38 protein-coding genes and 2 pseudogenes (1 of these 40 running past the window's edge) are annotated in these 40483 nt (G+C 60.3%); 21 read left to right on the top strand and 19 right to left on the bottom strand.

Annotated features, from left to right (window positions below; all coding sequences use genetic code 11):
* Positions 1–114: 114 nt before the first annotated feature.
* A complete protein-coding gene (bkdR, locus tag ACIQV9_RS13565) occupies positions 115–603 on the bottom strand; it encodes a Bkd operon transcriptional regulator BkdR (protein ID WP_025111414.1) in 489 nt (162 codons plus the stop codon).
* Positions 604–788: 185 nt separating this feature from the next.
* On the opposite strand from bkdR, the gene ACIQV9_RS13560 reads away from it, so the two are divergent.
* The 5 genes from ACIQV9_RS13560 (at position 789) to ACIQV9_RS13540 (ending at position 6996) form a co-directional block, all read left to right on the top strand.
* Complete coding sequence (locus ACIQV9_RS13560; RefSeq protein ID WP_403101980.1) at positions 789–2024, top strand: 3-methyl-2-oxobutanoate dehydrogenase (2-methylpropanoyl-transferring) subunit alpha; 1236 nt, start codon at positions 789–791, stop codon at positions 2022–2024.
* Position 2025: 1 nt separating this feature from the next.
* Positions 2026–3084 (top strand): alpha-ketoacid dehydrogenase subunit beta, encoded by a 1059-nt coding sequence (locus ACIQV9_RS13555; RefSeq protein WP_109630216.1) that lies wholly within the window; start codon positions 2026–2028, stop codon positions 3082–3084.
* Entirely contained in the window at positions 3085–4356 is a 1272-nt protein-coding gene (locus ACIQV9_RS13550) for a dihydrolipoamide acetyltransferase family protein (protein WP_403101976.1), read from the top strand.
* A 3-nt stretch (positions 4357–4359) separates the two neighbouring features.
* The gene (gene lpdA, locus ACIQV9_RS13545; protein WP_403101973.1) at positions 4360–5742 is read left to right on the top strand and encodes a dihydrolipoyl dehydrogenase; all 1383 of its coding nucleotides are present in this window, start codon (positions 4360–4362) and stop codon (positions 5740–5742) included.
* Positions 5743–5976: 234 nt separating this feature from the next.
* Positions 5977–6996: a branched-chain amino acid aminotransferase gene (locus tag ACIQV9_RS13540; protein ID WP_403101971.1), complete on the top strand. Its 1020-nt coding sequence runs from the start codon at positions 5977–5979 to the stop codon at positions 6994–6996.
* Positions 6997–7049: 53 nt separating this feature from the next.
* Here the strand turns inward: ACIQV9_RS13540 and ACIQV9_RS13535 are convergent, their stop codons facing one another.
* The 3 genes from ACIQV9_RS13535 to ACIQV9_RS13525 all read right to left on the bottom strand — a co-directional run bounded on the left by ACIQV9_RS13535 (position 7050) and on the right by ACIQV9_RS13525 (position 9939).
* Positions 7050–7886 carry a TIGR03915 family putative DNA repair protein gene (locus ACIQV9_RS13535; protein ID WP_403101968.1) on the bottom strand — a complete coding sequence of 279 codons (837 nt, stop codon included), beginning with the start codon at positions 7884–7886 and terminating at the stop codon, positions 7050–7052.
* Complete coding sequence (locus ACIQV9_RS13530) at positions 7883–9103, bottom strand: putative DNA modification/repair radical SAM protein (RefSeq protein ID WP_403101965.1); 1221 nt, start codon at positions 9101–9103, stop codon at positions 7883–7885. The genes ACIQV9_RS13535 and ACIQV9_RS13530 overlap by 4 nt, the downstream gene beginning before the upstream one ends.
* An 80-nt stretch (positions 9104–9183) precedes the next feature.
* Positions 9184–9939: an ArsR/SmtB family transcription factor gene (locus tag ACIQV9_RS13525; protein WP_403101963.1), complete on the bottom strand. Its 756-nt coding sequence runs from the start codon at positions 9937–9939 to the stop codon at positions 9184–9186.
* A gap of 82 nt (positions 9940–10021) precedes the next feature.
* Between ACIQV9_RS13525 and ACIQV9_RS13520 the strand changes: the two genes are divergently transcribed.
* Complete coding sequence (locus ACIQV9_RS13520) at positions 10022–11209, top strand: cytochrome P450 (RefSeq protein WP_403101960.1); 1188 nt, start codon at positions 10022–10024, stop codon at positions 11207–11209.
* Here the strand turns inward: ACIQV9_RS13520 and ACIQV9_RS13515 are convergent.
* Positions 11137–12018 (bottom strand): LysR substrate-binding domain-containing protein, encoded by an 882-nt coding sequence (locus tag ACIQV9_RS13515; protein WP_403101957.1) that lies wholly within the window; start codon positions 12016–12018, stop codon positions 11137–11139. The genes ACIQV9_RS13520 and ACIQV9_RS13515 overlap by 73 nt on opposite strands.
* 116 nt (positions 12019–12134) lie before the next feature.
* On the opposite strand from ACIQV9_RS13515, the gene ACIQV9_RS13510 reads away from it, so the two are divergent.
* The 3 genes and pseudogenes from ACIQV9_RS13510 to ACIQV9_RS13500 all read left to right on the top strand — a co-directional run bounded on the left by ACIQV9_RS13510 (position 12135) and on the right by ACIQV9_RS13500 (position 13817).
* Positions 12135–13166, top strand: coding sequence for a D-cysteine desulfhydrase family protein (locus ACIQV9_RS13510; RefSeq protein ID WP_403101955.1), 1032 nt, complete (start codon positions 12135–12137; stop codon positions 13164–13166).
* 28 nt (positions 13167–13194) lie between these two features.
* Positions 13195–13314 (top strand): annotated as a pseudogene (locus tag ACIQV9_RS13505) (DUF6124 family protein); the annotation flags it as partial.
* A gap of 155 nt (positions 13315–13469) precedes the next feature.
* On the top strand, positions 13470–13817 hold the full coding sequence (locus ACIQV9_RS13500; RefSeq protein ID WP_403101952.1) for a pyocin S6 family toxin immunity protein: 348 nt from the start codon (positions 13470–13472) through the stop codon (positions 13815–13817).
* 72 nt (positions 13818–13889) lie between these two features.
* Here the strand turns inward: ACIQV9_RS13500 and ACIQV9_RS13495 are convergent, their stop codons facing one another.
* Entirely contained in the window at positions 13890–14228 is a 339-nt protein-coding gene (locus ACIQV9_RS13495) for an FKBP-type peptidyl-prolyl cis-trans isomerase (RefSeq protein WP_403101949.1), read from the bottom strand.
* A 164-nt stretch (positions 14229–14392) separates the two neighbouring features.
* Between ACIQV9_RS13495 and ACIQV9_RS13490 the strand changes: the two genes are divergently transcribed.
* Positions 14393–15466: a diguanylate cyclase domain-containing protein gene (locus ACIQV9_RS13490; RefSeq protein ID WP_403101946.1), complete on the top strand. Its 1074-nt coding sequence runs from the start codon at positions 14393–14395 to the stop codon at positions 15464–15466.
* 5 nt (positions 15467–15471) lie between these two features.
* Here the strand turns inward: ACIQV9_RS13490 and ACIQV9_RS13485 are convergent, their stop codons facing one another.
* On the bottom strand, positions 15472–15936 hold the full coding sequence (locus tag ACIQV9_RS13485) for a hypothetical protein (RefSeq protein ID WP_403101943.1): 465 nt from the start codon (positions 15934–15936) through the stop codon (positions 15472–15474).
* A gap of 99 nt (positions 15937–16035) precedes the next feature.
* On the bottom strand, positions 16036–16344 hold the full coding sequence (locus ACIQV9_RS13480) for an RcnB family protein (RefSeq protein WP_403101940.1): 309 nt from the start codon (positions 16342–16344) through the stop codon (positions 16036–16038).
* Positions 16345–16689: 345 nt separating this feature from the next.
* On the opposite strand from ACIQV9_RS13480, the gene ACIQV9_RS13475 reads away from it, so the two are divergent.
* On the top strand, positions 16690–18501 hold the full coding sequence (locus tag ACIQV9_RS13475; protein ID WP_403101938.1) for a monovalent cation:proton antiporter-2 (CPA2) family protein: 1812 nt from the start codon (positions 16690–16692) through the stop codon (positions 18499–18501).
* Positions 18502–18611: 110 nt separating this feature from the next.
* Here the strand turns inward: ACIQV9_RS13475 and hcnC are convergent, their stop codons facing one another.
* From hcnC to ACIQV9_RS13455, 4 genes are all read right to left on the bottom strand, one after another.
* Positions 18612–19862: a cyanide-forming glycine dehydrogenase subunit HcnC gene (gene hcnC, locus ACIQV9_RS13470; protein WP_403101935.1), complete on the bottom strand. Its 1251-nt coding sequence runs from the start codon at positions 19860–19862 to the stop codon at positions 18612–18614.
* Entirely contained in the window at positions 19855–21264 is a 1410-nt protein-coding gene (gene hcnB / locus ACIQV9_RS13465; RefSeq protein ID WP_403101932.1) for a cyanide-forming glycine dehydrogenase subunit HcnB, read from the bottom strand. The genes hcnC and hcnB overlap by 8 nt, the downstream gene beginning before the upstream one ends.
* A complete protein-coding gene (hcnA, locus tag ACIQV9_RS13460) occupies positions 21261–21575 on the bottom strand; it encodes a cyanide-forming glycine dehydrogenase subunit HcnA (protein WP_403102000.1) in 315 nt (104 codons plus the stop codon). The genes hcnB and hcnA overlap by 4 nt, the downstream gene beginning before the upstream one ends.
* A gap of 370 nt (positions 21576–21945) precedes the next feature.
* Positions 21946–22887: a hypothetical protein gene (locus tag ACIQV9_RS13455; protein ID WP_403101929.1), complete on the bottom strand. Its 942-nt coding sequence runs from the start codon at positions 22885–22887 to the stop codon at positions 21946–21948.
* A 376-nt stretch (positions 22888–23263) separates the two neighbouring features.
* On the opposite strand from ACIQV9_RS13455, the gene ACIQV9_RS13450 reads away from it, so the two are divergent.
* On the top strand, positions 23264–23947 hold the full coding sequence (locus ACIQV9_RS13450) for a response regulator transcription factor (RefSeq protein ID WP_109630157.1): 684 nt from the start codon (positions 23264–23266) through the stop codon (positions 23945–23947).
* Positions 23925–25319, top strand: a complete 1395-nt coding sequence (locus tag ACIQV9_RS13445; RefSeq protein ID WP_403101926.1) for a sensor histidine kinase — start codon at positions 23925–23927, stop codon at positions 25317–25319. Before ACIQV9_RS13450 ends, ACIQV9_RS13445 begins: the two co-directional genes overlap by 23 nt.
* A gap of 131 nt (positions 25320–25450) precedes the next feature.
* Here the strand turns inward: ACIQV9_RS13445 and ACIQV9_RS13440 are convergent, their stop codons facing one another.
* From ACIQV9_RS13440 to ACIQV9_RS13430, 3 genes are read right to left on the bottom strand one after another with little or no spacing between them, the layout of a single operon-like run.
* A complete protein-coding gene (locus ACIQV9_RS13440; RefSeq protein ID WP_403101923.1) occupies positions 25451–25861 on the bottom strand; it encodes an SRPBCC family protein in 411 nt (136 codons plus the stop codon).
* Positions 25862–25890: 29 nt separating this feature from the next.
* Entirely contained in the window at positions 25891–26688 is a 798-nt protein-coding gene (locus ACIQV9_RS13435; protein ID WP_403101921.1) for an SDR family NAD(P)-dependent oxidoreductase, read from the bottom strand.
* An 11-nt stretch (positions 26689–26699) separates the two neighbouring features.
* Positions 26700–27707, bottom strand: coding sequence for an aldo/keto reductase (locus tag ACIQV9_RS13430; protein ID WP_403101918.1), 1008 nt, complete (start codon positions 27705–27707; stop codon positions 26700–26702).
* Between the two features lie 118 nt (positions 27708–27825).
* On the opposite strand from ACIQV9_RS13430, the gene ACIQV9_RS13425 reads away from it, so the two are divergent.
* The 3 genes from ACIQV9_RS13425 (at position 27826) to ACIQV9_RS13415 (ending at position 31029) form a co-directional block, all read left to right on the top strand.
* A complete protein-coding gene (locus ACIQV9_RS13425) occupies positions 27826–28722 on the top strand; it encodes a LysR substrate-binding domain-containing protein (protein ID WP_403101915.1) in 897 nt (298 codons plus the stop codon).
* Positions 28723–29411: 689 nt separating this feature from the next.
* The gene (locus ACIQV9_RS13420) at positions 29412–29771 is read left to right on the top strand and encodes a DUF6124 family protein (RefSeq protein ID WP_403101913.1); all 360 of its coding nucleotides are present in this window, start codon (positions 29412–29414) and stop codon (positions 29769–29771) included.
* Between the two features lie 337 nt (positions 29772–30108).
* Positions 30109–31029 (top strand): LysR substrate-binding domain-containing protein, encoded by a 921-nt coding sequence (locus tag ACIQV9_RS13415; RefSeq protein ID WP_403101911.1) that lies wholly within the window; start codon positions 30109–30111, stop codon positions 31027–31029.
* On the opposite strand, the gene ACIQV9_RS13410 is transcribed toward ACIQV9_RS13415, so the two are convergent.
* The 4 genes and pseudogenes from ACIQV9_RS13410 to ACIQV9_RS13395 form a co-directional block, all read right to left on the bottom strand.
* A complete protein-coding gene (locus ACIQV9_RS13410) occupies positions 30950–31543 on the bottom strand; it encodes a DinB family protein (RefSeq protein ID WP_403101909.1) in 594 nt (197 codons plus the stop codon). The two genes, ACIQV9_RS13415 and ACIQV9_RS13410, sit on opposite strands and share 80 nt — an antisense overlap.
* A 256-nt stretch (positions 31544–31799) precedes the next feature.
* Positions 31800–31898, bottom strand: a pseudogene (locus ACIQV9_RS13405) (hypothetical protein); the annotation flags it as partial.
* A 59-nt stretch (positions 31899–31957) separates the two neighbouring features.
* A complete protein-coding gene (locus tag ACIQV9_RS13400; protein ID WP_403101907.1) occupies positions 31958–32746 on the bottom strand; it encodes an SDR family oxidoreductase in 789 nt (262 codons plus the stop codon).
* Between the two features lie 65 nt (positions 32747–32811).
* Positions 32812–33750: a cyclase family protein gene (locus tag ACIQV9_RS13395; RefSeq protein ID WP_403101904.1), complete on the bottom strand. Its 939-nt coding sequence runs from the start codon at positions 33748–33750 to the stop codon at positions 32812–32814.
* 659 nt (positions 33751–34409) lie between these two features.
* On the opposite strand from ACIQV9_RS13395, the gene ACIQV9_RS13390 reads away from it, so the two are divergent.
* The 5 genes from ACIQV9_RS13390 to ACIQV9_RS13370 all read left to right on the top strand — a co-directional run.
* Positions 34410–34685, top strand: a complete 276-nt coding sequence (locus ACIQV9_RS13390; protein ID WP_403101903.1) for a hypothetical protein — start codon at positions 34410–34412, stop codon at positions 34683–34685.
* Between the two features lie 286 nt (positions 34686–34971).
* Entirely contained in the window at positions 34972–37692 is a 2721-nt protein-coding gene (mgtA, locus tag ACIQV9_RS13385; RefSeq protein ID WP_403101900.1) for a magnesium-translocating P-type ATPase, read from the top strand.
* Positions 37693–37861: 169 nt separating this feature from the next.
* Positions 37862–39517, top strand: coding sequence for a Na/Pi cotransporter family protein (locus ACIQV9_RS13380; protein WP_403101897.1), 1656 nt, complete (start codon positions 37862–37864; stop codon positions 39515–39517).
* Positions 39505–39810: a DUF2493 domain-containing protein gene (locus tag ACIQV9_RS13375; RefSeq protein ID WP_403101895.1), complete on the top strand. Its 306-nt coding sequence runs from the start codon at positions 39505–39507 to the stop codon at positions 39808–39810. The genes ACIQV9_RS13380 and ACIQV9_RS13375 overlap by 13 nt, the downstream gene beginning before the upstream one ends.
* A gap of 5 nt (positions 39811–39815) precedes the next feature.
* A protein-coding gene (locus ACIQV9_RS13370) for a hypothetical protein (protein WP_403101893.1) crosses the window boundary here: on the top strand, positions 39816–40483 show its 5' portion. 103 nt of this gene lie beyond the right edge of the window; the window shows 668 of its 771 coding nt (coding positions 1–668); it begins with the start codon at positions 39816–39818; the stop codon falls past the right edge of the window.

The following is a 40483-nucleotide window of genomic DNA, read 5'->3' as shown; positions in this document are numbered from 1 at the left end:
CAAGCTGAGGCTGAACGGAATGAGCCCTGTGGAATACAGGACTCAATCCGTTCAGGCCTAGAACCACAATCGTCCAACTTTTGGGGTGCACACCAGAGCGTGGGAACGATCACTCTAGGCCCCCAAGGTCAAGCCGTTGGCGGGTAATGGCAGTGCGGTTTTGTAGCGCACTTGCTTGAGCGCAAAGCTCGAGCGGATGTTGGCCACACCAGGCACTTTGGTCAGGAAGTCCATCATGAAGCGTTCCAGCGACTGAATGGTCGGCACCAGCACCCGGATCAGATAGTCCGGGTCACCGGCCATCAAATAGCATTCCATCACTTCCGGGCGATCCGAAATCGCTTCCTCGAAATGCTGAAGCGCTTCTTCTACCTGCTTCTCCAGGCTGACGTGAATAAACACGTTCACGTGCAGCCCCAGCAGGTCGGCATCCAACAGCGTCACCTGCTCACGAATCAGCCCTAATTCTTCCATCGCCTTGACCCGGTTGAAGCAAGGCGTCGGCGACAGGTTGACCGAGCGTGCGAGGTCGGCGTTGGTGATGCGCGCGTTCTCTTGAAGGCTGTTCAAAATGCCGATATCGGTACGGTCCAGTTTGCGCATGAGACAAAACCACCTGTTTTTTATGTTTATGCAGGTTTTTTATCCTCAAATGATCTCCGGCGCAACGAAACAGAGATAAATATTCTTCTGCGCCGGGCCTATGATTGTTGTAGGACAAGATTTCTTTTATCGAAGAATGACGGTCAGCTCACTACAAGAAATTCACAAGATCGAGCGTAGAAGCCATGAACCAAGCGTACGAACCGCTGCAACTGCACGTTCCCGAACCATCGGGCCGTCCTGGCTGCAAAACCGACTTCTCCTACCTGCGTCTGACCGACGCCGGCACGGTGCGCAAACCCCCAATCGACGTTGAACCGGCCGACACCGCTGATCTGGCCAAGGGCCTGATTCGCGTGCTCGATGACCAGGGCAATGCCCTCGGTCCATGGGCTGAAGGCGTACCGGTCGAGATCCTGCGTAAAGGCATGCGCGCCATGCTCAAGACGCGGATCTACGACAACCGCATGGTAGTCGCCCAGCGTCAGAAGAAAATGTCGTTCTACATGCAGAGCCTCGGCGAAGAAGCCATCGGCAGCGGCCAGGCCCTGGCCCTGAACGTTGATGACATGTGCTTCCCAACCTACCGCCAGCAAAGCATCCTGATGGCACGCGATGTCCCGCTGGTAGACCTGATCTGCCAACTGCTGTCCAACGAGCGCGATCCGCTCAAGGGCCGTCAACTGCCGATCATGTATTCGGTCAAGGACTATGGCTTCTTCACCATTTCCGGCAACCTCGCCACCCAATTCGTACAAGGTGTGGGCTGGGGCATGGCCTCGGCGATCAAGGGCGACACCAAAATCGCCTCGGCCTGGATCGGCGACGGCGCCACCGCTGAATCCGACTTCCACACCGCCCTCACCTTCGCCCACGTTTACCGTGCGCCAGTGATCCTCAACGTGGTCAACAATCAGTGGGCGATCTCGACGTTCCAGGCGATTGCCGGTGGTGAAGCCACGACGTTCGCCGGTCGTGGCGTCGGTTGCGGCATTGCCTCCCTGCGGGTCGATGGCAACGATTTCGTCGCGGTCTATGCCGCCTCTGCCTGGGCCGCCGAACGTGCGCGCCGCAACCTCGGCCCGACGATGATCGAATGGGTCACCTACCGCGCCGGCCCTCACTCCACTTCCGATGATCCGTCCAAATACCGTCCTGCCGACGACTGGAGCTACTTCCCGTTGGGCGACCCGATTGCGCGCCTGAAGCAGCACCTGATCAAGATCGGTCAGTGGTCCGAAGAGGAACACGTCGCCGTCAGCGCCGAACTGGAAGCCGAAGTCATCGCCGCGCAGAAAGAAGCCGAGCAATACGGCACCCTCGCCGGTGGCCAGATTCCAAGCGCCGCGACCATGTTCGAAGACGTCTATAAAGAGATGCCGGAGCACTTGAAGCGCCAGCGTCAAGAGTTGGGGATCTGACATGAACGATCACAACAACAATATCGAGTTGGAAACCGCCATGACCACGACCACCATGACCATGATCCAGGCCCTGCGCTCGGCCATGGATGTGATGCTTGAGCGTGACGACAACGTCGTGGTGTTCGGCCAGGACGTCGGTTACTTCGGCGGCGTGTTCCGCTGCACCGAAGGCCTGCAGAACAAGTACGGCACCTCCCGGGTGTTCGATGCGCCGATCTCCGAAAGCGGCATCGTCGGCGTCGCCGTGGGCATGGGTGCCTACGGTCTGCGTCCGGTGGCCGAAATCCAGTTCGCCGATTACGTTTACCCGGCGTCGGACCAGATCATTTCCGAAGCCGCTCGCTTGCGTTATCGCTCGGCCGGCGAGTTCACCGCACCGATGACCCTGCGCATGCCTTGCGGCGGCGGCATCTACGGCGGCCAGACTCACAGCCAAAGTATCGAAGCCATGTTTACCCAGGTCTGCGGTTTGCGCACGGTCATGCCGTCCAACCCTTACGACGCCAAAGGCCTGCTGATCGCCTCCATCGAAAACGATGACCCGGTGATCTTCCTTGAGCCAAAACGTCTGTACAACGGCCCGTTCGACGGCCACCACGACCGCCCGGTAACCCCGTGGTCGAAACACCCGGCCGCCCAAGTGCCCGACGGTTACTACACCGTGCCGCTGGACGTTGCCGCCATCGCCCGTCCCGGCAAGGAAGTGACCATCCTGACCTACGGCACCACCGTCTATGTCTCGCAAGTCGCTGCCGAAGAAACCGGCATCGACGCTGAAGTCATCGACCTGCGCAGCCTGTGGCCGCTGGACCTGGACACCATCGTCAAGTCGGTGAAGAAAACCGGCCGTTGCGTGATCGTTCACGAAGCGACCCGTACTTGCGGCTTCGGCGCCGAACTGGTCGCCCTGGTGCAAGAGCACTGCTTCCACCACCTGGAAGCGCCGATCGAACGCGTCACCGGTTGGGACACTCCCTACCCGCACGCGCAAGAGTGGGCGTATTTCCCTGGTCCGTCCCGAGTGGGCGCGGCTTTGAAACGGGTTATGGAGGTCTGAATGGGCACGCACGTTATTAAGATGCCGGACATTGGCGAAGGCATTGCAGAAGTTGAACTGTCGGTGTGGCACGTCAAGGTTGGCGACATGGTTGTCGAAGATCAGGTGCTGGCCGATGTCATGACCGACAAGGCGATGGTCGACATCCCTTCGCCGGTGCACGGCAAGGTGATTGCGCTGGGCGGACAGCCGGGCGAAGTCATGGCGGTTGGCAGCATTCTGATCAGCATTGAAGTTGAAGGCGCGGGCAACGTTAAAGAGTCGGCCCAGCCTGCACCTGTTAAAGAAGCCCCGGTTGCAGCGCCTAAAGCTGAAACCGTGGTGGCCAGCAAACCGGTCGCGGCTGCAGCGCCACGAGCCGCCGTTTGCCAAGGCCCGATGGTCGCTCGCGAAGCCGACGAACGTCCGCTGGCCTCCCCAGCCGTGCGCAAACATGCGCTGGACCTCGGCATCCAGTTGCGCCTGGTCCGTGGCACCGGCCCTGCCGGTCGCGTTCTGCACGAAGACCTCGACGCCTATCTGGCCCAGGGTCAGCAGCCGCAATCGACCGTGGCCGCCGCTTACGCTCAGCGTAACGACGAAGAACAAATCCAGGTCATCGGCATGCGCCGCAAGATCGCCCAGCGCATGCAGGACGCCACTCAGCGTGCCGCTCACTTCAGTTATGTCGAAGAAATCGACGTGACTGCCGTGGAAGAACTGCGCGCGCACCTGAATGAAAAACACGGTGCGACCCGTGGCAAGCTGACGTTGCTGCCGTTCCTGGTCCGCGCCCTGGTTGTCGCCCTGCGCGACTTCCCGCAGATCAATGCCCGTTACGACGACGAAGCCCAGGTCATCACCCGCCTTGGCGCCGTACACGTTGGCATCGCCACGCAAGCCGACATCGGCTTGATGGTGCCGGTGGTGCGTCACGCCGAAGCCCGCAGCTTGTGGGACAACGCTGCTGAAATCTCCCGTTTGGCCACGGCCGCACGGAATGGCAAGGCCGCCCGTGATGAACTGTCCGGCTCGAGCATTACCCTGACCAGCCTTGGCGCGTTGGGCGGCATTGTAAGCACGCCGGTGTTGAACCTGCCGGAAGTGGCGATCGTCGGCGTCAACAAAATCGTCGAACGCCCGATGGTGGTCAAAGGCCAGATCGTGATTCGCAAGATGATGAACCTCTCCAGCTCCTTCGATCACCGCGTGGTCGATGGCATGGACGCGGCGCAATTCATCCAGGCCGTTCGTGGCCTGCTCGAACAACCCGCCACCCTGTTTGTGGAGTAAGAGATGCAAACTTTGAACACCACGTTGCTGATCATCGGCGGCGGTCCTGGCGGTTATGTAACGGCGATCCGTGCCGGCCAGCTGGGCATCTCGACCGTTCTGGTAGAAGGCGAATCACTGGGCGGTACGTGCCTGAACATCGGCTGCATTCCGTCCAAGGCGTTGATCCACGTCGCCGAACAGTTTCACCAGACGCAGCACCACTGCCAGCACTCGGCGCTGGGCATCAGCGTCTCCGCGCCAACCCTCGACATCGGCAAGAGCGTCGAGTGGAAAGACGGCATCGTCGATCGCCTGACCACCGGCGTCGCGGCGCTGCTGAAAAAGAACAAAGTCCAGGTCATTCAAGGCTGGGCGAAAGTGATCGACGGCAAAACCGTTGACGTGGGCGACACGCGGATCCAGTGCGAGCACCTGGTGCTGGCCACCGGTTCGAAAAGCGTGAACCTGCCAATGCTGCCGATTGGCGGGCCGATCATCTCCTCCACCGAAGCCCTGGCCCCGACATCCGTGCCGAAACGCCTGGTCGTGGTCGGTGGCGGTTACATCGGCCTGGAGCTGGGGATTGCCTATCGCAAACTCGGCGCTGACGTGAGCGTGGTCGAGGCACAGGAGCGCATCCTGCCGGCCTACGACGCCGAACTGACCCAGCCTGTGCACGACGAATTGAAAAAACTCGGTGTAAAGCTTTACTTGAAGCACAGCGTCCAAGGCTTTGATTCTGCTAGTAATACTCTGCAAGTTCTGGAGCCGGGTGGCGATACCCTGAACCTGGAAACGGATCAGGTGCTGGTGGCCGTCGGTCGCAAGCCGAACACCCAGGGCTGGAACCTTGAAGCGTTGAATCTGGACATGAACGGCTCGGCGATCAAGATCGACAGCCGCTGCCAGACCAGCATGCGCAATGTGTACGCCATCGGCGACCTGAGCGGCGAACCGATGCTCGCGCACCGGGCCATGGCTCAGGGCGAGATGGTGGCCGAGCTGATCAGCGGCAAATCCCGCGAGTTCAACCCGACTGCCATCGCGGCCGTGTGCTTCACCGACCCGGAACTGGTGGTCGTCGGCAAGACCCCGGACGAGGTTAAGGCTGCCGGTCTGGACTGCATCGTTTCCAGCTTCCCGTTCGCGGCCAATGGCCGGGCGATGACGCTGGAATCGAAAAGCGGCTTCGTGCGCGTCGTCGCACGCCGTGACAATCATGTGATTGTCGGCTGGCAAGCGGTGGGTGTGGGCGTTTCAGAGTTGTCGACCGCGTTTGGCCAGAGCCTGGAAATGGGCGCGCGGCTGGAAGATATTGCCGGCACCATCCATGCGCATCCGACGTTGGGCGAAGCGGTGCAAGAAGCCGCGCTGCGCGCACTAGGCCACGCGCTGCACCTCTAAAGCCTACGGATGATCGTTCCCATGCTCCGCGTGGGAATGCCTCGCCGGACGCTCCGCGTCCGCTTTAGGGACGCGGAGCGTCCCGGGCTGCATTCCCACGCAGAGCGTGGGAACGATCAAAGGAACGAATTCCAGGCTGCGAAATGAGCCCGGAATGAAGTATTGTTGTCCCCATCCAGAAAAACGTCAGAAGCCTTGAACCGTTTCGGCGGTTGTTAAGTGATAGAGGGTGTCATGGGTAACGAAAGCATCAATTGGGACAAGTTGGGTTTTGACTACATCAAGACAGACAAGCGCTATCTGTCGCACTGGCGTAATGGCGAGTGGGACAAAGGCACCCTGACCGAAGACAACGTGCTGCACATCAGCGAAGGCTCCACTGCCCTTCACTATGGCCAGCAATGCTTCGAGGGCCTGAAGGCCTATCGTTGCAAGGACGGTTCGATCAACCTGTTCCGCCCGGATCAGAACGCCGCACGTATGCAACGCAGCTGCGCCCGCTTGCTGATGCCACAGGTGTCCACCGAGCAGTTCGTCGAAGCCTGCAAGGAAGTGGTTCGTGCCAACGAGCGTTTCATCCCGCCTTACGGCACTGGCGGCGCGCTGTACCTGCGTCCGTTCGTGATCGGCGTGGGTGACAACATCGGCGTGCGCACCGCACCCGAGTTCATCTTCTCGATTTTCTGCATTCCGGTCGGCGCTTACTTCAAAGGTGGCCTGACCCCGCACAACTTCCTGATCTCCAGCTACGACCGCGCCGCCCCACAAGGCACCGGTGCAGCCAAGGTCGGTGGCAACTACGCGGCCAGCCTGATGCCAGGTTCCCAGGCCAAGAAAGCCCACTTCGCCGACTGCATCTACCTGGACCCGATGACCCACACCAAAATCGAGGAAGTCGGCTCGGCCAACTTCTTCGGGATCACCCACGACAACAAGTTCGTCACGCCGAACTCGCCGTCGGTCCTGCCGGGCATCACTCGTCTGTCGTTGATCGAGCTGGCCAAATCGCGTCTGGGCCTGGAAGTGGTTGAAGGTGACGTGTTCATCGACAAGCTGTCCGACTTCAAGGAAGCCGGCGCTTGCGGTACCGCTGCGGTGATCACCCCGATCGGCGGCATCAGCTACAACGACCATCTGCACGTGTTCCACAGCGAAACCGAAGTCGGCCCGGTCACCCAGAAGCTCTACAAAGAGCTGACCGGTGTTCAAACCGGTGACGTCGAAGCGCCAGCGGGTTGGATCGTCAAGGTTTGATCTGACCCCGGCTGCATCGAAGCCCTCCACCGCATTGGCGATGGGGGGCTTTTTTATGAACGACGTTCGGTTTCTCCTCGCGCAATACGTTTGCCTCCCCTGCCCTTGATTCCGCTCGCCTGGCCGTCCTGCTGCTTACCTGTGCGTGCTTGGGTGATCAGCCCCGGAATCAACGCGCCTTCAGGCAGGTTCTTCCAAAACCGTGCCGGCAAGTGACCTTGCATGACTTTCGGGTTCAGGCGCGCCGGATTGAAGATGTGGCTGTAGTAGGTCAACCACATGTCGCTGTGCGGGTCATCGACGTTTTGTGCCAGTTGCTGCCATTCAACCGGGCATTGGCGTTGATGGATCAACTGCTCGCCGTCGTAATAGACCCCGTCCCTGGGCGTCGCAATCAACCAGCGATGGCGGCCCATGCGCCCGATAAAATGCTCACTGGCGCTGTGCAGGATGTCGTGGGCCGGTTCATGCCAGGCAACGTATTGCGGACCTTCACCTTCAGGCATCGCCACAAAACGTACAAATGCATGTAAGTGATGAGCTTCACGCTGTACCTGCCTGATTCTTCTATGAAATTCACTGCCTTGCTTGTCCCCGGCGAGCATCGCGGTGCGGTCACCATGACTGACCCGCCACAGCACTTCATACAGCAGACTCCAGCGTTGATCCCCCCGATATCGGGCCGCGCGTTCAAGGGTGTCCAGAAGCGTTCGCGGTATTCGTGCGTGAAACGGGCCTTGGGTTTGGGGTGGCGCATCGTCGCTGGCAAACAGATCGGACACACCTTCACTGGCCCAACTCACCCGGCTCGGGTCCACCTCATGACTTAGCAGCCAGCGTGCCTGCTGGCGCCAAATGTCGAACAGGTCATCGCAATCCAGACTGATCATCCCCATAACCCCATTTGTTGCGGCTGCGGCCGGTCGCGCAATTGCTGATACAGCAAGTGGCTGGTGACCTCCGCCTGCTGCGGGTGGTAATCGCAGGTGATGAAGAATGGCTTGGCTTTGGCCAGCACGCAGCGCATTCGGGCCAGGTCTTCGTAGCGGATGCGGCGCTGACGGCGCAATTCCACCAGCCGCTCGGTGGTACGCAGGCCGATACCTGGAATGCGCGCAATCAACGACGCTTCGGCGCGATTGAGGTCGAGCGGGAAGACCTCGCGGTTCTCCAGTGCCCATGCCAGTTTCGGGTCTATGTCGAGCGCCAGGTGGCCCGGCCCTTTGAACAACTCGCCAGCGGTGAAGCCATAACTGCGCAACAGGAAATCAGCCTGATACAAGCGGTGCTCGCGCATCAGTGGCGGCGCGGCCAGCGGCACGCTTTTCGGGCTGTTGGGGATCGGGCTGAACGCCGAGTAATAGACCCGCCGCAAACTGAAGTTGCCGTACAGCGCCTGGGCGCTGTGGAGAATGGTGCTGTCGTCGGTGTCATCGGCACCGACGATCATCTGCGTGCTCTGCCCGGCCGGGGCAAATTTCGGTGCGCGAGGTTCGTTGAGCACGGTTTGGACACCGGTGTAGATGGTCTGCATCGCTTGCTTGATCGAGCCCAATTGCTTCTCCGGGGCCAGGGTTTGCAGGCTGGCGTCGGTGGGCAGTTCAATGTTCACGCTCAAGCGATCGGCGTAGCGCCCCGCCTCCTCGATCAGCGCCGGATCGGCTTCGGGAATGGTCTTGAGGTGGATGTAACCGCGGAACTCGTGGTCTTCGCGCAGCAGCTTCGCCACGCGGATCAGCTGCTCCATGGTGTAGTCCGCCGAGCGAATGATCCCGGAACTGAGGAATAGCCCGCTGACGCAGTTGCGTCGGTAGAAATCCAGGGTCAGCGTCACCACTTCTTCCGGCGTAAAGCGTGCGCGGGGCACGTCGCTGGAACGTCGATTGACGCAATATTGGCAGTCGTAGAGACAGAAGTTGGTCAGCAGAACCTTCAGCAACGACACGCAGCGCCCATCCGGCGTATAGCTGTGGCAGATGCCCATGCCGTCGGTCGACCCCAGGCCGCTCTTGCCCTCGGAGCTACGCTTCGGCGCGCCGCTGCTGGCGCAAGACGCGTCGTACTTGGCGGCGTCGGCGAGAATGCTGAGCTTGTCGATGAGTTCCATGGGTCACGCCTTTTACTGTGTGGATATACAGTATAGGGTCGACCTTCAAGGCACAAGTCATCAACAAACCCTTGGTCGGGTCAGATCACATCCTGAGTCAGTAGCGATTGGCGTTGCTCGCGGACGGGTTGCACGGTTGGCTGCGTCAGCGTCAGGTCGAAGCGTGCGCCAAGCTCCTTGCGCCCCAGCGCCGTCAATGCCAATGCCCGGCTGTCCAGATCCTGCGTTACCCATTTGCGCTTGATCGCCGCTTGCAGCAATGCCGCCCCCAGCGAACCACCCAGATGCGGCCGACGCATGCTCCAGTCCAGGCATGGACAAGCAAAGCGGCGGCGCAAGGTGTTCAAGTCGTTGACCTCGATGCCCAGCCCTTGCATCAGCGCCTCACCACTTTCACTCAGGCGATAAACCTGTTCGTCAGTTTCCAGCAACCAGCCTTTTTCCAGCATCCGGTCATGCAACAACACCGCCAGCGTCCCGGCCATGTGGTCGTAGCAAGTGCGGGCGAATTGCAGGCGATCCGGTGTACGCGAGTTGAACGTCGGCGCAGTGTTCTGGCCGATCACCATCAGCGCTTCCAACGCCTGGGCCACGCGCTTGTCGGCGAGGCTGTAATAACGATGGCGGCCCTGCACGTGCAAACGCAGCAGCGCCAGTTCCTTGAGCTTGGCCAGGTGCGCGCTGGCGGTGGAGGCGCTGACTTCGGCAATCGCCGCCAGCTCGGTGCTGGTGCGGGCGTGGCCATCCATCAGCGAACACAGGATCTTCGTCCGGGCCGGTTCCGCGATGGCTGCGGCCACTTGGGAGACGCCGATGTCGTGTTGTTCTACGTTCATATTTCGCTCCCGGACGAATCGAGGCCCTGTCGAACGGGAGATAGTAGCAACACTTTCCCCACCACGAACAAGGCTGCGCCCCATGGACCCGATCATCGCTGCGACTCATGCCGATCCCTATCCCTACTACGCCCGGCTGCGCGCTGAGGGTGGGCTGGTGTTTCACCAAGGACTGAAACTATGGGTGGCGAGCAGCGCCCCGGCCGTTGCGGCCGTGCTGGCGCATGGGGATTGTCATGTCCGACCGGCCGCTGAGCCGGTGCCCAAGGCCATTGTCGGCGGGTTGGCCGGCAAGGTGTTTGGGCAGTTGATGCGGATGAATGAGGGTGAGCGTCAGCGTTGCCCGAGGTCGGCGATTGAGCCGGGATTGGCGCTGATTGATGCGCACGAGGTCAATGCGCTGGTGGCCGCGCGGTTGATCACGCCGGACGCCGATGGGTTGTACAACGCCCTGTTCCGCGGGCCGGTTTGCGTGTTGGCGGCGTTGCTGGGTTTTTCACCGGCTCAGGGCCGGGCGATCAGCGAAGTGACGGCGGATTTCGTCGCGTGTCTGTCGCCGCTCAGCGATCCGCTGCAATTGGAGACTGCCCACACTGCAGCAGAGCAGTTAAGGGGGTATTTCATTGAGTTGCTGGACGATCCGGGCAATAAAAGCTCACTGCTCGCCGGGATTCGGGCGCGCTTCGCGGGTGATCCTGAAACGCTGATTGCCAATCTGATGGGGCTGTTTTCTCAGACTTATGAAGCCACTGCCGGGCTGATTGGTAATGCAATGTTGGCACTGATTCGAAACCCATCGTTGTTACGCGACGCGACGCGCGTTGACGACTTGATCGCCGAAGTTCAGCGCTTTGACCCCTCGGTGCAGAACACCCGACGGTTTGTTACGGCACCGTGTGAGATCGAGGGTGTGAGCCTCAGTTCGGGCGATGTGATTTTGGTGTTGCTGGCCTCGGCGAACCGGGATCCGCAGCTCAATGATGATCCCGACGCGTTCCTTCTGGATCGCCCGCAACGGCGCAGCTTTACCTTTGGCGCCGGGCGGCATCAATGTCCGGGGCGGCAGTTGGCGTTAAGCATTGCCAGCGCTACGTTGAAGGAGATTCTGGCGCATCAACCTGCGCTGGATCGATTGACCTGGGAGTACCGGCCTTCGCTGAACGGGCGTATTCCGGTCTTTCGCAATTCGCCGCCCTGTCACCCCAATCGATCCGCGACAAACTCGACAAACACCTTCAGCTTGGGCAGTGATTTCCTCGAGCGCGGATAGACCATTTGCACCGGCTTGGGCGGCGGAACATAGGCGTCCATGATCCGCACCAACTCACCGCTCGCCAACGCCGCCGCCACCAGAAAATCAGGCTGCATCAAAATCCCCTCACCTGCCACGGCCGCCTGCAACAACACCTGACCGTCATTACTCTTCAACACCGCGTCTTCAGGCCAAGGCACTTCGCTAGTGCCGTTCCTCAGCGGCCAGGCAAACCGGTTGTTCCAGGACGTGTGGGTGAGAATTCGGTGCCGGTGCAGGTCCTCGGGGGACTGCGGCTGCGGCCATTTTTTCAGATACCGGGGCGAGGCGCAGATCACCATTCGATACGGTGGCAATGGCGTGGCCAGCAGATTGACGCCGATCAGTTCGGAAATCCTGAACGCCAGATCGAACGACGTTTCGTACAAGTCCACCACTTCATTGCTCAGGATCAGCTCGACCTGGATCTGCGGAAAACGCTGCATGAATTCGGCCACCAGCGGCCCGACCAGGGAAACACCGAGACTCATCGGCGCGGTGATGCGCAGCAGGCCACTGGGCTCCGGGTTAGAGGCTTCCACCCGACTGAACGCGTACTTCACTTGTTCCAGTGCCAGTTTGGCTTCTTGGTAAAACAAGCGCCCCTCGCCCGTGATGGATTGCCGGCGGGTGGTGCGCTGAATCAGCTGGGTATTGAGGGTTTTCTCCAGGCCCTGGATATGCCGCCCGACCATGACCGCCGACATGCCGACTGCATGGGCCCCATCGGCGAAGCTGCCCGCCTCGACGACCGCGACGAATACTTCCATTTGCCTGAGTTTGCTCATGACCCTGCCTTGCATTCAATACATCAGGTTAAAGGAGTAATAACCGGCGATGCGTTTATCACCCGGGACTTTGTCCCTAGAGTCACTTTAATAAAGTGCATAACGAGGCGCCATTGATGCAAACCCTACTGGACACGTCACTGAGTTCTTTTGCGCGGGCAGACCTGATGCAAGGTCCGACGCCGATTCAGCGCGCCGAACGCCTGGAACAGCTGCTGGGTTTGAAGGCCCAAGGCATCGGCCTGTTTCTCAAGCGCGATGATCACATGTTGATCGGCGGTGGCGGCAACAAACTGCGCAAACTTGAATTCCATCTCGGCGCGGCGCTCGCGGCCGGGGTCGACACGGTTATCACCATCGGCGGCCTGCAGTCCAACCATGCGCGCCTGACCGCCGCCGTGTGCGCCCGCCTGGGCATGGCCTGCGAACTGATTCTGACTCGGTCGGTGCCAAAATCCGAAGTGGACTACGAGCTGAACGGCAACGTTTTGCTCGACCAGTTGTTCGGCGCTGAAATACGGGTGCTTGCCGGTGGCAGCGACTCACTCGCCGAGGCCGAGAACCGCGCCGCGCAACTTCGAGAAGCCGGACGCACGGTTTTGGTGATACCGACGGGGGGCTCAACGCCGCTCGGCAGTCTCGGTTATGCGCGTTGCGCAGCGGAGATCGCGCAGCAGGAAACGGAACTTGGCCTCATTTTTAATCAGGTGGTCGTGCCCAATGGCAGCGCTGGCACCCATGCCGGGCTCGCGGCAGGGTTCCAGTTGCTGGGTCGGGGGACGTCGATCGTCAAGTCGTATTCAGTCTTGTCTGATCGGGACACGTCAGCGGACAGGACCGTGAAGTTGACTCAGGACGCACTGACATTACTGGGTAGCAGTGCCGTGGTTCAGGCGTCGGAGATTGTGATTGATGGCAGTCAGCTGGGCGACGGTTACGGCCTGCCGACGCCTGCCATGCTGGACGCGGTGCACCTGATGGCTCGCGCCGAAGGTTTGTTGATTGATCCGGTGTATTCCGGGAAAGCGTTTGCCGGGCTGCTGGGTGATCTCAGGCAAGGACGCTTTCAGCGCGGCGACAATGTGCTGTTTGTGATGACGGGCGGAACGCCGGGGTTGTATGCCTATCGGGAGACATTTCAGGTCTGAAGGTATGCAGCCGCTTGATCACCACAGCGACTTCGCCGACCCGCTGAAAGGCCTGCATCGCAGCAAGGCGCTGGGGATTGCGCAGGTCGTCATGCTGGGCGAACTGGCGGTAAACCGGGCGCTGGATAACATTAATCCGAAAGGCTAGCGGGGATCTGTGGTGAGGCGGATCCCTCACTACAAGAGCCGTAGCGAGCAGTACCTTTTGCAACAACCACTCAATATTCAGAAAATGCCTACATCCATTTAATGCCCGTTGAGATAGCGTCCGCATCGCTTACAAAAGTTGAAACAAGGACGCTCATGGCTAGCAACACAAACATACCTCCGATTCAAAACCCACCGTCAGGCGACGGGCACCCCGCCCGCAACACCTCGCAGGACTATCCGGGCAAAAATCAGGAGGCCCATTATGTTTTCTGGATCAGTGGATTTTCAAAGGGTGATAACGAGGGTGACGTCTTAAAGTACGAATTGACCGTTCTACCTGAGTTTGAAGACGCAATGATGCGTGTACTCGGCTGGAAAAATCTTGAAGAAAGCGCGTACGGGGACTGCTTGCTGACCGCTGAACAAATCCGACAAATCGCCATGGCACTCGATGTGCAGCTACCGACTGACCTGGACCTCTTCATAGGGGTGCGAGAGTAGTGGCTAAAACCGTTTGATTGCGGCGAGGGGCTTGCCCCCTCGCTGCACTTGCCATTTCAGCCCACGCGCCAATCAATCATCCCGCGTCAGCACTTCCAGCAACTCAATTTCAAAAATCAGGTTCGAATTCGGCGTGATCTTGCCCATCGTGCGCTCGCCGTAGGCCAAGTGCGCCGGCACCAGCAATTTGCGCTTGCCGCCGACCTGCATCCCCATAATTCCCTGATCCCAACCCTTGATCACCCTCCCCGTGCCGATTACGCACTGGAAAGGTTTGCCACGGCTGTAGGAAGAATCGAATTCGGTGCCGTCTTCCAGCCAGCCGCGATATTGGGTGGTGATCAGCGCGCCTTTCACGGCGGCTTTGCCGTCGCCCACTTCCAGATCGATTATCTGCAATTCATCATTCATCACGTTCACTCTATTGTTCACTCACCCAACAGGGTGTAATGGGCGCCGTTTTCCCAGAATTGTGCACCATTGGCAACCCATACGAACGGTTCCTGGCATTAACCTCAACTAAGATAAGCAACACCAAGGCACACGGATCAATACGACACGATGGCAATTTCTGAATGAATGACGTCTGGACCAGCGCAGCCATCGGCTCAGTGATGCTTGCCCTGATCATTGCGCTGATTTGCCGCGAGCGTTCGCTGCAAAAGCAATTGGCCGTGCATCGCGCCTTGATCGCCAGCCTGTCCGAAGGCCTGCACATCCGCCAGGACGGCGACGCCGAGCGTTTCAAGCGCAGCCAATACTTTGCCCGCATTGGCACCTGGGACTGGGATGTCGACACCGACAAGCTCTACTGGTCGGACGCGATCTATGGAATGTTCGGCTTCAAGATCGGCGAGGTGACGCCCTCCTACGCCCTGTTCTGTGCCTGCGTTCACCCGGACGACCGGGCCAAAGTCCGGGCCGGGGAACTGCGTTGCCTGGACACCGGCGAAAACCATGATGAGGAATACCGCGTGGTCTGGCCCGACGGCAGCATTCGCTGGCTGCGGGAAACCGGCAACGTGGTCAAAAACGACCAGGACGCCACCATCAAGATGATGGGCGTGGTGCGCGACATCACCGAGGAAAAAGCCTCAGCCAGCTATTTGCAACACCTGGCGCATTACGACCCGCTGACCGGCCTGCCCAATCGCCTGGTGCTGGAAGAGCGCCTTTGCGAAGCGCTTGAACAGGCATGCGTCAGCGCCACGCGGGTGGCGTTGGTGTTTGTCGATCTGAATGGGTTCAAGGCAATCAACGACCATTACGGTCATGCGGCCGGTGACCGGGTGCTGATCACCACCGCTACACGGTTGAAGACAATCCTGCGCTCAACCGACACCGTCGCCCGGATCGGCGGCGACGAATTCGTGGTCATTCTTCAGGGGCTGCCCCAAGGCGTCAGCCTGCAAGACGAGGCACGCCGCATCTGCCAGAAAATCTTCGTCGAACTGTCACCGCCGATCACCATCGGCAACGACCAGCGTCACATCGGCACCAGCCTGGGCGTGGCGGTGTTCCCGGACCACGCGCCGAGCATGGACCGGTTGATTCATATTGCGGACCTGGCGATGTATGAGGCTAAGCGCAGCGGGAATAATCAGTATCGGTTGGGCCAACAAACGATGAGTCCTAGCAGGGTCGAATGACCCGTTCAGTCCTTGCGTTGCCCGTAAGGTATACCGTTGAAACTATGGGTGCAGCAGTGGCAGAACGTGGCCATGTTCTCGGCAGTCAACTCAGGCGCGACTATTGCGAGCAAGCCTTGATCATCAACGAACAAGCCGCTGAAGTAACTGGACTCATCTGTCCTGACGTAATCCTTCTGTTCACTTTCACGCAACGCAACCATCCAGAAAACCGGCTCAGGGCTATCAAGCCTGGCAACCGCCTCACTGAAAACCTCGTCCCAACGCCGACCGACTCTGGAAAGTAAAAACTTGTACAGCGGAGTGTAATCGAACCCATACCGACGGGTTCCATGCATCGACTCGCGGGGTGCATCGCAGTTGATCACCGCTTTTGTATGGCGTTGATGGCGGTACTCACCCGTGTAATCGTTGTGTCGAACACCCCAGGTGCGAGTGTTGATCTTTCGGTAGAGGGGTTTCTTTTCCAACGGCTACTCCTGACATCCAGTCAACAAAATCGCCGCCGATCTTTACCGGAGCAGCGGACGATTTCAATCAGCCTTCCATAGCCAATTGTTGCTGGTGGCCTAACGCTCCACCGGCGTGATGTCCACAATCGTCCCGTTGGTGACCATCACCATCATGTACTTGTCATTGATCTGCACCCACTGCGCCTGTTCTTTCGGCGCTTTCAGGCCTTTGGCCTTCCAGTTGCGCAGTGCTTTGTCGCTGCGTTGGTAAACGTCCGGCGCGCGGTCGCCGACCACCAGTTCGCGGGTGTTGTTGAGCCCGGGCTGGACGGTTTTTTGTGGTGGGTCATCGGCCTGAACGATGGGGCTGATACCGGTGAGGCCTGCGACGAGGGCAAGGCTGGCGATAAGGGTCTTGTTGTTCATTGATGAACCTCCAGTAAATTCGTGGTACCTGAACTCCGACTGCGCCTGTGTTGAATCATTCCTTACTGTTGCGATGATTCTGCAATGGAGTGAGCGTATGTCGCTCGGGGGATGGCGCATATTGAGGCGTTTTATCTGAGTCACTGGTTGTCCATTCGGACGCCTTCGCGAGCAAGCCCGCTCCCAGATTCGACCGAGTTGTCCAGACGAGCACGGTCAAAATGTGGGAGCGGGCTTGCTCGCGAAAACGGCCTGTCAGTCCACATCAATTCATGTTCATGGCTGACGCCTGAAGCCTCACCCTTTATCCTTGGCACTCCGCCGTACCGAGCTCTGGAGTAAGCCATGCCCCATGAAGGCAACCTGTTGCAAGCCGCTGTCGTTTTTCTGTTCGCGGCAGTGCTCACCGTGCCCTTGGCCAAACGTCTGCAATTGGGAGCCGTGCTGGGTTATCTGTTTGCCGGGGTAATCATCGGTCCATCTGTACTGGGTTTGATCGGCAATCCACAAAGCGTCAGCCACATCTCCGAGCTCGGCGTGGTGTTGCTGCTGTTCATCATCGGCCTGGAATTGTCGCCGCGTCGCTTGTGGGTGATGCGCAAGTCGGTGTTTGGCGTGGGCCTGGCGCAGGTGTTGCTGACCGGTTCGGTGATCGGCGTGCTGGCGCTGTACGTCTTCGGCCAGCCGTTGAACAGCGCCATCGTGCTCGGCCTCGGCCTGGCGCTGTCGTCCACCGCGTTTGGCCTGCAAAGCCTGGCCGAGCGCAAGGAACTGACCAGCCCTCACGGGCGCCTGGCGTTCGCGATCCTGCTGTTCCAGGACATCGCCGCGATCCCGTTGATTGCCATGGTGCCGCTGCTGGCGGGCGGCGATCACACCACCACGGCGGCCGAGGACTTGAATCACGGCCTGCGGGTGTTGGGCAGCATCGCGGTGGTGGTGATCGGCGGACGGTATCTGCTGCGCCCGGTGTTTCGCGTGGTGGCCAAGACCGGTTTGCCCGAGGTGTCCACCGCCACCGCGTTGCTGGTGGTGATCGGCACGGCGTGGCTGATGGACCTGGTGGGCGTGTCGATGGCGCTCGGGGCGTTCCTCGCCGGGTTGCTGCTGGCTGACTCTGAATACCGTCACGAACTGGAAGCGCAGATCGAACCGTTCAAGGGCCTGTTGCTGGGGCTGTTTTTCATCAGCGTCGGTATGGGCGCCAACCTGAGCCTGCTGCTCAGCGCGCCAATCACGGTGCTGGGCCTGACCCTGCTGCTGATCGCAATCAAACTGCCGCTGCTGTTTGTGGTGGGGCGACTGGCTGGAGGATTGGGCAAAGTCAGCGCAATTCGCCTGGGCATCGTGCTCGCGGCCGGTGGTGAGTTCGCGTTTGTGGTGTTCAAGATTGGTCGCGACCAAGGGTTGTTCGAGGCGCGCCTGTACGATTTGCTGGTGCTGACGATCACCCTGTCCATGGCTGTCACGCCGCTGCTGTTGCTGCTGTGCGCACGCCTGTATTCGCCGAAGGTGCAGCCGGTGGTGGTACCGGAGAAATTCCGCGAAATCGACACCGACACCCCGCGCGTGGTGATCGCCGGCATGGGCCGGATGGGGCAAATCGTGGCGCGGATTCTGCGGGCACAGAACATCAAGTTCGTGGCGCTGGACACGTCCGTGGAAACCATCGAACTATCCCGCAGCTTCGGCGGCGTGCCGGTGTTCTATGGCGACCCGATGCGCCCGGAAATCCTCAGCGCGGCCAAGGTTGAGCAGGCGGAATACTTTGTCATCGCCACCGATGACCCGGACACCAACATCAAGACCGCCGAGGTGGTGCACAAGCTCTATCCGCACATCAAGATCATCGCCCGGGCGCGTAACCGTCAGCATGTGCACCGGTTGGTGGACCTTGGCGCCGAGGCGATTCGGGAGACCTATTATTCGAGCCTGGAAATGAGCCGCCGCACCCTGGTCGGACTAGGTCTGACCCAGGCGCAGGCCGATGCGCGAATCAAGCGCTTCAAGCATCACGATGAACAGGTGCTGGAGGCGCAGCACGCGATTTATGACGATGCGGCGAAGGTGCTGCAAACTGCTCAGGAAGCCCGGGCGGAGCTGGCGCGGTTGTTTGAGGCGGATCAGATGGAGGAGCGGGAATCGGGTAAGGTTTGAGTCATTGGGAGATGGTGATGCCGCCTTCGCGGGCAAGCCTCGCTCATACAGGGGGCACCGGACCTGTAGGAGCGAGGCTTGCCCGCGAAGAACGATAACGCGGTCTTATGTCAGGCCAGCTTCTTCAGCTCAACTGTATCCACCGCAAACCGATCCGCCAAAAACGGCGTGATATCCAGCGGCAGCGGTTCGTTGTTAACCAGCTTATCCAGCAACACCCCGGTAATTGCCGACGTCAAAATCCCCGTGCGGAAATGCCCACAGGCATTGAGATAGCCTTCCACCCCGCTCATCGGCCCAAGAATCGGCAATTCATCCGGCGACCCCGGTCGCAGCCCGGCCCAGGTCCGTTTGAGGTTGACGTCCGCCAGCTCGGGAATACACCGCACCGCCCCCTGCACCAGCCCGGCAATTTCCGGGTACGTGGTGGTCACGTCGAAGCCTTTATCCTCCGTGGTGCTACCGATCAGGACCTCGCCATTGTCCTTCTGCGCCACATAACAATCGCTGGTGGTCAGGCAACCGTTGAGGATTTTCGGCAGGCGCTCGGTCAGCAGAATCTGCCCCTTCACCGGTTTCACCGGAATCCGGATACCGGTGGCCTGTTCACTCAAATCCGCCGCCCAGGCACCCGCTGCGTTGATCAACGTGTTGCAGTGAAACACTCCAGCCTCGGCCGTCTGCACACCACTGACACGGGAACCATGGTGCAAGACTCCGGTGACGTTGGTGTTGAAATACAGGTCCACGCCGTTCTGCCGTGCGCCTTCGGTGTAGGCATCGGCCAGTCGGAACGGACTGACTTGATGGTCGCAGAGAAACTCCAACGCCCCGCTCGCCTCATGGCTGACACTCGGCTCGGCCTCGCGCAGCGCCGCCTGATCGAGCCAGCGCACCTGATCCGCCAGGTGCGGAATGCAGGCGACGATGTGCTCGGCGTAGAGCCGGTCTTCCTCGTCATAGATCACGAATTTCAGGCCGGTCCTCTCGAACTTGAAATCCATCCCGTGGTGGTCTTTCAACTCCTGGTGCAGCGCCGGGTACATCGCGTTGGACTGCAAGGCAAAATCAAAGAACGACTGCGGCAGGATGTGCGGCGTGCTGGCGTCCACCACCACCGCCGACCCCTGGGCTTCGCGCTTGCGGTTGGCCGACATCATGCGAAAGAAAATCACCCCGCAGCCCAGCCCTACCGACTCGCCGATCGCCCACAGGCCACCGGCTGAAGCACGGGTGGCGTTGCCCGGGCGCTTGCAGTCGATCATCGCGACCTTGAGGTTTTTGCGCTTGGACAACTGATAGGCGCAGGACGCCCCGATCACACCGCCACCGGCGATGACCACGTCATAAAACTTACTCATGATTGGCGGCCTCCATGCCGACGGAGGTGAATGCAGAAAAGGGAATCGGATCGATCGGAAAGCGCGGCCGCAACCAGCCCACATCCTGCCGACCCGTGACTTCGCGCAAGCGGTCGGTGCAATAGCCGACGCACATCCGCCCCTGACAATCGCCCATGCTCACCCGCGTGCGCATTTTCAGGCTGGCGAGGTCTTGCACACCCTGCTCCAGCGCCCGGTCGATATCGGCCCGAGTCGCATGTTCGCAGCGGCAGATCACCGTGTCGGCGGCCGGCAGCGCGATTTGCCCGGCGCCGCGCTCGGTGTAGCGGTCGACCGCCGCGCGAAAGCGCACGATGGCCTTGAGTTTCGACAAATAGCGATTACGCCGTACCAGGGCCAGTTCCGCGTCCAGCACATCCCGTTGCAGCAGGATCGACGTGGCCGCGATCCGGCCCGCGAGCATCGCCGCTTCGCCACCGCGAATGCCGCCCATGTCACCGGCCAGGTGCACGTGAGGCTCGCTGCTTTGCTGCCAGATATTGGCACTGGCCCGCAGATAACCGTCGTCGCTGAAGCCCTGGCTCAGGCCCATCTGCTGACTGAGTTGGGTGCGCGGGATGAAACCGTAACCCACCGCCAGGGTTTGCGCAGCAACCTGCTCGGCACGGTTCAAGTCCGGCACCCAAGTGCTGGAATACGGCGTCACGGTCACGGAATTCAGCTCACCTTCGCCCTGCGCCGCCACCACGCCCCAGCCGTAATACATGGGAATGCCATGCAGTTTGAGGAACGCGAGCATGCTCAAGCCATCGAGGAACAACTGCGGTTTGTTCAGCAGTGACAGGCTTTCCCGAGCGATCTTGCCGAACGCGCACGCCTCGTAAACACCCGCGACGGTCACGCCGGACGCGTGCAGCTGACAGGCCACCAACGGCAATAAAGGGCCGGTGCCGGCAATCACCACGGGGCCTTGAGGCTTGACCACACCACTCTTGATTTGTAGCTGCAGACCGCCCAGCAGGATCACGCCGGGCAAGGTCCAGCCAGGAAACGGCACGCTGCGCTCATGGCAACCGGCGGCGAGCAGCAATTGCGGGTACTCGACTGGATGCAACTGCTCATCGGCGTCCAGCACCACCAACGCGCGCGTGCCTTCGGCGCCGACCACGCGGTGATTCAGGCGCACGTCGATCAGCGATGCGTGCGCCTGAAACTCGCCATGCAAGTTGGCCAGCGCTTCCGAGTAGCGCGGCCCCAGATAGTCGAGTTGCACGCCATCGCGCAACGGTCCGCGATAGACCACGCCGCCCAGTCGCGAAGCCTCTTCAAGCAACGTGCAACGCACGCCGTGCCGGGCCAGTTCAATGGCCGCAGCCATTCCTGCCGGCCCACCGCCGACAATCACCGGAAGCAGGCTCATACCCCCTCCTGCTCAACGATGCGGTTGACTTGGGTTTCGACCCGCATGCCATCACGCACCACGGTCTGGCAGGCACGACGTTTGTGCCGACCATTGATTTTCACCAGGCAGCATTGGCACACGCCCATGCCACAATAGGCGCCGTTGATTTGATCGTGATCGTTACGGGCCACCTGGCGCAGGCCAAGGGATTGAATGACCGTGAGAACGGTCTCGCCGAGTGCGGCGCTGACCGGCTGGCCATTGATGTGCACAGTCATATCCGCGCGCGGCAGCGGCTGAATATCAAACATTCTGTCTAGGCGAGGCATTGCGATGTTCATCCGTGATGAGTTCAGGTGAGGTTCCACAGCTCCTTGCTGCACTACACCTTGCGGGCCAACGACTCGGTAAAAAGCTCGCACCGGTACTTCGACAGCGCAACAGGGTGCGCGTCAAAGCAATGTAGTCGAAGCCGCAGAAGGGGCTTGGATGTTTTACGGTAGGGGATATCGCCGAAGGAAATATTGATCCAGATCCAACAAACACCCCGGAAAGCAAAACGCCGCTTCCACCAGAGGCGGAAGCGGCAGAGGCATGAGCCTCAGAAGATCAATGCATGAACAGGGCGATCAGGATGATGATCGGGATTGGCACGCCAAGAAAGAACAGCAGTAATGAGCGCATGGTAATTCTCCTGGGTTAGCGAACAGGTGGCACGGAAGTGGTGGTCACATAAGCGTCAGTTTCCACATACTCCACGGCATCCCGACGACGACCGCCGAAGGTAGCGGCGAGACTGGCGAAAAACGCACCGATCAGCAGCGCAATGAACATCCACAGCGACGTCCAGGCAGCGACTTTGGCGGCGGTATCAGCCGCTTGTTGTGCAGCCAGTTTGGCGTCGGCCACGGCTTTTTGGGTGCGGGCGTAGACTTCATCGACACGGCGCTCGGCATCGGCCTGGGTCAGGTTGGTACGTTGAGCAACCATTTGCGCCAGGTAAGTCCGGTCTTCGGCAGACAGCTGACCATCATTGCTCAGGGAGCGGACGAAGATGCGCGTCACAGTGCTACGGGCAGCGTCATCACTGACGGCAGCCGGACGATCATCGCGGAACAGGCTGTCAACGAAGTAACCATACTGGTCGCTGTCGGTATTGCCCGCCGCAGTGCCCGCGGCTTGAGTCGCAACACTGGCAGCGCCACCGACCACACTCGCCCCGGCTTGCACACCACCGCTGACGATGCTGCTAACCGAACCGACGACCAGCGTCGCGGTCACCAGCGTGGCCACGCACCAGGCCAGGAAGCCATGGGCGGTGTCTCGGAAATAGACTTCATCACCGTGCATGTAGGCCCACTTCACCCGCAGACGACCGGCGATGTAACCGCCGAGCCCGGACGCCACAATTTGCGTCGCAGCCAGCCACACGATCGTTGAAATCCCCAGGCCCTTGGCACTCATGCCTTCATGGGCCCACGGAGAAACGGCCGAGAAACCCAAACCAAAACCCAGCAGCACCAGAATCAGCGACAACGCCGCCGCTGCAGCGGCACCGGCGAAGATCGCTCCCCAGGACACACCCGATAGCGTGCTTGATTCTTCTGCGGCAGGATAGAAACCATCAGAGGATCTATTCATTGTTGTATCGCTCCAGGCAGGAAAGATGGTGTTACAACTCTTCGAAGGAGGAAGTGCAGTCACCGTGCCAGTCGCGACAATTCAATAAATCTTTTAATTTCAATATCTTATAAAATTTGAACTTCCAGTTTTCATGCAAATTGCAAGGAACGGGCAATAGCAGCGGGTTTTCTGCATTGAAGATCAAAAGCTCGCAGCCTTGTTTCACTCGACAGCTGCTACATAAAAATGCGTATCCCTTGTAGCAGCTGTCGAGTGAAACGAGGCTGCGATCTCTTGTCTTTCCAATACGTGAAGTTTTATTTAGAAAGTCGGCAAGCATTTATTGGCAAAATGCCCCCACACTCTGCCATGAACTGACTATCAGGCCAGCCCAATGACCCGCATCTTGACCATCGAAGACGACGCCGTGACCGCCCGGGAAATCGTCGCCGAACTCAGCAGCCACGGCCTCGACGTCGATTGGGTCGACAATGGCCGCGAAGGCCTGGAGCGTGCGGTCAGCGGCAATTACGACCTGATCACCCTCGACCGCATGCTGCCGGAGCTCGATGGCCTGGCGATTGTCACCACGCTGCGGACCATGGGCGTGGCCACCCCAATCCTGATGATCAGCGCCCTCTCCGACGTGGATGAGCGGGTGCGCGGCTTGCGGGCCGGCGGTGATGATTACCTGACCAAGCCGTTTGCCACCGATGAAATGGCTGCCCGGGTTGAAGTCCTGTTGCGTCGCCAGAACACGGTCACCGCCCAGGCGACGACGCTGCGGGTCGCCGATCTTGAGTTGAACCTGATCAGCCACGAGGCCAGCCGCGACGATCAGCTGCTGACGCTGTTGCCCACCGAGTACAAGTTGCTGGAATTCCTGATGCGCAACACCGGGCAAATCCTCTCGCGGATGATGATTTTCGAAGAGGTCTGGGGTTATCACTTCGACCCCGGCACCAACCTGATCGATGTGCACATCGGCCGGCTGCGCAAGAAGATCGACCCGCCTGGCAAAGTCCCACTGATTCGGACCGTGCGAGGCTCGGGTTATGTCATTGCTGAACCCCTCTAACGGCTGGCGCTCATCCAGCAGCCGCTTGCTCGCGCTCTACAGTTCGCTGTTCGTGATCTGGAGCGGGATTCTGATGGGGGTCATGTACTACGAGGTGTCCGCCTACCTGGACAACCTGGCCAAGCACTCGCTGATGCAGCGCCAGCATCTGTTTTCGCACTTTCAGGGCGAACAACTGGCCGACGCGCTCGCCGTCAGCATGACCTTCGACATTCGCGGCATCGACGCCTACGGCCTGTTCGATTCGCAACACCGTTACCTCAGCGGTGCGCTACGCCACATGCCCCAAGGCTTGCCGCTGGATGGCAAGATCCACATGCTCGGCGACTGCGCCGAGTCTGACGACCCGAGCCTGCCCACCGACAGTTGCGACGCGGTCGCGACCCAGACCAAGGACGGTCGCTGGCTGGTGCTGGTACGCGACAACGGTTCGTTGTTTGCCGTGACCCGCATCATTCTGCACGCGTTGCTTTGGGGGGTGACGCTGACCATCCTGCCCGGCATCGCCGGTTGGCATTTGCTACGGCGGCGTCCGCTGCGGCGGATTCGGGCGATCCAGGCCAGCGCCGAAGCCATCGTCGCCGGTGACCTGACTCGGCGTTTGCCGCTGTCCAACCGCCGCGATGAGCTGGACATGCTCGCTGCCATCGTCAACGCCATGCTCGAACGCATCGAACGCTTGATGAACGAGGTCAAGGGGGTATGCGACAACATCGCCCATGACCTGCGCACACCGCTGACCCGCTTACGGGCGCAGTTGTACCGGATCCAGCAGCAGGCGGATGACGGCTCGACACTGGCGGTGCAGCTAGACTCGGTACTCGGTGAAGCGGACACCTTGATGGCGCGGTTTCGCGGGTTGCTGCGGATTTCCGAACTGGAGGATCGCCAACGACGTTCCGGTTTTGTCCAGTTGGACCCGGTGCCGTTGTTGCAGGAGCTGCATGATTTTTACCTGCCGCTGGCGGAGGAAGGCGAACTGGTGTTCAAGCTGCAATTGCCTGTGTCGTTGCCGATGTTGAATGGCGATCGGGCGCTGTTATTTGAAGCCGTGGCGAACCTGCTGAGCAACTCGATCAAATTCACCCCGCCCGGTGGCGAGGTGATTTTGCGCGGGGTCAACGATGGTGGGCGCACGCGAATCGAAGTGCTCGACTCAGGGCCCGGTATCCCGGAAAGCGAACGTGAAGCGGTGTTCCAGCGCTTTTATCGTGCCGAAGGTGGGAATCAGAAAAGCGGTTTCGGGCTGGGGCTGTCGATCGTTGCGGCGATTGTCAGCCTGCATGGGTTTGCGCTGGAGGTGGGCACCAGTGAACTGGGTGGTGCGCGGTTGGTGCTCGATTGCGGACAAGACTTGATACCCCAAACCTGAACCGATCTCTCAAACTGACACATAACTTGTGGGAGCGGGCTTGCCCGCGATGGCGGAGTGTCAGGCGACATGTTTTTGTCTGTCAGGCCGTCATCGCGGGCAAGCCCGCTCCCACAGGGTTTTTAGTGTCGTCAGGTTGGGTAGTTCGCCCGCAGGGCCTCAAGCCCGCCCTGATAGATCCCGGCAAACAACGCCTCAACCTCGGCCTCACTGACACCGACGGGCAAGAACCGACCCGACCACGTCACCCGAGCCCCCTGCCCCTGTGCCTCGACCTTGATCGTCGCCAGGTATTCAGTCGCCGGAAACGGTGCCTGCAAAATCGAGTAGCTGTACGTCTTCCCGACGTTATCAAACGTCTCCAACCGCTCAACCACCACCGCCCCATCCGCCGTTTGCAGACTGCGCACTCGCCCGCCTTCACTCAGTTCGCTTTTCGGAATAAACGGCAGCCAGTCCGGCAGCGTGTCGAAGCCGCCAATCAATTGCCACACCGCATCGGCCGAAGCCGGAATATCAATAAACGCTGATGCCTTTGCCATGTAATGCTCTCTCTCTCAATCAATAAAATTCAGATCGCCATGCTGTCGACGACACCGCCGTCGACCCGCAATGCCGCGCCCGTCGTGGCCGAGGACAACGGCGAGGCGATGTAGGCCACGAGGTTGGCGACTTCCTCGACATTCGCCACGCGCTGGATGATCGACGTCGGCCGGGCCTTGCGCACAAACGCGTCGGCTTCTTCCCGGACACTGCGCCCCGATTCAGCGGTAGCGTCCTTGAGCATCTGCTCCAGGCCATCGGTCAGCGTCGGGCCGGGCAGGATCGCGTTGACCGTCACGCCAGTGCCCGCCAGCCGTTTGGCCAGGCCGTGGGACACCGCGAGGTTGGCGCTTTTGGTCACGCCATAATTGAGCATGTCAGCCGGGATGGCGATGCCGGATTCCGAGGACAGGAAGATCACCCGGCCCCAGCCCTGCTTGACCATGTCCGGTACGTAATGCCGGGACAGGCGCACGCCGGAGATCACGTTGACCTCATAGAAACGCGTCCACTCGCTGTCCGGCGTGTCGAAAAAATCCACCTCGTTGAAGATCCCGAGGTTGTTCACCAGGATGTCGGCGCGCGGTTCGGCGATGAACAGTTGCTCGGCACCTTCGGCGGTGCCGAGGTCTGCGGTCAGGCCACGCAGTTGTGCACCCGGCACACTCTGGCGAATGTTCGCCAGCGCCTGTTCGACCTTGGCCGTCTCGCGGCCGATCACCACCACCGTGGCGCCGGATTCGGCCAGCGCCTTGCTGATGCCCAGGCCAATGCCGGCGGTGCTGCCGCTGACAATGGCGAGTTTTCCAGTCAGATCGATCTTCATGCTCAAACTCCTCAGATGGGCAATGGAGCGCGTTCGCTCACCAGTTTCGCGTCGCGCATCGTCTGCCAGAAAGCCGCGGGAATCACGGCCGACAGTGCGGCAACGTCTTCAGCAATCCGGTCCGGACGGCTGGAGCCCGGAATCACCGCCGCCACGGCCGGGTTAGCCAACGAGAACTGCAACGCAGCGGCCTTGATGTCGACACCGTGAGCGGCCGCGATGCGTTTGATCTGCTCGACTTTGTCGACGATCGCCGGGCTGGCTTTCTGGTATTCGAAGTGCGTGCCACCGGCCAGAATGCCCGAGCTGTAAGGGCCACCGACCACGATCTCGACGTTCTGCGCCAGGGCCGCGTCCATCAGACGTTGCAAGGCACGGTCGTGGTCGAGAAGAGTGTAGCGACCCGCCAGCAGAAAACCGTCCGGCTGCGCTTCGGTCAGATCAAGGGTCAGTTCGCAAGGTTCGACCTTGTTCACGCCCAGGCCCCACCCCTTGATCACGCCTTCTTCGCGCAAACGGGTCAGCACTTTGAAGGCGCCGGTGCGGGCCTGGTTGAAGTATTCCAGCCACTGATCGCCGTAGAAATCCTGGGCGATGTCATGCACCCAGACGATGTCGAGGCGATCGGTTTGCAGGCGCTTGAGGCTGTCTTCGATCGAGCGCATCGTCGCGTCGGCGCTGTAGTCGTTGACGATCTTGTTCGGGCGGCCGTGCTCGAACACCCCGCTCTTCTCGCCAAGGTCGCGGGCGGCGGCGTCTTCGACTTCATCGAGGATGACCCGGCCGACTTTGCTGCTCAGCACGTAGTCATCGCGGTTGTATTTGGCCAGCGCGGCGCCCAGGCGAATCTCCGACAGGCCCGAACCGTAAAACGGCGCGGTGTCGAAGTAACGCACGCCCGCCTCCCAGGCCGCGTGCACGGTGGCCTGCGCCTCGTCTTCAGGAATGGCGCGAAACATGTTGCCCAACGGGGCGGTACCGAAACCCAGCGTGCCGGGCAGTTTGTCTTTCAAGCTCATGGTTCAAATCCTCGTCAGTTTCAGAGGTCAGCTGAGTGACCGTTGGGCAGATCCTAGATTGCGATGATCGGACCGTCCAAGACATAATGTGCAGCACTTAAGTCCTGACAGGTCTGACATGATCGACATCCGCCAATTGCGCTACTTCGTCGTCGTCGCCGAAGAAGAACACGTCGGTCGCGCCGCCGAACGTTTGCACATTTCCCAGTCGCCCTTGAGCCGGCAGATCGCCCAACTCGAAGAACGCCTGGGCCTGACCCTGTTCGAGCGCAGCCAGCAGCGCATCCGCCTGACCCGCGACGGCCAGACCTTCCTCGCCGAAACCCGCGCCCTGCTGACCCACGCCAGCCGCCTCGAATCCCTGGGCAAACGCCTCGGTCGCGGCGAAGAAGGCGGCCTGTGCATCGGCTACATCGAAAACGCTATGCACGCCGGGGTGCTGCCCAATGCGTTGCGGGTGCTGCGCGTCGACCGGCCGAACGTGCACGTTGCGCTGTACAACCAGAGTTCCGCCGAACAACTCGAAGGCCTGCGCCAGCGTAGTCTGGATATCGCCTTGGTCAGCGAACCGCCGGCCGAAGACGATCCGGACCTGCTGGGTTTTCAGGTGCTGGACGACCCGATGTTGCTGGCAGTACCTGAGCATCATCCACTGGCTAACCAGACAACATTGACCCCGGCCGACCTCGCCGATCAAGAGTGGATCGGCGTGCAGCACCACCAGAATGTCACCAACCGCCAAGACTTCGTCAGCGCCTGCATCCGCGCCGGCTTCACCCCGGACATCCGCATGGAAGCCACCGGCCCCTTCACTGCATTGGCTCTGGTGGCCTCGGGACTGGGCATCGCCATGATTCAGAAAGGCTTGAGCCGCAACGCACCGCCGGGCGTGGTCCTGCGAGAAGTGCCGTGGATCTGCTTCACCAGACCGCTGTGGGCGGCGTGGCACCGGATCAATTTGCGGCCGTTGGTGGAGACGTTCAGGAAGGTGTTGACCGAGCCGGGCCCGCATTGATCGTTCCCACGCTCTGCGTGGGAATGCAGCCCGGGACGCTCTGCGTCCCTCTCCAGAGCTGGAACGCGGAGCGTCGCTTGAGGCCCTCCCACGCGGAACGCAGGAACGATCAAAACCTTTTGGCCTGCAAAACCTCAATGTCTGGAGTTCACAAAGCCCCTGTGGCGAGGGGATTTATCCCCGTTCGGCTGCGCAGCAGTCGCAAATCCTGTGCATGCGATTTGACTGAATGACCGCGGCTGCAGGTTTTTGGGTTGCTGCGCAACCAACGGGGATAAATCCCCTCGCCACAGAGCTGAGTGGATGAATAGATCCTGTCGCGCACGCCTGTTTAACACCGAAACCACGCTTGTTTAAACACCCTCAAAGATACTTCCTGAAAGCTACAAATCCTTGCGCCGTTGCCTACGGCTGCGCCAGAATCCGCCGGCTTGTGCGCCTGAGGGCTGCTCGGTAACTTGATTCCCGTCACTGCTCATCAGTGATCGGGTTTAGTCGCCCGTGGTTGTTAGTATGCACAGCGCATTATTCAGTCAGGCATTTCAGTCCTGTGCTAAATGGTGGTTGTGCGCAGGGCGCCCTCGGGCGCGCCGGTTTTGCTAACTCCCCCGGTCGACTAACCTGCGCACAGCCGCCACCCTCCGTTTAGTCGCGTAGTGGTTTCGGCTCCATTTCTGGAGTTTGCAACTATGTTCAAGGTCACACCCAACCCACCAAACACCGATCCGGCCTCTCCCTACGAACCCGATTCAAAAAAACTCAACGAGGCCGCCGAACGGGCCCTCGACTTCCACTTCCCATCAAACGCCGACATCAAAGCCACCCCACGAACCCGCAGCACCCTGTTCTCCGTAGACCCCGAGGCCACGGCCGAAACCCTGGCGGTTTATCTGGTCGAAATACTGGCCTCGGTCGACGTGATGGTCCATCAGTTGGTGGATCATCTGGAGGGAGAGTCGCGCTACGCGCTGCTGGGTATTTCCAACAGCATCATGATGGCGGAGATCACGGCGAATCGGGTGTTGGACAAGATTGATCTGCCCAAATAAGTACCGCTTGCTGTGGTGAGTGAATTACTGGCGTTGAGTTATGCAGCGGTCCCATTTTTTTGGGGCCGCATCGCGGCACAGCGGATAGATAAATAGATGCGTCCCCTTTTCTCCTTTTCTCGCTGAACTCACAAAACCCTGTGGCGAGGGGGCTTGCCCCCGTTGGGTCGCGCAGCCGCCCCAAAACCTGTAACCACTATCATTCAGGTACACCGCGTGCACAGGATTCACGACTGCTGCGCAGCCGAGCGGGGCGGTGCGGCGGTCCGACAAGCCCCCTCGCCACAGGGTTTGGTGCTTTACTGAAAAGACCCCAAACCCCATCGAGAACACCGCGATGAACCGCAACGACCTGCGCCGCGTGGACATGAACCTGTTGGTGATTTTCGAAACGTTGATGTTCGAGAAGAACCTGACCCGGGCCGGGGAGAAACTGTTCCTCGGTCAGCCCGCGGTCAGTGCTTCGCTGGCCAAGTTGCGCGATCTGTTCGACGACCCGTTGCTGGTGCGCAATGGTCGGGTGTTGGAGCCGACGCAGCGCGCCCTGATGATTCTCAAGGAGTTGCAGCCGGCGATGGACACCATCTCCGGCGCGGTCAGCCGGGCCAAGGATTTCGACCCGTCGACCAGCCGTGATGTGTTCCGCATCGGCTTGTCCGACGACGCCGAGTTCGGCCTGTTTCCGCCGCTGCTCAAGCAAATACGCGAAGAGGCGCAAAACGTCGTGGTGGTGGTGCGGCGGGTGAATTACCTGCTGATGTCACCGATGCTCGCCTCCGGGGAGATTTCCGTCGGGATCAGTTACACCACGGAACTGCCGGCCAATGCCAAGCGCAAGAGGCTGCGGGACCTGAGCGTGAAGATTCTGCGTGGCGATAACCGTCCCGGTCGCCTGACCCTGGATGAGTATTGCGAACGTCCTCATGCGTTGGTGTCTTTTTCCGGGGATCTGACCGGCGCCATCGACAACGATCTGGCCCGCATTGGTCGCTCGCGGCGCGTGGTGCTGGCGGTGCCGCAGTTCTCCGGGCTGCGCGCCTTGCTGGCCGGCACCGATATGCTGGCCACGGTGCCGGATTACGCGGCGTGTGCGCTGATTGAAGGCAGCAGCCAGTTGCGGGCCGACAACCCGCCGTTTGACATCGTGCTGTCCGAGCTGTCCATGGTCTGGAACGGGGTCAACGATAACGATCCGGCAGAACGTTGGTTGCGCTCGCGAATTGCCCAACACATGTCGGCTGAACTGCCGGTGCTCTGAGTGCGTTGAAACCCGGATCGGTCTCGCGCAGGAAGATCGGCATGTCAGTCATCGGCGGCATCGCCGGAATATCGAAATACATCTGGATCACCCAGCCACGGTGGTAGCTGGCGTGATTGACCACGTGCAGCAGCATCGCGCCGGCGCTCATGGTGCCGCTCTCGCCCGAGACAAACGTGAACTCGACGGGTTTATCCAGTGACCTCTCGGTCTGTCGGGCGCTCCAGTTGCAATACCAGTGATCGATCTCCTTTTGCGCCATGCGCAAATCGGCGAGGTCGGGATGCAGCAGATCGTGTGAGGTTTTGAAGCCGTGCCCTCGGCCTTCGAGGTGTGCCTGCCAGATGCAGTCCACGACATAGATGTGGTTCAGGGTGCCGATCATGTTTTTGAACACCGACACCCGCTCTTTGTTGACCTCCCCCGGCGGCAGCGCGGCCAGGCTGTCAAAGAGGCGCTGATCGGCCCATTGCTTGTAATCGGCAAGCATGCGGGCAGTGCGTACGTTGATCATCAGAGTTCTCCCATTACGATGGGCGCACTGCCAAGCATAGACCGCTCGGCGGTTGGCAGCGCAGACGCTGATAACCGGCACTGCACCGCTACACGGTCTGTGTAGCAGCTGTGTTGTGGCGAGGGGATTTATCCCCGTTCGGCTGCGCAGCAGTCGTAAAACCTGAACGCACGGTCTATCTGATACACCGCGTTGTCTGAATTCACGACTGCTGCGCAGCCGAACGGGGATAAATCCCCTCGCCACAGATCAGCTGCTACAAAGATTGCATCGTCAGGCGTTGCACCACCCGATCAGCCAGTGCCAGGCAACTGGTGAGACCCGGTGATTCGATGCCGAACAGGTTCACTAGCCCCGACCACCACGCATTCGATATCGACACTCACCTGCTTGCGCTCCTTTCAAGCCAAAAAATCAGAACGTTCCCGGGTAACTGCCGCCGTCCAGCAACAGGTTTTGCCCGGTGAGGAAACCGGCCTGGGCGCTGCAAATGAACGCGCAATACGCACCGAACTCATCAGGTTGCCCGAAGCGCTGGGCCGGTACGTTTTTGCGCCGCTGTTCGCTAATGCTCTCGACGCTGGCACCATTGGCCTCTGCGGCCGCGCTCAGGGTCTTGTGCAAACGCTCGGTTTCGAACGGTCCGGGCAGCAGGTTGTTGAGGGTCACGTTGTGCCCGGCCAGCCGCGACTGCCGCGCGAGCCCGGCGATGAATCCGGTCAAACCGCTACGGGCGCCGTTGGACAGGCCCAGCACATCAATCGGCGCTTTGACGGCGCCCGAGGTGATGTTGACGATGCGTCCGAACCCACGCTCGGCCATGCCGTCGACGCACGCCTTGATCAGCTCAATGGGCGTGAGCATGTTGGCATCCAGCGCCTTCAGCCAGTCTTCGCGCTGCCAGTCACGAAAGTCGCCGGGCGGCGGTCCACCGGCGTTGTTGATCAGGATGTCGACCTGCGGGCACGCCGCCAGCACCTGCTCGCGCACACGCGGATCGCTGATGTCGCCGGTCACCGTGCGCACGTCAATGGTTGGCGCCAGGCTGCGCAATTGTTCGGCGGCGACCTGCAAGGCTTCGCTGCCGCGCGCGTTGATCACCAGGTTGACGCCCTCCTTTGCCAAGGCGCGCGCACAGGCCAGCCCCAGCCCTTTGCTGGACGCGCAGACAATCGCCCAGCGACCCGAAATAGCCAAATCCATGATGGTGCTCCTGTGGCTGTTGGGTGGAGAAGTTGACGGGAGTTTCTACGTTACCACTGCTGATGTCAGTGAATCGCGACCGGGTTGATGTTGACCTGGGTCGAGCCCTTGTACAGCGGCTGCCCGAGGACAAACATGAATTCCCAGGCCTTGTCTTTCACCAGCGCGCGACTGTCGATCAGTTCAAGGTTGTAGATGCCGTTCTTGGCCAGCATGAACTGGTTGACCGGGAATTCCTGGCCGTCTTTCGCCGGGTAGATTTCCGAGGCCCAGGTGTCGCCGCCGAACGCGACGATCTGCTTGTCCGCCAGCCATTTGGCCGCGGCCATGCCGATGCCCGGCTCCACGGCGAGGAATTTTTCGTTGTCCTTGCCCAGCAGTTCCAGCCAACCGGTGTTGAACAGCACCACGTCGCCCTTCTGAATGCTGATGCCTTGCAGGTCCAGTGCCTTCTGGATGTCGGCAACGCTGAACTCGGTTTTCTCCGGCACGATGGCGCTGCCGTACACAGCAGTCATGTCCAGCACCACGCCCCGGGTGACGATGGGCGGGACTTTTTCGATGCCGAGTTTTTTCACGCCTTCGACGGTGACGAAGTCCGCAGCACGGTTGCCGTTGTAGTAGACGTTGTCGATGCCGATGTGGCCGATACCGTTGAGTTGGGTGCCGACACCGGTCCAGCCGACCACCAGTTCATCGTTGAAGGTGAATTTGTTCGGCCCCATCGTGGTGCCGCCCGCTTCGCCCGGCTGGATGTTGGTCAGATGAAAGCTGCGATGACGGAAGGCTGGCAGGGTCTTGTCGATGGGCACGGCCAGCGGATAGGTTTTGCCGGTCTTGATCAGTTTGGAGGCGTTGATCACCGACTCGGCGTTCAGCAGATTCAGCGCGCCGATTTCATCGTTGGCGCCGTATTTCGAGGGATACCATTTTTCGGCATCCGCCGCATGGGCGGCATTGAGGGTGAACAACAGGGCAAACGGCAGTACCAATCGGGTCAGCATGAGCGGGTCCTTGTGAGGTTGCAGTGGACCCAAGGTACGCAGCCCGTCTGCGCCGAAACAGACAGCTATCGACAATACAATTGTTCTGGATAGTCACGAGTGACACCTGTAGGAGTGAGCCTGCTCGCGATAGCGGTGGGTCATTCAGCATCGACGTTGGCTGACCGATCGCTATCGCGAGCAGGCTCACTCCTACAGGTAATGTTGTAAGCAGGAGGGGATTTAGGGGGCTGGCGGCCATTTCGTCGTTTGAAGGTTGAACAGTCCGAGCGGAATTTCCGCCGAGGGATTATCGCAATCGTTTCTCGCGTTAATCACAGGGCATGCAACTAACTGTCATTTAGCTGAACCAGTTCTAATTTCAATATCAAGTGTCGATGTTTTTCCATTCAACCCGGCATTTAGCGGGTATTGAAGGTTGACTTCACCGACCTCTCTGAGTAAATTGCCCGGGCCTTCGACGAAGGCCTTTTTTCAACTCACAAAAGAATCCAATGGACACAGTATCTAGTCGCTGTCGGGGCACTGCGAATTCGCGGAACCTGGCACATAACCCAGTAAATGACGGGACTCGACTTTTCGGTCGGGTGAGCTGCGCTAGAGCTTGATGCTCCACCGTAACTTGCCTCGCCGGCGTCCGTCCGGTCCAGAGGCATGTTATGAACTTCAACACCACCGTAATGCCGGGCGTACGCGCCTTTGCATCGACCATGCGGGTCAAGCTGTGCCGTGAGCGTCTGCTGATGACTCGGGTCAGCGCCCCGTTTTCCACCCCTTGCCTCCCTGCCAAGGCACACCCTCGTGCCAACTGGCGCGTCTGCCCGATGACGGGCCGGCTTCAGCAACGCTGGAGCTTCGACGACAGCCAGGAACCACCGAGTCGGCGCATCGCGCGGATGTTCGGCCTGACGCTCGGCGCCCGCGCATTCAGTTGACCTGAAGGCACTTAAAAGTCCTTCTCACAACGTTTTCCTTAATAGGGAATTCGGCAACTTCTTATTGCTTCTTAAAACACAAAGTTATCGGAGTTAGTTATGGACGAAGCCAGTAGACGGTTCGCTGCATATCAACTTTCCATTGATAAGCAGCGAACGTTAAAACACAAGAAAACAACACTTCTGAAATCGATCGCCTGTTTGCGACTCGACATACATTCGCTCGCCTATGAATAGATGAGCGAGCCGTGTGTCGTGCCGCAAGACGGCGGCAGGAGCACACACAATGACGACTGTAAAAACGCCGGATATTCGCGTCAAAGGCGCCAGCAGCGACAAGGCCAAACTGTCGATGCGCGCCGCTCGGGAAGCACAAAACGGCCTGGCCGTGACCCTCGCCAATCTCAACGCCACCCCTGACGGTTTGACCGAACTCGAGGCCGAAGGCCGGCTGGCCCGCGCAGGCTTCAACGAAGTCGCCCACGACAAGCCGCCTCACGCCATCGTCCAACTGCTCAAAGCCCTGAACAATCCCTTCATCTATGTCCTGCTGATCCTGGCCGGCATCAGTTTCTTCACCGATTACTGGCTGCCGATCAGCCAGGGCGAAGGCGACGAGGCGGACCTGACCAAGGTCATCATTATCATGACCATGGTCACTCTGAGCAGCCTGCTGCGGTTCTGGCAGGAATACCGCTCGGCCAAATCCGCCGAAGCCCTCAAAGCGATGGTGCGCACCACCGCGACCGTGTTGCGGCGCGGACAAAACGGCAACGGCCCGGTGCTGCGCGAAGTGCCGATGCGCGAACTGGTGGCCGGCGACATCGTCCAGCTCAGCGCCGGTGACATGATCCCGGCGGACATCCGCCTGATCGAATCCCGCGACCTGTTCATCAGTCAGGCGGTGCTGACCGGCGAAGCCTTGCCCGTCGAGAAGTACGACACCCTGGGCGACGTCGCCCAGAAGTCGGCAACCCACAGCGCCGCCGATCAATCCAACCTGCTGGACCTGCCGAATATCTGCTTCATGGGCACCAACGTGGTCAGCGGCACGGCCAAAGCGGTGGTGGTCGCGACCGGGCCGCGCACCTACTTCGGCTCGCTGGCCAAAGCGATTGTTGGCTCGCGGGTGCAAACAGCCTTCGACCGCGGGGTGAACAGCGTCAGTTGGTTGTTGATCCGCTTCATGCTGGTCATGGTGCCGATCGTGTTCCTGCTCAACGGCTTCTCCAAAGGCGACTGGAGTGACGCGTTCCTGTTTGCCTTGGCGGTCGCGGTCGGTCTGACTCCGGAAATGCTGCCGATGATTGTCAGCGCCAACCTGGCCAAAGGCGCGATGGCCATGGCCAAGCGCAAAGTGGTGGTCAAGCGCCTCAATGCGATCCAGAACTTCGGTTCGATGGACGTGCTGTGCACCGACAAGACCGGCACCCTGACCCAGGACAAGATCATTCTTGAGCACCATGTCGACAGCAACGGCCGGCGCGACGACACGATTCTCGAACTGGCATGGCTCAACAGCCATCACCAGAGCGGTCTGAAAAACCTGATGGACCAGGCTGTGGTGCAGTTCGCCAACGCCAATCCAAAATTCAGAGTTCCATTCGCCTATAGCAAGGTCGATGAGTTGCCGTTCGACTTCGTCCGTCGGCGCCTGTCGATCATCGTCAAGGACAGCCGCGACGATCACCTGATGGTGTGCAAAGGCGCGGTCGAGGAAATGCTGAGCATCGCCAGCCATATTCACGAAAACGGCACGGTCGTGGCACTCGATGCACAGCGCCGCAAAGATCTGCTGGCCCTGGCCAACGAGTACAACGAGGACGGTTTCCGGGTGCTGTTGGTCGCCACCCGCGAGATCCCGAAAGCGCAGAGTAAAAACCAGTACAACACCGCCGATGAACGCGAGCTGGTGATTCGTGGCTTCCTGACCTTTCTCGATCCACCGAAGGAAACCGCGGGCCCGGCGATTGCCGCGCTGCGCGACATGGGCGTGACCGTCAAGGTGCTGACCGGCGATAACGCCGTGGTCACCTGCAAGATCTGCCGCGACGTCGGGCTGGAACCGGGCACGCCACTGCTCGGGCCAGACATCGAGAACATGGACGACACCACTCTCAAGCTGCGGGTCGAGGAGCGCACGGTGTTCGCCAAGCTGACGCCGCTGCAAAAATCCCGGGTGCTCAAGGCGTTGCAGGCCAACGGTCACACCGTGGGTTTTCTCGGGGACGGCATCAACGACGCCCCTGCCCTGCGCGATGCCGATGTCGGCATTTCGGTGGACAGCGGCACCGACATCGCCAAGGAATCGGCCGACATCATTCTGCTGGAGAAGAGCCTGATGGTGCTGGAGGAAGGCGTGCTCAAGGGCCGCGAAACCTTCGGCAATATCATGAAGTACCTGAACATGACCGCCAGCTCCAACTTCGGCAACGTGTTCTCGGTGCTGGTGGCCAGTGCGTTCATTCCATTCCTGCCGATGTTGTCGATCCACCTGCTGCTGCAAAACCTCATGTACGACATCTCTCAGCTGTCGCTGCCGTGGGACAAGATGGACAAGGAGTTCCTGCGCAAACCGCGCAAGTGGGACGCCAAGAACATTGGCCGTTTCATGCTGTGGATCGGGCCGACCTCGTCAGTGTTCGACATCACCACGTTCGCCCTGATGTGGTACGTGTTCGCCGCCAACAGCGTGGAAATGCAGAGCCTGTTCCAGTCCGGCTGGTTCATCGAAGGGCTGCTGTCGCAGACGTTGGTGGTGCACATGCTGCGCACGCAGAAGATTCCGTTCTTCCAGAGCACGGCGGCGTTGCCGGTGATCCTGATGACCGGGTTGGTCATGGCACTGGGTATCTACATTCCGTTCTCGCCACTGGGCACGCTGGTCGGCCTGCAACCGCTGCCGTGGGCGTACTTCCCTTGGTTGGTGGGCACGTTGCTCAGCTACTGCGTGTTCGCGCAGATCATGAAGACGATCTACATCCGCCGCTTCAAGCAGTGGTTCTGATGGTCTGACAAACCCAAATCACCTGAACACCACAATCCCCTGTAGGAGCGAGCCTGCTCGCGATAGCTGACTGACATTCAAAAGAGATGTCGACTGATGCACCGCTATCGCGAGCAGGCTCACTCCTACAGGGGATGCGCTTAACCCTATCGAAAAAGGGAGAGTCCTGATGTCGGGAACGACTCTACTGATCAACCTCGCAGGCTCCATCGCACTCTTGCTGTGGGGCACTCACATGATTTCTTCGGCGTTGTTGCGCGGCTTCGGCACGCCACTGCGCCAGTGGCTGGGCCACAACTTGAACAACCGCTGGATGGCGCTGCTCTCGGGTATCGGCCTCACCGGCATCCTGCAAAGCAGCACCGCCGTCAGCCTGATGGCGACGTCGTTCACGGCCGCCGGAACCCTGAGTCTTGCGCCCGCGCTGGCGGTGATGCTCGGCGCCAATATCGGTTCGACCCTGGTGGTGCAACTGCTCAGCGTCGACGTTTCAATCCTCACGCCCATCGTGTTGCTCGCAGGTTTGATGGTGTTCCGGCTGCGCGATGACTCGCGCTACGAGAGCGTCGGTTGTGCGCTGATTGGCCTGGGGCTGATGTTGTTGGCACTGCGCATGCTCGGCTCGACCCTGGCGGAAGTCGAAGGCGCGCCGGTCTTCCAGTTGATCATGCAGAGCCTGGACGGCGATCTGCTGATTGCGCTGCTGGTGGCGCTGATCCTCACCTGGCTCTGCCATTCCAGCGTGGCGGTGGTGTTGCTGATTGTCTCGCTGGCCGCCACCGGCCTGCTGTCGGGAACCACCCTCGTCGCGCTGGTGCTCGGCGTGAACATTGGCGGTGCGCTGCCTCCGGTGATCAATGCCGGTTCGAGCGTCGGTCGACGCTTGCCGCTGGGCAATCTGCTGGTGCGGGCAGTCGGCGCATTGGTGGTGTTGCCATTTGCCGGGCTGCTGGCCGAGCTGAAACTGGAGCCGTCGGTGCTGGTGGTGTCGCTGCACAGCGGTTTCAATCTGCTGCTCGCGCTGGTGTTCATCGGCCTGACCGATGTGCTCGCCAAAGGGCTCACCCATTTGCTGCCGGCACCCGAGCGGGATGTCGATCCGGGCATGCCGCACTACCTGGACGAAGCGGGTCTGGAAGTGGCCAACATCGGCCTGTCCAACGCCGCCCGCGAAGCGCTGCGCATGGCCGACATGCTCTCGACGATGCTCGGCCGACTGGTGCAGCTGTTCCACACCTCGGCGCCCGCCTGTGCCGACGAAGTGCGGCGCATCGATCAGACCCTGGACCTGCTGGGCGCGGCCATTCGCGCTTATCTGGCGGACATCGGCAAGGAAGGCATCAGTGACAGCGATGCCGATCGCTCCCAGGAAATCCTGCTGTTCGTAATCAACCTCGAACATGCCGCGGACATTCTTTCCAGCAGCCTGACGCAGTTGGCCATGCGCCGCTTGCGCCGCGGAGAACAGTTCTCGGCGTTCGAGCTGGGCAACATCGCCCCGCTGCACGACGCGTTGCTGGAAAGCCTGAGCCTGGCGATCACCGTGTTCCTGCGCGAAGACATCCCCACCGCGCACCACTTGATCCATCGCAAGGAGACCGTCAGAAGGCTCGAAGCCCACGCCAGCCGCGAGCACTTTCGCAAGTTGCAGGAAGACAAGAACACCTGGGCGGAATCCGGCGACATCTTCCAGCGGGTCCTGCGCGACTACCGCCGCGTGCATCACCACATCGCCGCCCTGGGCTATCCGCTGCTGGAGCGTGCCGGCGAGCAACCGGTCGAGAGCATCGAGCTGATCAAGGAAAACCCGTCATGCGCCTCTTGATTTGCGCGGGTCGTCATTACGCCAACAGCCGTTTGTGCCGGCGGGTTCTCGATGCCTTCCAGCGCCTGCACCCGGTAAGTGTGCTGATCCATGGCGGCAATCAATTCCTGGGCGGCGAAATCGAAGAGTGGGCCCGGGAGCACGGTGCCGACATCGTGCGCTACCCGCCCAACTGGCAGCGCCACGGCAAGTCGGCTGAACGCCTGCGCAACCACTTCATGTTGCTCGCCACAACGGCAGCTGCGACAGGACCGCGTTACGGGCTGATCGCCATCCAAAACACTTCGAGGTAACGTTCATGCAAAAAAACACTCGCCTGTTCACGTCCTTCGTGCGCAGTCTGCCAGCCGCTCAAGGCCGGCGCCTGCGCCGCAATCTGCTGTTCGTCAGCCTCACCCTGGGCCTGATTGCGTTGCTCAGCGTCATCTCCAGCGCCAACGCTGCCGGCGGTGCGTATGCGGTGGATGACGCCGGAATCAATGCGCCCGGCGAATGCAACATCGACGCCTGGTATCAAAACGGTCGGCACGGTTCATCCAGCAACAGCGTGGTGTCACAGGATTGCACGCTCAAAGGCCTGCCCAACGTGCAACTCGGCGCCGCCGTGCAACACAGCCGCGATGACGGGGACTCGGAAACGCAGTTGAGCTCGCAATTCAAGGCGCAACTATTTTCACGGGAAGACCTTGGCCTTGAGCTGGCGCTGGCGGGTTCGACTCACTTTGCCTTCAATCGGGCCCACGCCTTCGATGGTGCCGACCTGAACCTGCCATTCACTTACCAGCCGCTCGAAACCCTGCGCCTGAACCTCAATGCCGGCTGGACCCACGCCTATGACGACGGCGAGCCAAACCATCGCTGGACCTGGGGCACCGGCGTCGAATACGACCTGGCCCGTTCCCTGACGCTGATCGCTGAACGTTACGGCCAACAGGGCGGCGAACAGGCGTGGCAAGCCGGGCCGAG

Origin of the sequence: Pseudomonas sp. NPDC099000 (assembly GCF_044759925.1) — a bacterium.
Taxonomy (GTDB): Bacteria; Pseudomonadota; Gammaproteobacteria; order Pseudomonadales; family Pseudomonadaceae; genus Aquipseudomonas.
Note: the sequence above shows the minus strand (reverse complement) of the source record. Positions and strands in the feature narration are given on the sequence as shown.

What these genes read in the sequence shown, in the direction of transcription:
- bkdR (WP_025111414.1), bottom strand. Translation starts at nt 603, where the DNA reads ATGCGCAAACTGGACCGTACCGATATCGGCATTTTGAACAGCCTTCAA.
- ACIQV9_RS13560 (WP_403101980.1), top strand. Translation starts at nt 789, where the DNA reads ATGAACCAAGCGTACGAACCGCTGCAACTGCACGTTCCCGAACCATCG.
- ACIQV9_RS13555 (WP_109630216.1), top strand. Translation starts at nt 2,026, where the DNA reads ATGAACGATCACAACAACAATATCGAGTTGGAAACCGCCATGACCACG.
- ACIQV9_RS13550 (WP_403101976.1), top strand. Translation starts at nt 3,085, where the DNA reads ATGGGCACGCACGTTATTAAGATGCCGGACATTGGCGAAGGCATTGCA.
- lpdA (WP_403101973.1), top strand. Translation starts at nt 4,360, where the DNA reads ATGCAAACTTTGAACACCACGTTGCTGATCATCGGCGGCGGTCCTGGC.
- ACIQV9_RS13540 (WP_403101971.1), top strand. Translation starts at nt 5,977, where the DNA reads ATGGGTAACGAAAGCATCAATTGGGACAAGTTGGGTTTTGACTACATC.
- ACIQV9_RS13535 (WP_403101968.1), bottom strand. Translation starts at nt 7,886, where the DNA reads ATGATCAGTCTGGATTGCGATGACCTGTTCGACATTTGGCGCCAGCAG.
- ACIQV9_RS13530 (WP_403101965.1), bottom strand. Translation starts at nt 9,103, where the DNA reads ATGGAACTCATCGACAAGCTCAGCATTCTCGCCGACGCCGCCAAGTAC.
- ACIQV9_RS13525 (WP_403101963.1), bottom strand. Translation starts at nt 9,939, where the DNA reads ATGAACGTAGAACAACACGACATCGGCGTCTCCCAAGTGGCCGCAGCC.
- ACIQV9_RS13520 (WP_403101960.1), top strand. Translation starts at nt 10,022, where the DNA reads ATGGACCCGATCATCGCTGCGACTCATGCCGATCCCTATCCCTACTAC.
- ACIQV9_RS13515 (WP_403101957.1), bottom strand. Translation starts at nt 12,018, where the DNA reads ATGAGCAAACTCAGGCAAATGGAAGTATTCGTCGCGGTCGTCGAGGCG.
- ACIQV9_RS13510 (WP_403101955.1), top strand. Translation starts at nt 12,135, where the DNA reads ATGCAAACCCTACTGGACACGTCACTGAGTTCTTTTGCGCGGGCAGAC.
- ACIQV9_RS13500 (WP_403101952.1), top strand. Translation starts at nt 13,470, where the DNA reads ATGGCTAGCAACACAAACATACCTCCGATTCAAAACCCACCGTCAGGC.
- ACIQV9_RS13495 (WP_403101949.1), bottom strand. Translation starts at nt 14,228, where the DNA reads ATGAATGATGAATTGCAGATAATCGATCTGGAAGTGGGCGACGGCAAA.
- ACIQV9_RS13490 (WP_403101946.1), top strand. Translation starts at nt 14,393, where the DNA reads ATGAATGACGTCTGGACCAGCGCAGCCATCGGCTCAGTGATGCTTGCC.
- ACIQV9_RS13480 (WP_403101940.1), bottom strand. Translation starts at nt 16,344, where the DNA reads ATGAACAACAAGACCCTTATCGCCAGCCTTGCCCTCGTCGCAGGCCTC.
- ACIQV9_RS13475 (WP_403101938.1), top strand. Translation starts at nt 16,690, where the DNA reads ATGCCCCATGAAGGCAACCTGTTGCAAGCCGCTGTCGTTTTTCTGTTC.
- hcnC (WP_403101935.1), bottom strand. Translation starts at nt 19,862, where the DNA reads ATGAGTAAGTTTTATGACGTGGTCATCGCCGGTGGCGGTGTGATCGGG.
- hcnB (WP_403101932.1), bottom strand. Translation starts at nt 21,264, where the DNA reads ATGAGCCTGCTTCCGGTGATTGTCGGCGGTGGGCCGGCAGGAATGGCT.
- hcnA (WP_403102000.1), bottom strand. Translation starts at nt 21,575, where the DNA reads ATGCCTCGCCTAGACAGAATGTTTGATATTCAGCCGCTGCCGCGCGCG.
- ACIQV9_RS13455 (WP_403101929.1), bottom strand. Translation starts at nt 22,887, where the DNA reads ATGAATAGATCCTCTGATGGTTTCTATCCTGCCGCAGAAGAATCAAGC.
- ACIQV9_RS13450 (WP_109630157.1), top strand. Translation starts at nt 23,264, where the DNA reads ATGACCCGCATCTTGACCATCGAAGACGACGCCGTGACCGCCCGGGAA.
- ACIQV9_RS13445 (WP_403101926.1), top strand. Translation starts at nt 23,925, where the DNA reads ATGTCATTGCTGAACCCCTCTAACGGCTGGCGCTCATCCAGCAGCCGC.
- ACIQV9_RS13440 (WP_403101923.1), bottom strand. Translation starts at nt 25,861, where the DNA reads ATGGCAAAGGCATCAGCGTTTATTGATATTCCGGCTTCGGCCGATGCG.
- ACIQV9_RS13435 (WP_403101921.1), bottom strand. Translation starts at nt 26,688, where the DNA reads ATGAAGATCGATCTGACTGGAAAACTCGCCATTGTCAGCGGCAGCACC.
- ACIQV9_RS13430 (WP_403101918.1), bottom strand. Translation starts at nt 27,707, where the DNA reads ATGAGCTTGAAAGACAAACTGCCCGGCACGCTGGGTTTCGGTACCGCC.
- ACIQV9_RS13425 (WP_403101915.1), top strand. Translation starts at nt 27,826, where the DNA reads ATGATCGACATCCGCCAATTGCGCTACTTCGTCGTCGTCGCCGAAGAA.
- ACIQV9_RS13420 (WP_403101913.1), top strand. Translation starts at nt 29,412, where the DNA reads ATGTTCAAGGTCACACCCAACCCACCAAACACCGATCCGGCCTCTCCC.
- ACIQV9_RS13415 (WP_403101911.1), top strand. Translation starts at nt 30,109, where the DNA reads ATGAACCGCAACGACCTGCGCCGCGTGGACATGAACCTGTTGGTGATT.
- ACIQV9_RS13410 (WP_403101909.1), bottom strand. Translation starts at nt 31,543, where the DNA reads ATGATCAACGTACGCACTGCCCGCATGCTTGCCGATTACAAGCAATGG.
- ACIQV9_RS13400 (WP_403101907.1), bottom strand. Translation starts at nt 32,746, where the DNA reads ATGGATTTGGCTATTTCGGGTCGCTGGGCGATTGTCTGCGCGTCCAGC.
- ACIQV9_RS13395 (WP_403101904.1), bottom strand. Translation starts at nt 33,750, where the DNA reads ATGCTGACCCGATTGGTACTGCCGTTTGCCCTGTTGTTCACCCTCAAT.
- ACIQV9_RS13390 (WP_403101903.1), top strand. Translation starts at nt 34,410, where the DNA reads ATGAACTTCAACACCACCGTAATGCCGGGCGTACGCGCCTTTGCATCG.
- mgtA (WP_403101900.1), top strand. Translation starts at nt 34,972, where the DNA reads ATGACGACTGTAAAAACGCCGGATATTCGCGTCAAAGGCGCCAGCAGC.
- ACIQV9_RS13380 (WP_403101897.1), top strand. Translation starts at nt 37,862, where the DNA reads ATGTCGGGAACGACTCTACTGATCAACCTCGCAGGCTCCATCGCACTC.
- ACIQV9_RS13375 (WP_403101895.1), top strand. Translation starts at nt 39,505, where the DNA reads ATGCGCCTCTTGATTTGCGCGGGTCGTCATTACGCCAACAGCCGTTTG.